This is a genomic window from Dickeya sp. CFBP 2040 (assembly GCF_012273755.1).
Classification (GTDB): Bacteria; Pseudomonadota; Gammaproteobacteria; order Enterobacterales; family Enterobacteriaceae; genus Dickeya; species Dickeya poaceiphila.
This window is the reverse complement of sequence record NZ_JAAVXH010000078.1, coordinates 1-57,671: the sequence shown is the minus strand read 5'-3', so window position 1 is coordinate 57,671 and position 57,671 is coordinate 1. Positions and strand designations below refer to the sequence as shown.

The following is a 57,671-nucleotide window of genomic DNA, read 5'->3' as shown; positions in this document are numbered from 1 at the left end:
AAAGCGCCGCTCACCTGGTCGAGCGGCTCGTTTGGCGATGCGCGCCTTAGCTTTAGCGTCACGCCGATGACGTTAAGTGCAGGTAGCGCCAGTGGCGATGCTGATCGTCGCTATGGGGCGGGTGCGGGGGCACAGGCGGTGCGGAATATGGTGGCTACGGTAAATGCCGAAGTAGGTGCATTAACTAATAGTATGCGTGATTCAGTTGCGTCAACAAACCCAGAAGCTGTTTCTTATTACAATTCTATTGCTAATGCCAATGGGCAGATCTCTTTTGAGGCATTAAATCCTTTAAATGCAATCGGACAACGGACGTTTGCATTATTGAATGACCACAAGAATGAGAATATTAAAAATTTTCTTCTTTCCTCTTCTCGGAAACCTAATGTTAATACCGAAGGGTTTGGTTCTACCGAATCGCAAAAAGCCTCCGGCGTTGAGCTGAACCTGGCGCTGATCGGCAAAAACTATAAATTTGACTTCGGCAGCACGCCGCTCGGTCAGGATTTGAATACGCTGGTCGGCGGCGTGCAATGGTCGCCCAAACTGACGGATTTTCTCACACTGATCGTGACCGGAGAGCGCCGTGCGGTGACGGATAGCCTGCTTTCCTATGTTGGCCGTAAAGAGGTTTTCAGTGGCGAGAGCTGGGGGCAGGTGACCAAAAACGGTGGTAACGTACTGCTGAGCTACGACAACGGCGATGTCGGTGCTTATGGCGGTGGCGGCGCTTACCGCTATCTTGGCAAAAATGTGAAGAGCAACAACGCCGTGATGGCCAATGCGGGTTTCTATATTCGCCCGGTGCATGATAGTGACAGCGAGTTGAAAACCGGCGTTAACCTGAGCTGGATGAATTTCAATAAAAACCTGAGTTATTACAGCTACGGTCAGGGCGGTTATTTTAGCCCGCAGAATTATGTCTCGGTCTCGCTTCCCATCGAGTGGAACCAACGCTACGACAATCTGAATCTTAAGGCGGGCGTGTCGGTAGGATATCAGTCCTATACCCTCGATAAGAGCGATTACTTCCCAAATAATCCTGACTGGCAAGCGTTTCTGGATGATGCTGTGACCGATGGCTTTGCTAAAGAATCCCATTACGCCAGCGACAGCAAGAACGGCATTGGCTATAACGCGCATGTCGGTGCGGACTACCGCGTCACCAAAGATGTGACGGTGGGCGGGCAGGTGGGCTACGACACCTTTGGCAACTATAACGAAACCACGGCCCGGCTCTATTTCCGCTACGGGCTGGGAGGCAAATAAGCATGAGTGACATGCAGCAACATGCACTGAACTATTATCGCCAACAGCAACTGCCGCCCGGCTGGGCGGATCTGTTCGGCGTGATCGTCAACGGGATGATGGATAATGCCGGCGAGCAAGACGGGCTGGCATTTTTGCGTCACATGGGCGAACAACTGGCCGAACGCTACCCGTTGCCGGAGGCGTTAACCGTGGTGGATCTGGAACGGGAGATGAATCAGGTGTTGTCTCAGTTTCACTGGGGATGCGTGGACCTGCGCCCGTATGAAAACCGGCTGGAGATTTATCACCTGGCATTACCTGTGCTGGCGAATACGCAAAGCAGTAGCTCACGGTGGCGCATGGCGATGGCGGCAGTATTGCAGGGACTATACAGCCGCTGGCTGCGTGGACAGGGTGGAGCAGAGAATGTGCCGTTATCCTGCGAGGAAACCGAAAATGGATCGATTCTTTTGTTCCGTTACTATTGAGCTGGAGGCGTAATGGTAAAGCCAATATGGCGTGGTTGGGCGTTGATGTTGATGGTGTTGTTTAGTATGTCGGCAACGGCGGCGACAGGTTGGGAAACCTATAAAAGTCGCTTCATGACTCAGGATGGGCGCATTCAGGATACGGGAAATAACAACGTCAGCCATACCGAAGGCCAGGGTTTCGCCATGCTGATGGCGGTGCATTACGGCGACCGCACTGCATTCGATAGCCTGTGGAACTGGACGCAACGCCACCTCATGGATAGCTCCAGTGGCCTGTTTTACTGGCGTTATGATCCGTCGGCCTCCAATCCGGTGGTCGATAAAAACAACGCATCCGATGGTGATGTCCTGATTGCGTGGGCGCTGTTGCAGGCCGGAAATAAGTGGCAGGATAATAGTTATTTGCAAGCCTCTGACCGCATTCAAAAAGCAGTCATCAGTCACGAGGTCATTCAGTTTGCGGACCATACCGTGATGTTGCCCGGCGCTTATGGCTTTAATAAGAACAGCTATGTTGTCCTGAACCCGTCCTATTTTCTGTTTCCTGCCTGGCGAGATTTTGCCCGTCGCAGTCATCTTCAGGTCTGGCGGCAACTGATTGACGATAGCCTGTCGTTGCTTAGCGAAATGCGCTTCGGTCAGGCCGGGTTGCCGACGGACTGGGTCGCGCTGAATGCGGATGGGTCGATGGCGCCGGCAACGGCATGGCCATCGCGTTTCAGTTATGACGCTATCCGCGTGCCGTTGTACCTGTACTGGTATGATGCCAAAACCACAGCGCTGCTGCCGTTTCAGTTGTACTGGCGCAATTATCCCCGGCTGGCGACACCGGCCTGGGTTGACGTGCTGAGCAATAATACCGCGCCTTACAATATGCAAGGTGGCTTACTGGCGGTGCGCGACCTGACGATGGGTAACCTTGCTGAGCTTAGCGATCTACCCGGTGCGTCGGATGATTACTACTCATCCAGCTTGCGCCTGCTGGTGGCCCTGGCGCGCGGTCAATAACGGTTCTTGTCGTACCAGCGAGGACATCGTCCTCGCTGTGTCCCTCTGTGTGTCTCCTTTGATTTTTCCTTGGTGTATTTTACGCTTCACGTTTTGTTAACCTGATTGTTACTCGTGATCCTATTCACAAAAAATTCTTATGAATCAGCGCAAAATAGGGTTGTAGCATGGTTTGCTGCGAGGTTGAGACGGCGTTGGTGATGCGTGATGTTATCGGTAAATTAATGCAATGTTTTTGGGAATAATCTGTTGAAGCGATTCAGCTCTTGTTTTTAACCGGATGTTCACAAACTAAAGTTATAAAAGTATTCACTCTGTTATCAGGGTGTTATTTTCCGGCGCAAGCACAGGCGGCAACTTTATCGTTCTTTGTCCCCTGTGTCTTTTCCCATCAAAGGACGTCACACTATGAAAAAATCAATATTCAAAAGTCTCTACTTTCAAGTGCTTGTAGCTATCACCATAGGGATATTGCTGGGACATTTCTACCCGGCGCTGGGGCAACAGATGCAGCCTCTGGGCGATGGATTCGTAAAATTAATCAAAATGGTGATCGCGCCAGTGATCTTTTGTACCGTCGTCACCGGGATCGCCGGGATGGAGAGTATGAAGGCCGTTGGGCGTACCGGCGCTGCCGCGCTGCTCTATTTTGAAATTGTCAGTACGCTGGCGCTGATTATCGGCCTGGTGGTGGTCAACGTGCTGCAGCCCGGTGTCGGCATGAACGTTGACCCGTCGTCGCTGAATGCGGCTGCGGTGGCGAATTATGCCACTGAAGCTGGCAAGCAGGGCGTGGTGCCGTTCCTGATGGATGTGATTCCTTCCAGCGTCATTGGCGCTTTTGCCAGCGGCAACATCCTGCAGGTGCTGCTGTTTGCGGTGATGTTTGGTTTTGCCCTGCACCATCTGGGTGAAAAAGGCGTGCTGATTTTCGATGTGATTGAAAGTTTCTCCCAGGTCGTTTTCGGCATTATCAACATGATCATGCGTCTGGCGCCGCTGGGTGCGTTCGGCGCGATGGCATTTACCATCGGCAAGTATGGCGTAGGTACGCTGGTACAGCTGGGGCAGTTGATTATCTGTTTCTACATCACCTGTATCCTGTTTGTGGTGCTGGTGCTTGGCTCCATCGCCAGAGCGACCGGTTTCAGTATCTTCAAGTTCATTCGCTACATTCGTGAAGAACTGCTGATCGTACTGGGAACCTCATCGTCCGAGTCTGCGCTGCCGCGTATGCTGGAGAAAATGGAAAAACTGGGTTGTAAGAAATCGGTAGTGGGTCTGGTGATTCCGACCGGCTACTCCTTCAACCTGGACGGTACGTCGATTTACCTGACGATGGCGGCGGTATTTATCGCTCAGGCGACCAACAGCCACATGGATATCTGGCATCAGATTACGCTGTTGGTGGTGTTGCTGTTGTCCTCCAAAGGCGCAGCAGGCGTGACGGGCAGCGGCTTTATTGTGCTGGCGGCGACCATTTCTGCCGTAGGTCACCTGCCGATTGCCGGTCTGGCGCTGATTCTGGGTATTGACCGCTTTATGTCTGAAGCGCGTGCGCTGACCAATCTGGTGGGCAACGGCGTGGCGACCGTAGTGGTGGCCAAATGGTGTAAACAGCTTGATTCTCAACAGATGAACGATGTGCTTTCTGGTCGTAATGACCGCCCAGCTGCGGAGTCTCGTCCTTCCTGATAGTGAGCACTAGCTCTTTCTTGCCTGTATTCCCACAGCCCGTGTTACGGGCTGTGGGTAATTCTTATCCATTCTGTGCTAGATTTAGTCGCCTTTAATTTTTTTACTCTTTATTTCACCTTGTTGAGTGACATAGACAAAAGCACGCTGTCTAACTGAGTGGTACACTTCGCTTCGCTATTTTTGTGAGGCGACGATACCCGCCATACTTCAAGTTGCCGGTGCGTTGGTTGACCTGGCTACCCGGCTCACGTTGCAAGGCTTGTATCAGCTCTGGCGTTGAAAAGCCGACGCGTTGCGTGGTTCAAAACCTGAGCGTTTTGTCTCACAGCTTGAACGATTGGGGGTATAACGCGTGAAGTGGCAGGGTGATGCCACCCGAATTCACAAAAACATACTGTATTGGTTAGTGATTAAAGTAGGGGTTCACATGCAGGGCACCAAATTTGGCCTTTTTGTTGGTGGAGTGTTGCTGGCGGCTAACGTCGGCAACGTGCAGGCTGAAGCGCTACAACCCGATCCCGCCTGGCAACAAGGCAAGCTGGATAACGGCTTTAGCTGGCAGCTGCTTGCAACACCCCAGCGTCCCAGTGACCGGATTGAACTACGGTTGATGATTAATACCGGTTCATTGACGGAAAATGCGCAGCAGACGGGTTTTTCCCATTTTATTCCACGTCTGGCGTTGTTGCCGCACGACACCTTTTCGGCGGGTCAGTTGCCATCGTTGTGGCAGCAATCTGAAAGCGAAACCCGGCCACTGCCTCCGGCTACCACCTCATATGACTTTACCTCTTACAATCTGAGTCTGCCTAACAACCGGCCCGACTTGCTGAAAGACGCGCTAATCTGGTTGGCGGATACGGCAGGGCGGCTGCAAATTAATGACAAACACATCGCGTTGGCGCGGAAGATGCTTGACCCAGTGGCGACGGCACCCACCAATCCGCAGGACCCAAGCTGGCGTTACCGTCTGAAAGGATCGTCTTTGTTGTCGTATGCGCCGGGGCAACCGCTCAAGGCTCCGGTGAATGCGGAACAACTGAACAAATACTACAAAACCTGGTACACCCCTGACGCCATGACGCTGTACGTGGTGGGCAACGTTGACAGTCGGGTTATCGCCGAGCAGATCGACAAAGCGTTTTCGTCGTTGCAGGGAAAACGGGTGACGCCGTCGCCATTGCCGACCTTGTCCGCGATGCCATCGGCCCCGATAAGCCTGATGGACAGCAGCGTGAAGCAGGACATTCTGTCGCTGGTGTGGGATATGCCATGGCAGCCGATCCGCAATTCGCAGGCATTGGCGCGTTACTGGCATAGCGATTTGGCGCGTGAGGCGCTGTTCTGGCATATGCAGCAGGCGTTGACCAAAAGCCCGCTGAAAGACACCAATGTACGTTTTGACTGTAATGTGGTGTATGGCCGCGCCCAGTGCGCTATCCATCTGGACAATGTCACTGGTGAGTCGGCGCAGGCGGGGGTGACTTTCCTGAGCAAAGAACTCCGGGCGTTACGGGATAAGGGGCTGTCTCAGGCGGAGTTTGATACGCTGATGGCGCGTAAGACGGAAGAGCTGGGCAAGCTGTTTGCTACTTACGCCCGTGCCAGCACCGATATTCTGATGGATCAGCGCTTGCGTTCGCAGAAAAACGGAGTGGTGGATATCGCACCGGAGCAGTATCAGAAACTGCGCCAGAATTATCTGGCATCCGTCACGCTGGAGATGCTGAATCAGGAATTGCATCAGCAACTGTCTCAGGAAGCGACATTGGTGATGTTGCAACCGCAGGGTGAACCGGAAGCCAGCATGAAGGCGCTTCAGGAAACCTACATGAGCATTATGAAGCCGGATAATGGCGCAGCCTCTGCCTCGGACGCTGTCAAAGCACCGCAAGACGAAACGTCGGCAGTGCGTTAACGCGTGATGACCATCTGAATCGGATATTGGCCGATTCGACAGAAATAAAACAACGCCGGTTTAGCTGTCTGCTGAACCGGCGTTTTTGTTGATTGTTATTGTTGTGTCAGCCGTGTGATGCTGCTCAGGCAGGCATCGCATCCAGCGGAATAATTGCGCCACGGTATTGAATAACGGTGCTGGCGGTGAGGTGGCCGCGTTTGGCGGCATCCTGCGCACTGCCGCCGTTCAGACGTACCGACAGGTAACCGGCGCTAAACGAGTCGCCTGCCGCGGTGGTATCGACGACTTTCTCTTTTGGCAGCGTAATTGCCGGGATTTCCAGCAACGGTTCGCCCTGAATAGAAACCAGACACGCGTCTGCGCCACGTTTGATGACAACTTCCGTCACCCCGGCACCATGGGTGCGTTTCAGCACCTCGTCCACCGACAGTTCACCCCACAGCATATCTTCGTCATCCAGCGTCAGAAACGCGATATCGGTGCAGGCCAGAATATCGCGGTACGACTGTCGGGTCTCTTCTTTACTCTGCCAAAGGCGCGGGCGGTAATTGTTGTCGAAAATCACCTTGCCGCCGTTGGCGCGGCAGGCGCGTAGCACCGCCAGCAGGCGTTCACGACTGCTCTGATTCAGGATAGCCAGGCTGATACCGCTCAGGTAGATGTAATCGAACTTCGTCAGTTGCTGGCCGATGGTTTCGGCATCCGGGCTTTCCAGCCAGTAGCGGGCGGCCGCGTCGTTACGCCAGTAGTAAAACGTACGCTCGCCGGTGGCATCGGTTTCAATGAAATACAGCCCCGGTAATTTGTTGTCCAGACGCTGGATCAGGTCGGTTTTGACCCCTTCCTGTTGCCAGGCGGCCATCATGTCGTTACTGAAGGAGTCGGTGCCCAGCGCGGTGACGTAGTGCACGCCAAGCGCGTCTGGTTTTACCTGACGGGAGATATAAACGGCGGTGTTGAGGGTATCGCCACCAAAACCGCGGCTGAGTTCCGCGCCTTTCTGTGACAGTTCAATCATGCACTCGCCAATAATTGCAATGTTCTTCGTCGTCATGACAGCTGGCCTGTAAAAAAAGAGAAGGTGAACTGAATGGAAACTAGCGCCAGTCTCAACATTACGCAACATGGAGTCAATAGTGATGAAACGATGTTTTATTTTTTCATGATATGGATCGGGAAAAGCAGTTGTAATCCCGACCCTTAGGAAATGGTGGTGTGCCGAATGTATTGTGTTTCTACAGATGTATTGTGTTTCCAGTTATGAATCTTGCTGGCGGCGCTCGGTAACGCTCTGTCCGCCAATACCCCAGTTGTCAGTTTCTACTTCATCAATGATGACTACCGTCGTGGCCGGATTCTTCCCCAGCGTATCTACCAGCAGTTGGGTCACGCCGGCAATCAGCTGTTGCTTCTGTTCGGCGGTAACGCCGTCTTTGGTAATACGAATGTTGACGAAAGGCATGGTTGCTCCTGTTTGTGATATGGACTTTTGTTATGTGTTTTTGGGGGCGCTGGATAGCGATGCCGGTTTGTTAGTATCGGTTTTCGGGTCTGCGGTGGCTATCCAGGCGGCGCAAAACAACGTCAGACGTGCAAAAAAGTAGAAAAACGTCATCAGGCCGATGACGGAACCAAACGCGGCGCCGGAAGGCGACGTCGCCAGTTTGGGCAGCGCCACGGTCATGGCGAATTTGAGCGCTTCGAAACCAATGGCCGCTATCAGCGTGCCGCGCAGCAGCGGCGTACGCTGGGGATTATGGCGCGGCAATACCCACAGTATCCACAAAAACAACAGATAGTTGGCGAAAATGGAGATAGAGAGCGCAATCAGCGTCATGGCCGGGCGCAACCAGTCAATGCCGCCCAGACCCAATGCCCGCACGATGGTTGCCTGTGCGCTGCCCGCTACCGAGGTAAGGAATAGCGTGATCCCCAGCGCCAGCAGCAGACCAATCAGCGACAGAAAATCCCACAGGTAGCGCAGATAGATTTTTTCTTCCTCATGCGGCTGACGTTCCCACACCTCACGCGACTGGGCGTGAATCGCTTCGCGCAGATTGCCTATCCAATTTACGCCGGAATAAAGCGCTATCAGTAAACCGGTCAACCCGACGGTGGTACGTTGCCGAACGGCAGTATTAACGGTGTTCTTCAGGGTACGGGCGAGGTTCGGGTCGCTGATGCTGTTGACGATACGGTTGATGAGACCGGTCAGCAGGTCGGGGTTAGAAGCCAGCACAAACCCTGCCGTGGCGAACGATACCATCAGAATCGGAATCAGCGACAGAAACGAAAAATAGGTGATGGCGGCGCCGAACTGGTTGCCCATGCGGTCGTTAAAGCGCTCTCCCGCACGGATAACATGCGCGATAGCAGGCACCGATCTGACGCGGTGCAGCCAGCCAGTCAAATGCCCGAACCGCTGCCGGGATACACCCTGTTCGGTTGGTGAGTGTGGCGGGGTAGGCTTCACAGGCATGAAATCTCTCCTGAGCGACATTCCTGTTGAGTATAACGCAGGCATCTTCTGTCATATAAACGTAAACCCATAAAGGCAACACCGCCTGATTGATGCTGAAAGACTCTAGTGTCTTATTTATACTCGGAATCTTAACATTGTCTGCCGCGTCGCCTGTTGACGCGACCTGTAAGCGAGCCGATTCATCATGTCTGTTTCCACACCGCCTGTGTCGCCTAAACCCTCTCCAGGCGGCTTACGCCTGAACCTGCGCATCATGTCTGTCGTGATGTTTAATTTTGCCAGCTACCTGAATATTGGGTTGCCGTTGGCGGTGTTACCGGGTTATGTGCATGAACACCTTGGATTCAGCGCATTCTGGGCGGGCTTGGTGATCAGCCTGCAATATTTTTCTACCTTGCTAAGCCGCCCACGCGCGGGTCGTCATGCCGATGAAAAAGGGCCGAAGCAGGTTGTGGTGTTCGGTCTGGCGGGAGGATGGTTGAGCGGCGCGTTTTATGCGCTGGCCGCCTGGAATGACGGTTCGCCGGTACTGGCGCTGGTATTGCTGTGTGTTGGGCGGTTGATTCTGGGTGTCGGGCAGAGTTTTGCCGGTACCGGCGCAACGCTGTGGGGCGCCGGCGTGGTCGGGGCGCTGCATATTGGCCGGGTGATTTCGTGGAATGGTGTGGCGACCTACGGTGCCATGGCGATTGGCGCGCCGCTGGGGGTGTGGATTTACCATCTCGGCGGGTTGCGGTGGCTGGCTATCGTTGTCATGCTGGTGGCCGGTACTGCGATGCTGCTGGCGTTACCCCGTCCGGCGGTGACGGCAACGCCCGGCAAGAAATTGCCGTTTCGGGAGGTGCTGGGCAAGGTCTGGCTATATGGCGTTCTTCTGTCGCTGGCATCCGCCGGGTTTGGCGTAATTTCGACGTTTATCACCTTGTTTTACGCCAGCCACCAGTGGAGCGGTGCTGCGCTGACTCTGAGTGTGTTCAGTTGCGCTTTTGTCGGCACCCGGCTGTTGTTCCCGAATGTGATTAACCGGTTCGGCGGTCTGCGGGTCGCGCTGGTTTGTTTTCTGGTGGAAAGCGCCGGATTGCTGCTGGTGTGGCTGGCGTCGCACCCGCTAATGGCAGAGGTGGGGGCATTTTTCGCCGGGGCCGGGTTTTCGCTGGTGTTTCCGGCGTTGGGCGTGGTGGCGGTCAAGGCGGTATCCGCACAGAATCAGGGCAGCGCGCTGGCGACCTACACCATCTTTCTTGATCTGTCGCTGGGGGTGGTTGGGCCGGCTGCCGGCGTCATGATGGCTTATACCGATATCGATGCCATTTATCTGGCGGCGGCGGGACTGGCACTGTTGGGATTGTTGCTGACCGTGCGGTTGCATCAGCGCGGAGTGCGGGAAGAGAATGCGCTGTAGCCTGTTCCCGCCGGCAGCCGTTTAACGGTGCGGCGGGATAGTCAGTAGCCGGTGTGGGGATCAGTTCAGTTTTAGCGTACTGATTACCTTGCTCGCGTCAGCCTGTGCCTGCGGCAGGTTATCCGCCGGCAGCGTGATTTGTAGCGTCAGCAGGTGATTGTCCGTTTTAGCTAACACGATGGACGAGAACGCTTTTTGCCCGTTGCTGGTCATGACGCTATCCAGTTGTTGAATCTGATGACCGTTGATTTCAGCGGTCTTGTTGCCCAGTACCTGAAGGGTGGCGTCACGCCCACGTTGCTGCTGTTCCAGACGTTGACCCAATGCCGGCAAATCCAACGGTGTGTCATCGCCGACGATAACAATAATGGCTTTCTGGCCGCTTTGATCGGCATAAACGTGCATGTTGTTGTTCTGATTACCCAGCTTGCCGCTTTGGTCGCTCAGCCCGTTTGGCAGGGTAAAGCTCAGCTTACCAGAGAGCAGGGACACATTCTGCGTGGTGGTTTTCTCTGCCGTCGGGTTGGCAGCTGGCGCGCTGGTTTTCTTATCGCTGTTGCCGTCGCAGGCAGCCAGCGTGGCGGCCAGCAGACCAATACCGATATATTTCGCTAAATTTGGCATGGGTATCCTTTCTTTATCACGAACAAAAACAAGAAGTGGCGCTATGGCACCTGATTCGGGGCGTAAAAACAAGCGTTTTGTTACTACAGTTGTTGTTATTACACCCGAATCAGGCTGAGGGCGGCAATTTTTCCGGTTATTCCGAAACCCCTTATTTCGGGAAAATCCGTTTTGAATAAAAAAGCGTATCAGGCGGTTTGATCCTGGTACGGCGAGCTTCCCGACTGGCTCAGGCGGCGCAGTACCATGTTAAGCAGTACCCCGTACATCGGCAGGAAGAAAATCAGATTGATGGCTATCTTGAAGAAATAATCCACCGTGGCGATTTCTATCCAATGCGTGGCCATGAACGGATCTGTGCTGCGATAAAAGGCGATAAAAAAGAACGCCACGGTATCGCTAAGGTTGCCCAGTACGGCAGAGGCGGCTGGTGCCACCCACCAGGCTTTGAGCTGGCGCAGACGGTTAAAGACGTGTACGTCGAGAATCTGGCCCAGCACATAGGCCATCAGGCTGGCGGCGGCGATACGCGCCACCATCGGATTCACCTGACTTAACGCGCTGAATCCCTGCCATTCACCTTTGTAGAACAGCGAAGAAACCAGATACGACGCGATCAGCGCTGGCACCATCACGGTCAGAATAATGCGGCGAGCCAGCGGGGCACCGAAAATCCGCACCGTCAGGTCGGAAGCCAGGAAAATGAACGGGAAAGTAAATGCGCCCCAGGTAGTATGAAAGCCGAAAAGCGTAATCGGCAGTTGAACCAGATAGTTACTGGAGATAATCACCACTATATGAAAAAGTGACAGCCAGCACAGTGCTGTCAACCGCTGTTGTGCAGAGAACTGAAACATAATATGACCTTTTTTTGGTTATTGGGGTGAGGGAACCCAGACAAATTGCCTCGTCATACCCGTTATATTTCATGTTGCAGCGGTATGGGCTGCAACGCGAATTATTGGGGTATATGCGTCTTTTTAACGCTAACGTGTCGGCATCATACCGCGTTGTTGCAGCTTTGCAATGGTTAGTGGGCGTATCATTGTGTGGCTAATAATTAATCTGTGACAGGCGGCTTGCACCCCCCTGTGGGAAGGGTAAACTACGCCGCCATGCGTTCGACAATCATAATGAGACACTGAATGACCGATATTTTCGCCAATCCAGACCTTACTCTGGATGCTCAGGGATTGCGCTGCCCGGAACCGGTAATGATGGTGCGCAAGACGGTGCGTCAGATGGAGGCTGGGCAAACCCTGCTGATTATCGCCGATGATCCGGCTACCACCCGCGATATCCCCGGTTTTTGCCGTTATATGGAGCATGAGTTACTGGCGCAGATGACCGAACAACTGCCTTATCGTTACCTGTTGCGCAAGGGAGCGTAACCACCTCAGTTAACGTACCTTCGTCGCCAGACGTAAAGCGAACGTACTCTCTGGTTCTCTCTTCGCTACTCATGCCATACATGCAGTCACCCGCACCAACGATGGCTGGACGGTGAAAGCTGGTGGTATAAACCATGTGCTGCCAGACCGGCCTGTCGGTGGAGCGCTGCCGGGCTTCATGTTATGTTAGCGGCCAGTTTTTGTTACCAAATGAGATGCCCGGCAACCTGTCGGGGGAGACGAACCTTTAATGAGCAATGGACCCGCCCTTTACCGTATCCAGTTCATGAATAATGGTAAGAATTATCAGCTATATGTACGTGAGCTGGTGCAGAGTAATCTGTTCGGATTTATTGAAATTGCCGACTTCGTTTTCGATAACCCGTCCACCGTACTGGTTGACCCGACCACGGAAAAACTGAAAACGGAATTTGCCGGTGTAGGCCGCAGCTATATTCCGCTACAGGCGGTTATTCGGATTGATGCGGTGACCGCACGGGATAGCGGTAGCGCCCGTATTTCTGAACTGGGCGACAACGTCACTCATTTCCCTTATTTGCCGGGTAAAAAAACCTGATCTATCTGGTGGCGCACGGCGGTATCCTGCTGCGCCACCGCTTTTCCATGTCATGCGCTGGTCACGTGTTTGCCGATTAGCGTCGTTTGCGCGGCGGCGTTGGCTGTTTGCGTTGCCAGTCCAGTAATTCGAATACCCCAAACAGGAAGATGCGCAGTTGAAAAAGCTTGCTGAACGGCGGCGCGTCTTTGGGTTGGCTCGCTTTGAGCAACAGGAACTGCGCACCGTGCATCAGCAGCATAAATCCCATCGCCAGAACCATGAAAATGTTCAGCGGGCGGGGAAAGGGATGAATCAGGTTCAGGATCAGAAACCCCCACACGCCCAGCATCAGCAGTCGGCCAAGATTAATCCCAATGCTCATCGTTGCCTCCAGGCGTTGCGTCAGACGCGTGATGGATATAAAGGCGGTAGGAAACCTGCCCTGCGGTTTTTTCCCGATGTAGCGTCCAGGTCGGCGGGATAGTTAACAGGCGATTTTCCGCCTCAGTTTCAATATAAACCCAGGCTTCTTCCGCCAGCCAGTTACCTGCTTCCAGCAGTCGCAGCGTGTCATCCAACAGGCCGCGGCGAAACGGCGGGTCAAGAAACACCACGTCGAAAGGCAGTGTCGCAGCGGGTTTAGCCAGCCATTGCAGCGTATCGGTATTCACCACCTCGGCGTTGCCGGCACGCAGTAGTGCCAGATTTTGCGTCAGCTGACGTGCAACGTTGCGCTCGGCCTCCAGCAGCGTAGCGTGAGAGGCTGCCCGCGACAGCGCTTCCAGCCCCAGCGCGCCGCTACCGGCAAAACAGTCCAGACAGCGTGAGTGCGCAATCACCGGAGCGAGCCAGTTGAACAGGGTTTCGCGTACGCGATCAGTGGTGGGGCGCAAACCGGGGCTATCCGGCACGGGAAGTTTTCTGCCGCGCCACTGGCCGCCAATGATGCGGATTTGACCGGGTGCGGATGTCGCTTGATGTTTTGCCATAACCTGTATTTTGCTGAAATGGTGCACCGGCGGCAGCCCACCGGGATTTTGTGAGGCATTATTCTACCGGCGGCAGCCGGTGTAGCAAATGTAAAGATGCAGTTAATGGGAGACAAGGCGGAAAAAATCCCTCAAATTCGGGGACCTGACATGAGGTTGACACACCTGGTTACGGAGATTGTCGCTCTCGCCGGTAGTCCGGCGCGTGTTGCTGGAAGCGGGAAAGTGTTAAACTGATTGTTTTATTGACTTCATTGGTTATTGATCAGCCGCACGGGTTGGCAGGAGCGCAATTACACGATGGCGAAAGAGAAAAAGCGCGGATTTTTTTCCTGGCTGGGATTAGGGCGTCAGGACGAGGAGAAAGCAGAACAACCGCAACCGGTGCCGGAAGCGACGCAGACGGCGGATGACGCAACGCCTGCGGCTCAGGAGCCGACTCACCCTACTCAGAATATAAGCGGTGAGGTATCGGAACCGCCTTCACTGGACAGTGCGCTGGCTGAAGCCGGGGAAACGCCGTCGCCAGCATTGCAACCGGCGGATACTACGGCAGAGGTGCAAACGGCAGCACCAGAACAACCGGAAACGGCGATAGCTTCTGGTGCCGGGCTGCAGGCAGAGGCCGAAACGCTAGACGTTGAGGCTGAAGTAGAGATCGACGCCGAAGTAGCTATTGACGTTGAAGATGAGGTTGAGTCCGTACCTGATGCAGCGGTGGTTGAGGCTGTGCCAGTGGTGTCGCAGGAACAGGAGCGCCCGACAAAAGAAGGCTTTTTCGCCCGCCTGAAGCGCAGCCTCATAAAAACCCGCCAGAATCTGGGTTCCGGATTTGTCGGTCTGTTTCGCGGCAAGAAAATCGACGACGATCTGTTTGATGAGCTGGAAGAACAATTACTGATTGCTGACGTCGGAGTAGAAACTACCCGGAAAATTATCACCCGGCTGACCGAACATGCCAGCCGCAAGCAACTGAAAGACGCCGAAGCGCTGATCGCGTTGCTGAAAGCGGAAATGAGCGAGATTCTGGCGAAAGTGGACGCACCGCTGGCTATCGACAGCAAAACGCCGTTCGTCATTCTGATGGTCGGCGTCAACGGGGTGGGGAAAACGACCACCATCGGCAAGCTGGCGCGTCAGTATCAGGCACAGGGCAAATCGGTGATGCTGGCGGCGGGCGACACGTTCCGCGCGGCGGCAGTAGAGCAGTTGCAGGTGTGGGGCCAGCGCAACAATGTGCCAGTGGTGGCGCAACACACCGGTGCGGATTCCGCCTCGGTGATTTTCGATGCGCTGCAGGCTGCCAAAGCGCGTGGCATCGACGTGCTGATTGCCGATACCGCAGGTCGTTTGCAAAACAAATCGCACCTGATGGAAGAACTGAAGAAAATTGTGCGCGTCATGAAAAAGTTGGACGAAGAGGCGCCACATGAAGTGATGCTGACGCTGGACGCCAGCACCGGTCAGAATGCGGTCAGCCAGGCCAAACTGTTTAACGAAGCCGTCGGGCTGAGCGGCATCACATTAACTAAACTGGATGGCACCGCCAAGGGCGGCGTTATCTTCGCCATCGCCGATCAGTTCGGCATTCCCATCCGTTACATTGGGGTGGGAGAAGGTATCGATGACTTAAGGCCGTTCAAGGCGGATGATTTTATTGAAGCCCTGTTTGCCCGTGAGGATTAAAACAGATGATTCGGTTTGAGCAGGTCAGCAAGGCGTATCTCGGTGGTCGCCAGGCGTTGCAGGGGGTGGATTTTCATATCCGCCCGGCCGAGATGGTATTTCTGACCGGTCACTCTGGTGCGGGGAAAAGTACCCTGCTGAAGCTGATTTGCGGGATTGAACGCCCAAGCGCGGGCCACATCCTGTTTGGCGGCCACGATATCAGCCGCCTGAAGAAACGTGAGGTGCCGTTTCTGCGCCGCCAGATCGGTATGATCTTTCAGGATCATCATTTACTGATGGATCGCACGGTGTATGAAAACGTCGCCATGCCGCTGATTATCTCCGGCGCCAGCGCCGAAGATATTCGTCGTCGCGTGTCGGCGGCGCTGGATAAAGTCGGGTTGCTCGACAAGGCGCGCAGCTACCCGATTCAGCTCTCCGGCGGTGAACAGCAGCGTGTCGGCATTGCCCGCGCGGTAGTGAACAAACCGGCGGTACTGCTGGCGGACGAACCGACCGGCAACCTGGATGATGCGCTGTCCGAAGGCATTCTGCGCCTGTTTGAAGAGTTTAATCGCGTGGGCGTCACGGTGCTGATGGCGACGCATGATACCGGGCTTATCGCCCGTCGCCATTATCGGGTGCTGACGTTATCGCAAGGCCGCATGTTGGGAGGTCACGATGGCGAATAATACCCGCGCACAGCGAGCGGCAAGCAAAACCCGTTCTCTGCAAGGCGGCTGGCAGGAGCAGTGGCGTTATGCCTGGGCCAATACCCTGCGCGACATGCTGCGTCAACCGCTGGCCACGCTGTTGACCATCATGGTGATCGCCATTTCGCTGACACTGCCCAGCATCTGTTATCTGGTGTGGAAAAACGTCAGTCAGGCGGCGTCGCAGTGGTATCCCACGCCGCAGTTGACGGTGTATCTGGATAAGTCGCTGGATGACAATGCCGCCGAAGCGGTCATTGGTAAAATCAAGGCGGAAGAGGGCGTGGATAAGGTGAATTACCTGTCCCGCAACGAGGCAATGGGCGAATTCCGCAACTGGTCTGGTTTTGGCGGCGCGCTGGATATGCTGGAAGAAAACCCGCTACCGGCGGTGGCTGTGGTTTCGCCGAAACTGGGTTTTCAAACTAACCAGACACTCAATACATTGCGTGATCGCATCGCCGCTGTTCAGGGGGTGGATGAAGTGCGCATGGATGACAGCTGGTTTTCCCGTCTGGTGGCGCTGACCGGGTTGGTGGGACAGATAGCGGCGACTATCGGTATTCTGATGGTGATCGCGGTATTTTTGGTGATCGGTAACAGTGTGCGGCTTAGTATTTTCAGCCGTCGTGAAACCATCAATGTAATGAAGTTGATTGGCGCGACCGACGGCTTCATCCTGCGGCCATTCCTGCATGGCGGCGCGTTGCTCGGCTTTTGCGGCGCGGTACTGTCGTTGATCCTGTCGCAAGCGCTGGTCTGGAAACTGGCGGGTGCGGCGGCACAGGTGGCGGCGGTGTTCGGCACCACCTTTGTAGTACGCGGGTTGGGCTGGGATGAAGCGCTGTTGCTGGTTCTGATTGCCGCAATGATTGGCTGGCTGGCCGCCTGGCTGGCAACAGTACAACATTTACGCCGTTTTACATCGGAATAATCTGTATCACCGTTCGGGCCGGGCGTTTTCTGGTATACTCTTCCCTCGTGATTAATGGTGACCGGCGAGGGAAGCGTATTGCCACTGTCTTCGATGCACTCCTTCCTTCACTCTTTTTTCGCCAGCCTGCACCCATGCTTCTCCATCTTGATATGAAAAATAAGATGGTGAAAAATGGTGGAACTTGTGCAGTCTGTCACACTCTAAACTGGTAGTACGTCCTAAATAGTGTTTAGGCGCAGTAATTTGATTTTTAGGCACAGAAAGTGCAGCAATTACCGATATGCTATCCGATGATGTGCAACGCTATGAATGATCATATGAGAGGGGTGGAATGACCAAAGATATGCAAACTTTCGCCTTAGTTCCCCAGGGCAGTCTGGAAGGGTACATCCGTGCCGCCAATGCCTATCCGATGCTAACAGCGGAGGAAGAGCGGGCGCTGGCTGAACGGCTGCATTATCACGGGGATCTGGACGCCGCTAAGCAGCTGATTCTTTCGCACCTGCGTTTTGTTATTCATGTTGCCCGTAATTATTCCGGTTATGGTCTGCCGCAGGCGGATCTGATTCAGGAAGGCAACATTGGCCTGATGAAAGCTGTGCGCCGCTTTAACCCGGATGTGGGCGTTCGTCTGGTGTCGTTTGCCGTACACTGGATCAAAGCCGAAATTCACGAGTACGTATTACGCAACTGGCGTATCGTCAAGGTGGCGACGACCAAGGCGCAGCGCAAGCTGTTCTTTAACTTGCGTAAAACCAAGCAGCGCCTGGGCTGGTTTAATCAGGATGAAGTGGAGCTGGTAGCGCGCGAGCTGGGTGTGACCAGCAAAGATGTGCGTGAAATGGAATCTCGCATGGCGGCTCAGGATATGACGTTTGACCCGTCGCCTGAAGACGATGCTCAGCCGGGCCAGCCGATGGCGCCGATGTTGTATTTGCAGGACAAATCTTCCGACTTTGCCGATGGCATCGAAGAGGACAACTGGGAAACCCATGCGGCAGACAAGTTGACCTATGCGCTGGAAGGGCTGGATGAACGTAGCCAGCACATTATTCGTGCCCGTTGGCTGGATGACGACAATAAGTCTACGTTGCAGGAACTGGCGGATCATTATGGCGTGTCTGCTGAGCGTGTGCGCCAGCTTGAGAAGAATGCCATGAAGAAACTGCGGGCTGCTATCGAAGCGTAACGTCAGTTCAATTACACGTACGTTTCAATTAAGCGCACGCTTTAATGTAAACGACCGGGAAAGTTCAGGCTTCCCGGTCGTTTGTTTTTATACCCAAGGGTCTTTTATTGCCGTATATCCTACGGCGTGCCACTACTTCTCTTCCCTGTTCATTTCCCGTTCTGGTTGACGATATATTCCCAGCCGCCGGATACCGGATAGAAACCGCAGGACTTCATGAATGTGTCCATCACGGCTTCGCTGACCAGGGCGTGGTCGGCGGCGTCCAGCCACCACTCTTTCACGTCAGGGCAGGCACGCAGCACTTCTTCCACCAGATACTTGCCGACGCCATGCCGCCGGGTGGAGGTTCTGACTTGCAGGTCGGTTAATTCTGCGCTGTCACTGTTGGTATCGATTTCGACGATCACGCCTGCCAGCAGATGACCGTTAAAGCGGGCGACAAACAGGCGGTGATCATGGTTCAGGTCATGCTCCAGTGCGTCGAAATTCTGGTGTGGCCAAATGAAAGCCAGGTCATGCCTGTCCTGTTCGCTGATTGTGGTGAGGCGTTCAACCGAGAGTCTCATACGCGGATGCTCCTGTTGATTCTTAAGAATATTGTAGCGAGTCTATAGTAAAATGGGTGGTATAACATTTCCTGTAACGTTAACAGGGGAAAAGATTTCCCGATCATTAATATTTCGAGCAATCAATTATCTCTTCGTAATAAACCAGCATAACTGACTACTTATAAATCAAAAACCGGATTTTAAAGGCGGTGTTTTATGCTGTATGCGCCTTGTTTTACTGAGCATTCCAGTTGCTTTACAGGATAAAACTCCTGTTTAATATCATGAATAATAAAGTCTTATTAAAAATAGTTGCTTATAATGAACCTAACTTGTTGTTACAGATAAAAAAGAAAGTGCCGAGTAATGACAGTTGATGCCAATAATTATAGCAATATCCAAAAATGACAGATGGGGTAAAACGGATGAAATTAAGCAAAGGTAACGCGTTGCTGATGGGGTGTCTGGCTGCGGCGATAAGCCATGCGGTGAACGCGGCGGATATCAAAGTCGCTATTGTCGGTGCGATGTCCGGTCCGGTGGCGCAATATGGCGATATGGAATTTACCGGGGCGCGTCAGGCGATTGCTGATATCAATGCCAAAGGCGGCGTGAACGGCAATAAGCTGGTAGGTGTGGAATTTGATGACGCCTGTGACCCGAAACAAGCGGTAGCGGTGGCTAACAAAGTGATCAACGAAGGGATTCACTATGTAATAGGCCATCTGTGCTCATCTTCTACCCAGCCGGCTTCCGACATCTATGAAGATGAAGGCGTGCTGATGATTACACCGGCGGCTACCGCGCCTGACCTGACGACTCGTGGTTATAAACTGATTATGCGCACCACCGGCCTGGATTCCGATCAGGGTCCGACCGCAGCGAAATACATTCTGCAGCACGTTAAACCGCAGCGTATCGCCGTGGTGCATGACAAACAGCAGTATGGTGAAGGGCTGGCGCGCGCCGTGCAGGATAGCCTGAAAAAAGCCAATGCGAATGTGGTGCTGTTCGAAGGGGTGACCGCTGGCGATAAAGACTTCTCCACGCTGGTAGCGCGCCTGAAGAAAGAAAACGTCGATTTCGTCTACTTTGGCGGTTACTACCCGGAAATGGGGCAGATTTTGCGTCAGGCGCGTGCGGCTGGCCTGACCACCAAATTTATGGGACCGGAAGGCGTGGGTAACTCGTCATTGTCTAACATTGCGGGTGCGGCCTCTGAAGGGATGCTGGTGACGCTGCCGAAGCGTTATGACCAGGTGCCGACCAACCAACCGATTGTCGATACGCTGAAAGCCAAGAAACTGGACCCGACCGGCCCGTTCGTGTGGACGACCTATGCCGCGTTGCAGTCGCTGAGTACGGCGATGCAGCGTACCGGCAGCACCGAGCCTGCCAAGCTGGCCGCTGACCTGAAAGCCAAGTCGGTAGACACGGTGATGGGGCCGTTGAACTGGGATGAAAAAGGCGACCTGAAAGGGTTTGAATTTGGCGTATTCGAGTGGCACGCAGACGGTACTTCCTCTCCCGCGAAGTAATTGACCGAACCCGTATTACTCCCAATACCGATGCCCCCTCAGCCGTCAGGCTGCGGGGGCAATGTCTAAGGTTAAGGTATGTCCGAGCAGTTCCTCTATTTTCTTCAGCAGATGTTCAACGGCGTGACGTTGGGCAGCACTTATGCGCTGATTGCCATTGGCTACACCATGGTTTACGGCATTATCGGCATGATTAACTTCGCCCACGGCGAGGTTTACATGATCGGTAGTTATGTTTCTTTTATCGTGATTGCCGCCCTGATGATGATAGGCATTGACGCTGGCTGGCTGTTGATTGGCGTCGCGTTCATCGCGGCGGTGGTGATCTCCAGCGCCTACGGCTGGAGCATCGAGCGTGTGGCCTACAAGCCGGTACGTAGTTCTAAGCGATTGATCGCCCTGATTTCCGCTATCGGTATGTCGATTTTCCTGCAGAACTACGTCAGCCTGACGCAGGGTTCGCGTGACGTGGCGTTGCCGAGCCTGATCCACGGCCAGTGGGTGTTGGGTGAAAGCAACGGCTTTGCCGCGACGCTCTCTTCTATGCAGTTGACTATCTGGATTGTCACTTTTCTGGCGATGCTGGCGCTGACGTTGTTCATCCGTTACTCCCGCATGGGGCGCGCCTGCCGTGCCTGCGCGGAAGACCTGAAAATGGCGAGCCTGCTGGGCATCAGCACGGACCGTGTTATCTCGCTGACCTTCGTCATTGGTGCGGCGATGGCGGCAGTGGCCGGGGTACTGTTGGGCCAGTTCTATGGCGTGATTAACCCCTATATCGGTTTTATGGCCGGTATGAAAGCGTTTACCGCCGCGGTATTGGGCGGCATCGGCAGTATTCCGGGGGCGATGATCGGTGGCCTGATTCTCGGTATTGCCGAGTCGCTGACCTCTGCTTACCTCAGTACCGAATATAAAGATGTGGTGTCCTTCGCGCTGTTGATCGTGGTGTTGCTGGTGATGCCGACCGGGATTCTGGGTCGTCCGGAGGTGGAGAAGGTATGAAACTGCACACGCTGGTTAATGCCGTGGTATCGGCGCTGGTACTGCTGGTGCTGGCGACATTCCTGATGGGGATGCAACTGAGTCTGGAGGGAACCCGGCTGGTGGTGCATGGCGCGGAAAAAGTACGCTGGATGTGGATTATCGCTGCCTGCGCGCTGGTGTTCCTGTTTCAACTGCTGCGTCCTGCACTGGCGCAAGGGGCTAAGAAAGTCTCCGGTCCCGGTTTTGTGTTGCCGAGCTTTGACGGCAGTACGCCGCGACAGAAGCTGCTGGCGCTGGCGTTGGTTATCGTCGCCGTTGTCTGGCCGTTCGTGGTGTCGCGCGGTACGGTGGATATCGCCACGCTGACCATGATTTACATCATTCTTGGCCTTGGCCTGAACGTGGTGGTAGGGTTGTCTGGCCTGCTGGTGCTGGGGTACGGCGGTTTCTACGCTATCGGCGCGTATACCTATGCGTTGCTGAGCCACTACTATGGCCTTGGTTTCTGGCAATGTCTGCCGCTGGCGGGTCTGACGGCGGCGCTGTCCGGTTTCCTGCTGGGGTTCCCGGTGTTGCGGTTGCGCGGCGACTATCTGGCGATTGTCACCCTTGGGTTTGGTGAAATCGTGCGTATTCTGCTGCTGAATAACACCGGTTTTACCGGTGGGCCGAACGGCATTAGCCAGATTCCGAAGCCGACGTTCTTCGGTCTGGAGTTTAACCGTACTCCGCAAGGCGGTTGGGATACTTTCCATCACTTCTTTGGCCTGCGCTACGACCCCAGCGATCGCATCATTTTCCTGTACATGGTGGCGCTGTTGCTGGTGGTGTTGACGCTGTTCGTCATCAACCGTTTGCTGCGTATGCCATTGGGCCGTGCCTGGGAAGCGCTGCGTGAAGACGAAATTGCCTGTCGTTCGCTGGGCCTTAGCCCAACCAAAATCAAACTGACCGCGTTTACCATCAGCGCCGCATTTGCCGGTTTCGCGGGTACGTTGTTTGCTGCCCGTCAGGGGTTCGTCAGCCCGGAATCCTTCACATTTGTAGAGTCGGCGTTTGTGCTGGCTATCGTGGTGCTGGGCGGAATGGGTTCGCAGTTTGCGGTAATTCTGGCGGCCATTCTGCTGGTGGTATCGCGTGAGTTGATGCGTGACCTGAATGAATACAGCATGTTGGTGCTGGGTGCCCTGATGGTATTGATGATGATTTGGCGACCACAGGGGTTGTTACCGATGAAGCGTCCGCAGATAACGCTACAGGTTGAGAAGAAGGAAGAGCAGGCATGAGTACGCAGCCATTATTGTCGGTCCGGGGCCTGATGATGCGCTTCGGCGGCCTGCTGGCGGTCAACAACGTCGAGCTGGATTTGCATCAGGGCGAGATAGTATCGCTGATCGGTCCCAACGGTGCCGGTAAAACCACGGTATTCAACTGCCTGACGGGTTTCTATCGCCCGACCGGCGGCACCATTGTGCTGCGGGACCAGCATCTGGAAGGTCTGCCGGGACAGCAAATCGCCCGTATGGGGGTGGTGCGTACTTTCCAGCATGTGCGCTTGTTTCGTGAGATGACGGTGATTGAGAACCTGCTGGTTGCTCAGCATCAGCACCTCAAAAGCGGGGTGTTCGCCGGTCTGTTAAAAACGCCGTCATTTCGCCGTGCCGAAGCCGATGCTCAGCAGCGCGCCGCTGTCTGGCTGGAGCGCGTCGGTTTGCTCGACCTGGCGAACCGTCAGGCGGGAAATCTGGCGTATGGTCAGCAGCGCAGGTTGGAGATAGCACGCTGTATGGTGACTCGCCCGGAATTGCTGATGCTGGATGAACCCGCCGCCGGCCTGAACCCGAAAGAGACGGAAGAGCTTAACGAGCTGATTATCGACCTGCGCGGCAACCATCAGGTTTCCGTGCTGTTGATTGAGCATGATATGAAGCTGGTGATGGGGATTTCGGACCGGATTTACGTGGTGAATCAGGGCACGCCGCTGGCGAACGGCACTCCGGCTGAAATTCGTAACAACCCGGATGTTATCCGTGCGTATCTGGGTGAAGGATAAAACGTTATGTTGTCATTGAATCAGGTTTCTGCGCACTACGGCAAAATTCAGGCGCTGCATCAGGTTAGCCTGCATATCAATCAGGGTGAAATCGTGACGCTGATTGGCGCCAACGGTGCGGGTAAAACCACCCTGCTAGGCACACTGTGCGGCGAGCCGCGCGCCTCGCAAGGGTCGATCATTTTCGACGGCAAGGACATTACCGACTGGCAGACGGCGCGCATCATGCGCGAAGCTATCGCCATCGTGCCGGAAGGTCGTCGGGTATTTTCCCGCATGACGGTGGAAGAGAATCTGGCGATGGGCGGGTTCTTCGCCAGCCGCGAACAGTATCAGGAGCGCATTGCGCGTGTATATGACCTGTTCCCGCGGTTGTATGAGCGCCGTGCCCAGCGTGCCGGCACCATGTCTGGTGGTGAACAGCAAATGCTGGCGATTGGTCGCGCGTTGATGAGCCAGCCGCGTTTGTTGTTGCTGGACGAACCGTCGCTGGGGCTGGCGCCGATCATCATTTTGCAAATTTTCGACACCATCCAGCAGTTGCGCGAAGAAGGCATGACCATCTTTCTGGTGGAGCAGAATGCCAATCAGGCGCTGCGCCTGGCGGATCGCGGTTACGTGCTGGAAAACGGTCGCGTAGTGCTGGAAGACAGCGGTGAGGCTTTGTTAGCTAACGAAGCCGTGCGTTCTGCCTACCTTGGCGGTTAAACTCTTTCCGGGCCGGATTCCACCGGCCCGTTTTTCTATCATCCTTTCAAAAAAATAAGTGAGATTCGAGATGTCAACGGATGGGTTACTGGCGCAGCGCATGGCGCGCCTGAAAAGCTCCGCGATTCGTGAATTGCTCAAGCACAGCAAAATGGACGGCGTGATTTCGTTGGCGGGCGGCATTCCTTCTGATGCGTTGTTTGATTTCCAGGGCCTGAATGAAGCAACCCAACTGGCGATTACTGAGCAGCCGAAATCGGCGTTTCAGTATGGCCTGACCGAAGGCAGCCCGCTGCTGCGCGAGCGCATCGCTGAGCTGTGCGCCCTGCGTGGCGTGCACGCGCAGGCGCAGGATATTGTGGTCACCGCTGGTTCCCAGCAGGCGCTGGATCTGGTGATGCGCGCCACCGCCAATCCGCAGGATATTTTTGTGGTGGAGCGCCCGACTTATCTGGCGGCACTGCAAACGCTGCAACTGGCGGAAGCGCAGGTGATGTCGGTATCGTCCGACGAAAACGGCATGGTGGTGGATGAGCTGGCAGCACTGCTCGAAACCACGCGCATCAAGGGTGTCTATCTGGTGCCGAACTTCGGCAACCCTAGCGGTGTGACCCTGAGCGACGCGCGTCGCCGCCAACTGGTAGCGCTGGCCGCCCGCCACGATTTCCTGATTGTAGAAGACGACCCGTATGGCGAGTTGCGTTTCACCGAAGAACGCCATGCCACTATTTACCAGTTGGCGAAAGAAGCCGGTCATGCCGACCGCGTGATCTATACCTCGTCGTTTTCCAAAATTCTGGCACCGGGGCTGCGTTTAGGCTGGGCGATTCTGCCGGAATGGTTGCTGCATAACGTGGCGATCATCAAACAGGCTGCCGACCTGCACGCCAGTTCGTTGTCGCAGACTATCGTGGAATACTATCTGGGAAGTGGGCGCTTGCCGGCGCAGATTGACAAAATCCGTCAGGCTTACCGCCAGAAAGGCGAACTCTTGTCTGAATTGATGGAACGTGAACTGGGCGATGTCATCAGCTTCAATCAGCCGAAAGGCGGCATGTTCTTGTGGGCGCGTTTCCGTCAGCCGTTTGATACCACCGCCTGGCTGCAGAAAACACTGGCGCAGGGCGTGGTGTTCGTGCCCGGCGAGTTCTTCTTTGCCGATAAGCCGGACCAGTCAACGCTGCGTTTGTCGTTCGCTACCGCGACCGAAGAGCAGATGCATGAAGCGGTGGCGCGCCTGCGCCGTGCGCTGTAACCGGTATCATGCTTTCTGTGCCGCGTGCGCTTCATATCTGGCGGATGAGGCAGAGGGGAGTAAAAACCCCAGGGTGAAGACAGTGGTTTCACCCTGGGTATTTTATCAATCAATGTATAACCAGATTGTGTCCCATGGGAACATCGGCAATGTGGGCCGGGTCGTTCATATCCAGCCGTCTGCGTGAAATAGTTTCCTCCACCACGAACACTTTGATCACGTCCACCAGATGGGCGGCCTGATGGCTCAGGCTATCGGTCGCAGTGGCCGATTCTTCCACCAGCGCCGCATTCTGATGCGTGACCTGATCCAATTGTGCTACTGCTGTGTTGATTTGTGAGATTCCCAGTTGTTGTTCGCTGGTAGAGATGCCGATTTCACTGATCAGTTCGGCAACCTGTTTGGTCTGTTGCAAGATATCGCTCATGGTGCTGCCTGCATTGGTGACCAGATCAGCTCCTGTTTCGATTTTTTGTACGCTTTCTGTAATCAGGGTTTTAATGTCGTGTGCTGCACTGGCAGCGTGCTGTGCCAGCGAGCGTACTTCACTGGCGACCACGGCAAACCCTTTCCCTTCTTCCCCGGCGCGGGCGGCTTCTACTCCGGCGTTGAGCGCCAGAATATTAGTTTGAAAAGCAATGCTGTCGATCAACTGGATAATATCAACAATCTTTTGCGAGCTATTGCTGATATCGTTCATCACATGAATCACATTGCTGACCACATCGTTAGCTTTGTGGGCTGTGCTGTTGGCATTGCTAGCTAGTTCCGTAACGTGGTGGACAATTTCCACATTATGACTGACCGCGTTGCTGATTTGCTCCATGGATGCTGCAGTCTGTTGCAGGCTGGCGGCCTGCTCTTCGGTACGCTGGCTGAGATCGTTGGTACCGCTGGCTATCTCGCTGGCGCCCATCGCAATCGAATAGCTGCTTTGGCGAACCTGATCGACGATGTGACTTAAACTGTTGCGCATTACCTCAAGGGCTGCCAGTAAACTGTGATTATCGTTTTCCCGCAGCGGTATCGTCAGCGCCAGATTACCTTGTGCGATTTGCTGGGCAATATAAGTGGCTTCAGCCGGTTCTCCTCCGAGCGTTCCTTTGACGTGATGGGTAATCACCCAAGAGATAAGCGCACCGATCATCATGGCCCCGATAGCCAGAGTAAACATCGTATTACCGGCATTGTCTGCCTGAGCTTCCGCAACGGATGCCAGATCGTTGGTGGCATTTTTCTGGTAGGTGACGATGTCATCAATAGCCGCAATCAACTTGTCTTGCGCGGGCTGCATCTCGTTGAGGATGGTATTCCGGGCTTCTTCATTGCGATTGGCCTGCGCCAGTGCAATGGCCTTACTCAGTGCGGCGACTGCCTCTGGTCGGGCATTGGCCAGGTTATTGATAAACTGTTGGCCGCTCGCATCACTGGTCATGGATTTTAATTTAGTGATGATAGCGGCATTTTTTTCCACAGTTTCATCAATTTTCTTTTTCTCCAGACTCATTTTGGTGACATCGGTGAGCATAACCATATTTCGCACGGAATTGGTTATGACGATCATATTATCCTTATAGGATTGTATGAGCAGTAATTTAACGATGCGGTTTTGGGAAAGTGTTTTAATATCTGAACTTAATTCTCGTAGCTGTGTTTTACCGAATGTAGCGACTAAAAATCCGATAATAATGACGACAGCAAAACCTGCGCCAATCATCGTATTGAGTTTCATGTTTTTTAATCTGTTCATCGTGTTCCGTACCTGTGTGTCAATGTCTTCGTTCACATAGGTGATGCAAAGCGCTGTGCCAGAACAAAGGGATACCATCACCGTGTCATATGACATGGTTACCTGATACGCCTGCCATAGATTGTGACTGCGTTATTTCGATTTATATCAAACACACGACCTTCTGCTGGAAAATACTAATAACGAATCTTCTCAGTCCATCAGGTGGGCTCAGGTATGTTACGTTTTTGTATACGGTTATCAGTGCGATGTATTTTGGAAAAAATATCGCCGCACTGTTTTAATCCAGTGAAGACCTATTATCTGGTGTTGGGCTATGACACCGTAGGAAGGTGCATAGAAAGAAAGTCAATCAGGTGTCAGCACTCAAGTCATTCTGATAGGTGCCAGACTGGCAGATGAGGTCTTCCGTGGAAATATTCATTGGGCTGACAATATGACTATGGGAGTAAAACGGTCATTTGTCTATCAAGTGCGATATTTATTTTTTATTAAATTTCCAATTTGTGATTATTTTAATTTTAATTATTATCTGATGATGCAGATGTGCCTTGGCTATTGTGATGCCGGCGTGGCTGGCCGCTTTCTTGCACTTCCCCGTGGTTCAAAAATTAGAGGCCTGGACGTCAGGCGCTTACCTGAGGAAAACCGCCACATCACTGTGGCGGTCAAGGGAGACAATGGTTAGAGAAGCAACGCTTAGAACCGTTCCCAGCCGTTGCTATTGCCGATAGGGCTTGCCAGCGTCAGTTTGATGGGCGCTGGTTTTTTTAATTCCGGCGCAGTGTGCAACTGTCGGCGAGGAGGGGTATTTTCTGGTGTGCGTTCAACGGTAAATACGCTCACCAATTCCACCAGTTTTGTCGCCTGATTGCTCAGGCTGTCGGCTGCACTGGCGGATTCTTCAACCAATGCGGCATTTTGCTGGATGACGCTGTCCATCTGGGCGATGGCCTGATTGATTTGCGAAATCCCTGATTCCTGCTCGTGAGTGGTAACGCCGATTTCGCTGATCAGCTCGGCCACATGCTGTGCCTGGGTGACGACATCCGTCATGGTATCACCGGCGTGCGCCACCAACTGGGAGCCGCTTTCCACCTTCTCCATGCTGCTGGTGATGAGGTCTTTGATTTCACGGGCGGCAGACGCCGAGCGTTGCGCCAGTGAGCGCACTTCCCCGGCCACCACAGCGAAGCCGCGGCCCTGTTCGCCGGCACGGGCGGCTTCCACCGCGGCGTTGAGCGCGAGAATGTTGGTCTGGAAAGCAATGCCGTCAATCACGGTAATGATGTCGCCAATCTTGCGGGAACTGGTGCTGATATCGTCCATGGTGGCGATAACGTTGCGCACCACGTCGTTGCCTTTGGTGGCCGTCTGGCTGGCGGCGATGGCGAGTTGGGCGGCTTCGCGTACCGTTTCACCGTTCTGGCGAATGGTCTGGCTCATCTGCTCCATGGAGGCGGCAGTTTCTTGCACGCTGGCGGCCTGTTCCTCGGTGCGCTGGCTGAGATCAGCGTTACCGATGGCGATTTGCTGCGACCCGATGGCGATGGACTCGCTGCTCTGGCGCACCTGACTAACGATATGGCTGAGGCTGTCGCGCATGGTGCGCATGGAAGCCAGCAGGCTATGCTGGTCGTTGGTTTTCAACTGAACATCCACAGACAAATCACCCTGCGCCACCTGTTCGGCGATATGCGAGGCATAAGCCGGTTCGCCGCCCAGTTGCCCTTTCACCTGGCGGGTAATCAGCCAGGACACCAGAGCTGCCAGCAAGGCGCTGATGGCGGCCACGAGCAACAACAGCGTACCGGACTCGCGGGCACCCTCCATGAAGCTCAGAGACATGGCGATAGTGTCATTCTTGTGTCGGTTGATCATGGTATCCATCACGTTGAATAGTGTGGCCTGCGTGGTCAGCAGATCGCCTAAAATAAATGCTCTCGCTTGCTCCTGTTGGCCGGACAGGCTCAGTTCCATCACTTTGCGCACCGCATTGGAATAAGGTGGGCGTGCCTGATTGAGCTGCGCCAGCAATTCACGTGACTGTTTCCGTTTCAGCCTTTCATCCAACAGCTTGAGCAAGCGGTTGTTTTGGTCGATTAACTGCTCAAGATCGTGTTTTTCCTGAGCGAGATGAGTCGCGTCAGTCTGTATTGCGCTTTCCCTAACAATGCGGGCAGCTGCATTCATGTTGTCTTTAATGTCCTGCATAATAATCAGGTTATTCAAACGATTATTGGACAGATAATCCAGATTATCGCCTATATGAATTAACTGATTGCGTCCAAAAATCGCGATGATAAAACTGATCAAAATGACCAGTGTAAAACCCGACCCAAGCATCGTGCTGAGTTTCATGTTTTTTAGTGTTTTCATTATGTACCTTATTCTATTTTAGTGTTGCCGTCGTATTTGGCGTTGCCGTAATAAATGGGTTCGCCTCCCTGGTGTGAAGCGAATGTGTATATTGGTTAGCCATGAGAATGGCGACAAAACGTAGCCGAAATACTCCATGGCAGATTGAACTCAACCTTTCATTAGTGGGTAAGTTAATGATTTTTTAGTTAATTAATTTTTTAACAAAATATATTCCGGTTTTTATCGATATGGCACGTGAAAAAACAAGCAAAAATAATCGTAGATTTTTAATTTCCTGATAAAACATCATCCGTTAAAATATTTAATAAATTTATATGACGTAATAAATATATGTTCATGGGCAAAAAAGATGAAACCTAAAATGTGAAATATAATGGTATATAAGGGGAGTTGGCATCTGTCTTCCTCTTCCCCAATGTATTAATCAGAATGACGTGTTATACGCTGGATTAGCGTGATGCAACCGCCAGTCTTAAATCAGTATGGGGGTGATATTCGGCATATTGATGTTGCTGGTGATTATCTGTGACCACGAAGACATTCATCAACTGCACCAGATGACGGGCCTGAGCACTCAGGCTATCGGCGGCGCTGGCCGATTCTTCCACCAGCGCGGCGTTTTGCTGGGTAACCTGATCGAGCTGGTTGACCGCTTGGTTAATCTGGCTGATGCCTGACTCCTGTTCGGTTGTGGTAATGCCGATTTCACTGACCAGCTCAGCGACGCGCCGTGCCTGCGTTACGATGTCATCCATGGTCGCACCGGCGTGGCCGACCAACTGCGTGCCATTTTCCACTTTTTCCATGCTTTCGGTGATCAGCGCCTTAATTTCACGGGCAGCAGATGCCGAGCGCTGCGCCAGCGAACGCACTTCACCGGCGACCACCGCAAAACCGCGGCCTTGTTCGCCGGCACGGGCGGCTTCTACCGCTGCATTCAGCGCCAGAATATTGGTCTGGAAAGCGATGCCGTCGATCATGCTGATGATGTCGCCGATCTTACGTGAACTGGCAGTAATATCGTCCATGGTACGGACGACACTACCCACCACTTCGCTGCCTTTGGCGGCGGTATCGCTGGCATGAGTGGCGAGCTGTGCGGCTTCACGCACTGTTTCACCGTTCTGGCGGATGGTCTGGCTAATCTGCTCCATGGAGGCGGCGGTTTGTTGCAGACTGGCGGCCTGCTCTTCGGTGCGACTGCTCAGGTCGGCGTTGCCCATGGCAATTTGCTGGGAGCCGGTAGCGATGGATTCGCTGCTCTGGCGCACCTGGTTGACGATATGGCTGAGGCTATCACGCATGGTGCGCATAGCGGCCAGCAGGCTGCGCTGGTCGTCAGTCTTGAGCATCACATCCACAGACAGGTCGCCCTGTGCCACCTGTTGGGCGATATGAGAGGCATAAGCGGGTTCACCGCCCAGTTGCCCTTTAATACGACGAGTGATCAACCCGGCGATCAGGCTACCAGCAAGGGCAATCAATGCTGCCAGCGATAACATCAGTATACCGGCATTGCTGGCTTGAGATTCCGAATTGTTAGCCGTCGTGGTGGTGGCGCTTTTTTGGTAGAGCAGCATGGTGTCGATAATTTTGAATAGCGTCTCCTGAGTGCGGCGTACCTCGGTGAGGATTAGGTTTCTTGCCTCGTCGTCTTTGTTCTCCATTCCTTTTTCGATAGCTCTTCTGAGTGCCTCCTGATAAACCGGACGGCTTTGCTCAAGCTGAGTAAGCAGGGTTTTCTGTTCAGGGGTGACCGCTACTTTATGGAGCATGGCAATAATCTCGTCATTTCTGGACTCCACGCCATCAATACGTTGCTTTTCTACCCTCATTTGCTGTGAATCAGAAAGCAATACAATATTCCTGACTACCCTGGCGGTTATATTCAGGTTGTCTTTGTATTCCTGTATCAGCAGCAGATTGGTGATTCTGTCTTTTGATAACATCTGAATATCAGTGCTGAGATGACGTAACTGAAGCTGACCATAAATCGCCACCAGAAAACCGATAGCAATTACCATTGCGAACCCAGTACCCAACATAGAGCTTAACTTCATTTCTTTAAAAAAACGCATAGCGTCACCTTAACTTTATCTTATATAAGATTTATTTTATCCTTGGGATACCTGAAATACTTCACTCTGCGGGCAGGTTAGTTTCGTGGTCTGGCCTATGCAGAGCCGCGGTAAACGCTGCTTATTTCCTGCAATTCGAATTATTTCGGATATAGATAGTGGCTTCCATATAGTGTGTTTTAGGCAATAAAAACCCATTGGCAGAAACGCTTTGCCAGAGAAATATTGGCCTGCAGGTGTATACTAAACCGTTAATTTATTCATAACTCTATTCAAGACAAAAAATCTGCAGCATATTATATTCAGGTATTTTAACTACCTGAAGTGAAGGCTCTTCCTGAACAAATATAAGTATGTAAGGTTTTTGTGGGTTTGTCGACAAACCATAACAATAGCATTTTTTATTTATTAAGATATTTTAATGTAATAGCAATAATGCTATTTATTAAACTTTTTAAAAAATTAATTAAATATATTATGTCGCTAGTGACATTACTCAATGCATTCGAACGGTATTCACTGCCAGTGGTTGGTGTTGATTTTCAGGGAAGAGCGAAAAAGAAACCGCCACATTACTGTGGCGGTCAAGGGCGGGGTAAACGGTTAGCAGAGTCAGAACTGTTCCCAGTCGTTGCTGCTGCTTTTTTTCGCTTTCGCCAGTGCGGGTCGGGAAGGCACCGGTTTTTTTAATGCCGGTAGGGTGCGTGGTGGTTGCTGCCGGGGCGCCGCCGAGGTGTGCTCAATGGTAAATACGCTCATCAGCTCCACCAGTTTTGCCGCCTGGTCGCTCAGGCTGTCGGCTGCACTGGCGGACTCTTCAACCAACGCCGCGTTTTGCTGGGTGACGCCATCCATTTGGGTGACGGACTGATTGATTTGCGAGATACCGGCTTCCTGTTCCTGCGTGCTGATGCCGATTTCGTTAATCAGCTCAGCCACATGCTGCGCCTGAGTGACGATATCGGTCATGGTATCACCGGCGTGCATCACCAGTTGGGAGCCGCTTTCCACCTTCTCCATGCTGCTGGTGATGAGGTCTTTGATTTCACGGGCGGCAGATGCCGAGCGTTGCGCCAGTGAACGCACTTCCCCGGCCACCACCGCGAAGCCGCGGCCCTGTTCGCCGGCGCGGGCGGCTTCCACCGCGGCGTTGAGCGCGAGAATGTTGGTCTGGAAGGCAATGCCGTCAATCACGGTAATGATGTCGCCAATCTTGCGGGAACTGGTGCTGATATCGTTCATGGTGGTGATAACGTTGTGCACCACGTCGTTGCCTTTGGTGGCGGTCTGGCTGGCGGCGGTGGCGAGCTGGGCGGCTTCGCGCACGGTGTCGCTATTCTGGCGGATGGTCTGGCTAATCTGCTCCATGGAGGCGGCAGTCTGCTGCACGCTGGATGCCTGCTCCTCGGTGCGGCGGCTCAGGTCGTTGCTGCCGATGGCGATTTCACTGGAGCCGGTGGAAATGGCGGCGCTGCTGTCATGCACCTGCTGCACAATGCTGCTCAGCCGGGCGCGCATATCGCTCATGGCCGCCAGCAGGCTGGTGGTATCTCCCGGTTGCAGATCAATATTGATGGCGAGGTTGCCGCTGGCAATCTGGCGGGCGATATCAGACGCATAGGCCGGTTCGCCGCCCAGCAGCTTTTTGATTCTGCGGGTGATCAGCCAGGCGATGGCGATCCCCAGTACGGTTGACACGCTGGTGAGCGCCAGCATCAGAATGCCGGCGGCGCGTGCTGAATCACTGGCATCATCAGCAGACTGCCGGGTATCGCTTTTCTGGTAGCTGACCATGTCGTTGATGACTTTTAAGTAATTCTCCTGCGCCGGTTTCACCTCGTTCATGATGACGATTTTGGCTTCATCTGGCTTGTTATTCAGGCTCAGGGCAATGGCTTTTTGCGTGGCGGCCAGACTGGTGGGCCGCGCCTGATTGATGGCATCAAGCAGTGCTTTTTCTTTGGGGGTGGTCGCCAGCTCGGTGATGCGTTTTAGAATTTCACTGTTCCGTGCAATGGTTTTGGTAATTTGTTGTTTATCCCGCTCCACCTGATCCGGTGCGCTAAACAGCGTCAGGTTACGCATCGCAATAGCGGTGCTGTTCAGGTTATCTTTCAGTTCCTGCACCAGCAGCAACCCTTCCAACTGATCGCTGGCTAATGTATTTATATTTTTGCTTTGTTGTCGTAACTGAAACTGTCCATATTCAGAGACGGAAAAGCTGATGGCCAGCACGATGGCAAACCCGATACCGAGCATCGTGGCGAGTTTCAAATTCTTCAGAATACTCATGTTTATCCCCTATATGTTGTTTTTAATCACGACAAACCGGTGCGGATAAAAGAGAAAAAATAGCAAAGCTGCCAGGTCATTTGTGATGTCAGGGATTACTTTAATCGATTAATCTTTGTTATATCTTAAGAACTGAAATGATTTAAATTTTGTGAAATTTTGTTTCCTTTATTTTTGTTGTCGGCATATTGAGCTTTTGGTTTTTATGGTACGAAAATATTATCTATAATAACGTGGGTTATTTTATATCGAGTGATAATATCCAATATTGAGAAAGCGCATTTTTTTAACCATAAAGGCGGGTAGTTTTTTTAAATAATGCCTATCCCAAAGGTGAAATAGTGATACCTGTCATTCTCTGTATTACCGGTATATTGATGGCTTTTCTGCTGTTCAGGTGCAGGTATCAGCGGTCAGAGGTTGGATTAAGCAGAAACCGCCACATTACTGTGGCGGTCAGGGGAGGGGCAAAGGTTAGCAAGGTTAGAACTGTTCCCAGTCGGTGTTGCTGCCTTTGTTTGCCAGTGCCGGTCTGGCAGGGGCCGGTTTTTTTAATGCCGGTGGAGTGTGTGATGGCTGCCGCCGGGAAGACGGGGTGACTGAGGCGTGCTCAATGGTAAACACACTCATCAGTTCCACCAGTTTTGCCGCCTGGTCGCTCAGGCTCTCGGCTGCACTGGTTGATTCTTCCACCAGGGCGGCGTTTTGCTGGGTGACACTGTCCATCTGTGTAATGGCCTGATTGATTTGCGAAATGCCCGATTCCTGCTCCTGTGTGGTGACGCCGATTTCGCTGATCAGATCGGCTACATGCTGTGCCTGGGTGACGATATCCGCCATGGTTTCACCGGCGTGCGCCACCAACTGGGAGCCGCTTTCCACCTTCTCCATGCTGTTGGTGATGAGGTCTTTGATTTCACGGGCGGCAGACGCCGAGCGCTGCGCCAGTGAGCGTACTTCCCCGGCCACCACCGCAAAGCCGCGGCCCTGTTCGCCGGCACGGGCGGCTTCCACCGCGGCGTTGAGCGCGAGAATGTTGGTCTGGAAGGCAATGCCGTCAATCACGGTAATGATGTCGCCAATCTTGCGGGAACTGGTGCTGATATCGCCCATGGTGGTGATAACGTTGCGCACCACGTCGTTGCCTTTGGTGGCCGTCTGGCTGGCGGCGGTGGCGAGCTGGGCGGCTTCGCGTACCGTTTCACCGTTCTGACGGATGGTCTGGCTAATCTGCTCCATGGAAGCGGCAGTCTCTTGCACGCTGGCGGCTTGCTCCTCGGTGCGGCGACTCAGGTCGTTGCTGCCGATGGCGATTTCACTGGAGCCGGTGGAGATGGAGGCGCTGCTGTCATGCACCTGCAGCACAATGCCGCTCAGCCGGGCGCGCATGTCGTTCATGGCCGCCAGCAGGCTGGTGGTATCCCCCGGTTGCATCTCAACGTTGATGGCGAGGTTGCCGCTGGCAATCTGGCGGGCGATGTCAGACGCATAGGCCGGTTCGCCGCCCAGCAGCTTTTTGATTCTGCGGGTGATCAGCCAGGCGATAGCGATTCCCAGTACGGTTGATACGCCGGTGAGCGTCAGCATCAGGATGCCGGCGGTACGTGCTGAATCGCTGGCATCGTCAGCCGAGCGCCGGGTATCGCTTTTCTGGTAGCTGACCATGTCGTTGATGGCTTTGAAGTAATTCTCCTGCGCCGGTTTCACCTCGTTCATGATGACGATTTTGGCTTCATCCAGCTTGTTATCCAGGCTCAGGGCAAGGGCTTTTTGCGTGGCGGCCAGGCTGACGGGCCGCGCCTGATTGATGGCATCAAGCAGTGTTTTTTCTTTAGGGGTGGTCGCCAGCTCGGTGATGCGTTTTAGAATTTCGTTGTTTCGTGTAATGGTTTTGGTAATTAGCTGTTTATCCCGCTCCATCTGATCCGGTGCGGTAAACAGTGTCAGTTCGCGCATCGCAATAGCGATGCTGTTCAGATTATCTTTCAGTTCCTGCACCAGCAGCAGCCCTTCTAATTGGTCGCTGGCTAATGTATTGATATTGCTGCCTTGTTGCCGTAATTGAAGTTGCCCATAGCCGGAAACAAAAAAGCTGATGATCAGTACGATGGCAAATCCAGCACCGAGCATCGTGGCAAGTTTCAAGTTCTTCAGAATACTCATGGTTTATCCCCTATATGTTATGTTTAATCACGACAAACCGGTGCGGATAAAAGAGAACGAATAGCAAAGCTGCCAGGTTATTTGTGATGTCGGGGATTAATCTAACCGATGAATCTTTGTTATAGATTAAGAGCTGTAAAAATTTGGTTAATTATGATTTTTGTTTTTTTTATTCTTTATAATCAATGCATTGATTTTTATTGTTGATGATATTTGTTGTGGATTTTAATAATGGTAAAGTGCGTTATTTTATATCGATTGACGATATTGTAATGTCGAAAAATGGAATGTCTTCAATAACGATAACTATCGCCGTGGATATAGTGCTGGTACCGGAAGTTGGAAAGGGGCGTTAAATAAGTGAGTTGACGAGAAACCGCCACGTTACTGTGGCGGTCAGGGGAGACGTAAAGGTTAGAACTGTTCCCAGTTGTCGCTACTGCCGGCGCTATTTGCCAGCACCAGTCTGGATGGCGTTGGTTTTTTCTGCTCGGTTCCCGGCTTGTGCAGCGAAGGTGGCTGGCGGCCAAACGTATTCTGGATATTGAAGATGCTCATCAGCTCCACCAGTTTTGCGGCCTGGTCGCTCAGGCTGTCGGCGGCGCTGGCGGATTCTTCCACCAGAGAGGCGTTTTGCTGAGTGACCTGATCAAGCTGGTTTACTGCATCATTGATCTGCGAAATGCCGGATTCCTGTTCGTGGGTGGTCACGCCGATTTCACCGATCAAATCCGCCACGTGACGCGCCTGTTTCACCAGTTCGTCGATAGTAGAGCCGGCTTCGCGCACCAGTACTGAACCCACTTCCACTTTTTCGACGCTGGCGGTAATCAACTCTTTGATTTCCTTGGCAGCGGAAGCAGAACGTTGAGCCAGATTTCTCACTTCGCCCGCGACTACGGCAAAGCCTCGGCCCTGTTCGCCGGCACGAGCGGCTTCGACTGCGGCGTTGAGCGCCAGAATATTGGTCTGGAAGGCAATCCCGTCGATAACGCTGATAATGTCGCCAATTTTGTGTGAGCTGGCAGAGATGTCTTCCATAGTACGGACGATGTTGCCGACCGCCTCGCCCCCTTTGGCGGCGGTTGAACTGGCTGACTGTGCCAGTGTGCTGGCATTACGTACCGTATCGCCGTTTTGGCGGATGGTTTGACTCATCTGTTCCATAGAGGCGGCGGTCTGTTGCAGGCTGGCAGCCTGTTCTTCGGTGCGCTGGCTCAGGTCGGTGCTGCCGGCGGCGATTTCACTGGCGCCGGTAGCAATAGATTCGCTGCTCTGGCGCACCTGAGTGACGATTTGCGCCAGTTTTTCGCGCATCTCGTTCATGGCTGCCAGCACGCTGTGGCTATCGCCATTTCGCAGGTCAACGTTGAAAGCCAGATCGCCGTCGGATATACGTTGGGCAACCGTGGCCGCGTAAGCCGGTTCGCCGCCCAACTGCCCTTTGACGGTACGGGTGATGAGCAAGGCGGTTAATGCGCCGAGCACGGTGGCGGCCAGCGCCAGCGCCAGCATCAGCGTGCCGTCAGAACGGGCGCTATGCATGGAGTCCGCCACCACATTCATGGTGATTTTCTTTTGAAAGTCGAGCATGTTGTCCAGTGCTTTGAACACGCCGTCCTGAGCGGTTTGCATGTCGTTGAGGATCAGGTTGCGTGCCTGATTACGCTGTTCCGATTGGTCGGACATCCCCAGTGCGACAGCTTTATTGAAGGCTTGTAAATAAGCCGGGCGCACCTGCGTCAGCTGGTTGAGCTGATCGCGAGTTTCCGGGGTATCCAGCCGTTCCGACAGTTGCTTGAGTACTTCGGTGTTGCGCGCTATCTGCTTGTCGATAAGCTGTTTTTCACGCGCAATGCGTTCGGGATCGTTACTGAGTGCAATATTGCGCACCAGACGGGAGTTGGTATCGAAGCCGGTTTTGGCTTCCTGAATGAGCATCATGTTGGTGAGCGTGGTGTTAGAGAGGTGGTCGATGTGGTCACCCAGTATGACCAGTTGTGTTCGACCAAACACGGCTACCAGCAAGCCTATCACGATGACCAGGGCGAATCCGGCACTCAGCATGGTGCCTAGCTTCATTCTTTTTAGCGCGTTCATAGATATCCTTAACGTTGTTTATTCCATGCGTTCATTTGGGACCTCGTCCAGGAGGTAAGTTAGCTCTGTATAATTTGGGTTAATTCTATTTGGTATGAATGTTTTTTTTAGTTCGTGCGATAGATCTCCTGTTTATTTCGCTTAACTCTCTAAATAAATAGATAGATAATAGTTTTATAAGAAGTGGTAAAAAGAACCACTAAAACAAATAACTAATATAAATAAGTGGTTAGGATTAAAAGCTAGAGTAAAGTTTGTTGGCTAATAAGAGTAAGTAATAGTACGCGTTTTGTCGAATCTAATGTGTTAAGTCCGTAAATAAATTACCAATAAAATAATATTGGGTGATATGTTTACTATTTTCCTTAAGGAACGACAGCAAAAAAGAAATCGCTGTGGTCAGAGAATAAACCACTTTACAGCCGTACTGCTGGTGTGATGCTCAAATAATACCGTTGTTGACATGTTGCGGTGCTGCTTCCGTTTGCTGGTCACTACAGCTAGCGGGTTCTCCATAGAGGCTGGTTCTCCATAGAGAAAGTAAAACTGGCAAGGACGGGTCTATAAGTGCGGTGTTTTTCTACAATTCACTGATTAAAAATAAGAAAATCATTACCTGCCACCTGATTCTTCCGGTCTTTCTTGATAGCGTGCAATCGTATGCATTTGTCATTTTTTTGTCATGAAGTGGTTATTTTTTTGTCATTTTTGCGTGTCATGTTACCTGCCGAATATCAAGGTGCGCTTTTTCGCTCATGGCGCTCACAACGATCAGTACTCGCATCCGCACCCACCATGATCTCAGGAGACAGCATGTTTCAACACGCTATCCGTAAAACCGCCGCCGTTGTCATTATGGCGTTGGCTGCCAGCGCACAGGCGCAGGCGGTTACCGAAATCCCATTCTGGCATTCGATGGAAGGGGAACTGGGTAAGACAGTTAATTCTCTGGCTGACCGTTTCAACCAGACTCACAGTGACGTCAAAATCGTGCCGGTGTACAAAGGCAACTACGAGCAGAGCCTGGCAGCCGGTATCGCCGCGTTTCGTAGCGGCAATGCACCCGCTATCCTGCAGGTGTATGAAGTGGGTACGGCGACTATGATGGCCAGTAAGGCTATCAAGCCGGTATACCAGGTATTCAAAGATGCCGACGTGCCGTTCGATGAGAAAATTTTCGTACCGACCGTTTCCGGTTACTACTCTGATGCCAAAACCGGGCACCTGCTGTCTCAGCCGTTCAACAGCTCCACACCAGTACTGTATTACAACAAAGACGCCTTCAAAAAAGCGGGTCTGGACCCGGAGCAGCCGCCGAAAACCTGGCAGCAGATGGCTGAGTATACCGCCAAACTGCGTGCGTCTGGTATGAAGTGCGGCTATGCCAGCGGCTGGCAGGGCTGGATTCAGATTGAAAACTTCAGCGCCTGGCACGGTTTGCCGATCGCCACTAAAAACAACGGCTTCGACGGTCTTGATGCGGTGCTGGAGTTCAATAAACCGATTCAGGTCAAGCATATTCAGATGCTGGAAGACATGAACAAGAAAGGGGACTTCACCTATTATGGCCGCAAAGACGAGCCGACCGAGAAGTTCTATAACGGCGACTGCGCCATGACCACCGCGTCATCCGGATCGCTGGCGAATATTCGTCAGTACGCCAAATTCAACTACGGCGTGGCGATGATGCCGTATGACGCCGACGTGAAAGGCGCACCGCAGAATGCGATTATCGGTGGTGCCAGCTTGTGGGTGATGAGCGGCAAAGACGCGGCGACCTATAAAGGCGTGGCGGAGTTCATGCAGTTCCTGTCTACGCCGGAAATTGCCGCCGAGTGGCACCAGAAGACCGGCTATCTGCCGATCACCACCGCCGCTTACGAGCTGACCAAACAGCAGGGTTTCTATGACAAGAACCCCGGTGCTGATATTGCCACCCGTCAGATGCTGAACAAAGACCCGCTGCCGTTTACCAAAGGGTTGCGTCTGGGCAACATGCCGCAGATTCGTACCATCGTGGATGAAGAACTGGAAAGCGTCTGGACTGGCAAGAAAACCCCGCAGCAGGCGCTGGATACTGCTGTGGAGCGCGGCAACGCACTGTTGCGTCGCTTCGAACAGGCGAACAAGTAATCATATTCCGGGCCGAAGGGAGTCGGCCACCCCTGTCTTTTCTTGAGAACCCTGTTTTCTGAGAGCCTTGTGCATGAGTGCTTCCCGCCCTGTTTTTGGCCGCAGCCTGTTGCCTTACCTGCTGGTGCTGCCGCAGCTAGCCATTACGGTGATTTTCTTTATCTGGCCTGCCGGGCAGGCGCTCTGGTATTCGGTGCAGAGCGTTGACCCGTTCGGCCTGTCCAGCCAGTTCGTCGGGCTGGAGAATTTCATCAATCTGTTCCACGACAGCTATTATCTTGGCTCGTTTTACACCACGCTGCTGTTCAGCTTTCTGGTGGCGGCATCGGGGCTGATGTTGTCGTTATTTCTGGCCGCGCTGGTGGATTACACCCTGCGTTTCAGCCGCCTGTACCAGACGTTGCTGATTCTGCCTTATGCCGTCGCGCCTGCCGTCGCCGCGGTGTTGTGGATGTTTCTGTTCAACCCCGGTCTGGGGTTGATTACCTGGTTGCTGCACCAGTGGGGCTATGACTGGAACCACGCCCAGTACAGCGGTCAGGCGATGTTTCTGGTGGTGCTGGCGTCGGTCTGGAAGCAAATCAGCTACAACTTTCTGTTTTTCCTCGCCGCGTTACAGTCCATTCCTCGCTCGCTGATCGAAGCGGCGGCGATTGACGGCGCCGGGCCGGTGCGACGTTTCTTCAATCTGGTGTTGCCGCTGATTTCACCAGTGAGCTTTTTCCTGCTGGTGGTCAACCTGACCTACGCCTTCTTCGATACCTTCCCGGTTATCGATGCCGCGACCGGCGGCGGGCCGGTACAGGCGACCACTACGCTAATCTACAAAATTTACCGCGAAGGATTCGCCGGTCTGGATCTCTCCAGCTCGGCGGCGCAGTCGGTGGTGCTGATGCTGGTGGTGACCGTACTGACGGTTGTCCAGTTCCGCTTTGTCGAGCGTAAGGTGAACTATCAATGAGCCGTTCTGCCATGACCGCAAGCCGGATGATTGAGAACCGTCGCGGGCTGGATGTCTTCAGCCACGCCATGCTGGTGGTCGCCATTATGGTGGTGTTGTTCCCGCTGTATGTGGCGTTTATCGCTGCCACCATGAGCCAGGAACAGATGTCGCAGGTGCCGATGTCGCTGCTCCCCGGTGGGCACCTGTGGGAAAACGTGGCCTATATCTGGCGGCACGGCGTGGGCGACAATAATAGTGCGCCGTTCGGCCTGATGCTGTTTAACAGCTTTGTGATGGCGCTGGCGATCACCATCGGCAAGATCAGCGTGTCGATGTTATCGGCTTACGCGATTGTTTATTTCCGTTTCCCATGCCGTAACCTGTTTTTCTGGATGATCTTTTCCACCCTGATGCTGCCGGTGGAAGTGCGTATCTTCCCGACGGTTGAGGTGATTTCTCACCTCAACATGACCAACAGCTATGTTGGGTTGACGCTGCCGGTGATGGCGTCTGCCACCGCCACGTTTCTGTTCCGCCAGTTCTTTATGACGCTGCCAGATGAACTGCTGGAAGCGGCGCGTATCGACGGTGCCGGCCCGATGCGCTTTTTCTTCGACATGGTGTTGCCGTTGTCTAAAACCAATCTGGCGGCGCTGTTCGTCATCACCTTTATCTATGGCTGGAACCAGTACCTGTGGCCGCTTCTGATCGTCAACGACCCGCATCTTGGCACCGCTGTCGCCGGGATTCAGAGCATGATCGCCACCGGCGACACGGCGACGCCCTGGCATCAGGTGATGGCGGCGATGCTGATGACGATGCTGCCGCCGCTGTTGGTAGTGCTACTGATGCAACGCTGGTTTGTTCGCGGTCTGGTTGATAGTGAGAAATAGAACCCTATGGCATGTTTAAAACTTCAGGCCGTCACCAAATCCTATGACGGTAAAACGCAGGTAATTCAGCCGATTGATCTCGACGTGGCGGACGGCGAATTCGTGGTGATGGTAGGGCCGTCCGGCTGCGGTAAATCGACGCTGTTGCGTATGGTGGCCGGTCTGGAACAGACCACCAGCGGCGATATTTATATCGGCGATGAGCGTGTAACGGATAAAGAACCTAAAGATCGCGGCATTGCGATGGTGTTCCAGAATTACGCGCTCTATCCGCATATGAGCGTTTACGACAACATGGCCTACGGCCTGAAAATCCGGGGCTTTGGTAAAGAGCAGATTCGCCAGCGGGTAGATGAAGCGGCGCGTATTCTGGAACTGCAACCGCTGTTGCAGCGTAAACCGCGCGAGCTGTCTGGCGGCCAGCGCCAGCGTGTGGCGATGGGGCGCGCCATTGTGCGCGAACCGTCGGTATTCCTGTTCGACGAACCGCTGTCCAACCTTGATGCCAGGTTGCGGGTGCAGATGCGTCTTGAACTGCAACAACTGCACAAACGGTTGAAAACCACCAGCCTGTATGTCACCCACGATCAGGTGGAAGCGATGACGCTGGCTCACCGCGTGATTGTGATGAACAAAGGCGTGGCGGAACAGATCGGCGTGCCAGCGGAGATTTACCGTAAGCCGGCGTCGTTGTTCGTCGCCAGTTTCATCGGTTCGCCTGCCATGAATTTGTGGGCCGGGCAGGTGAGTGCAGACGGTAACCGGCTCGAACTGTCGGCGGATTTCTCGCTGCCGCTGCCGGTGGCGAAACCGCAGTGGCAAGGGCGTGCCGTCACGCTGGGTATGCGCCCAGAGCATATTTTGCAGTCCACCGCCGATGCCGGCGGCGTGCCGCTGGTGGTGGACACGCTGGAATTGCTGGGTGCGGATAATCTGGCGCACGGCCAATGGGCGGGGCAGAATATCGTGGTGCGCCTGTCGCACGAACATTGTCCGGCGGTGGGAGAAACCCTGTGGCTTACGCTGCCGACGGTATCTTGGCATATATTTGATTCGCAAAGCGGATTACGGATGGAAGCATGACCCCGAATTGGCTTTATCCTGCTATCGTCGCCCACCGTGGCGGTGGTTCTCTGGCACCAGAAAACACACTGGCGGCGATTGATGTCGGCGCACAGCATGGTCACAAGATGATCGAGTTCGACGCCAAGCTGTCGCAGGACGGGCACATCTTCTTGTTGCACGACGACACGCTGGAGCGCACCAGCAACGGGTGGGGCCTGGCGGGCGAGCTGCCGTGGGACAAACTGGTCGGGCTGGATGCCGGTAGCTGGTACAGCAGCCAGTTTCAGGGCGAACGCCTGCCGTTGCTGTCTGAAGTAGCGAAACGCTGCGAGCAGTACGGTATGGCGGCCAATATCGAGATCAAACCGACCACCGGCTGTGAGGAGCAGACTGGCCGCGTGGTGGCGCTGGCGGCCCGTGAGTTGTGGCGGAACCATCCGGTCGCGCCGTTGTTGTCGTCGTTTTCAGTTGATGCGCTGGCCGCGGCGCAGCAGGCGGTGCCGGAATTGCCGCGTGGTCTGCTGCTGGACGAATGGGACGACGACTGGCGCGCCCTGACCACACGTCTCGGCTGTGTGTCGATTCACCTCAACCACCGCCTGCTCGATGAAGCGCGCGTCAGACAGTTGAAAGACGCTGGGCTGCGCATTCTGGTGTATACCGTCAATCAGCCTGACCGCGCTCGCACCCTGTTGCTGTGGGGCGTTGACTGCATCTGTACCGACCGGATAGATTTGATTGGACCGCAATTTAATTAACGTCGGCTGAATGTCGCCTGTCCTGACAGCACACCACGCCGGCTAATAATAAACCGGCGTATTTCATCCGGCGTTTCCTGTATGACCAGGGCTGTTCGGCCCACTCCCCGGCAGGGTTTGCCTTGCCGTCGTGACCCGCCATCAGCCTTCGCCCAGATGAACCGCGCATTTTTTCAAGGAAGGGCGATGCCCACGTTTATTATTTCTCTTTGGCACCAGATTTTTCTTTCCCTGCCGCTGTTTGTACTGATTGCACTGGGGTATGCGCTGGTTCGCCTTGGTCGCTGGCCGTCCGCGGTGACCGATGCGCTCACTAAATTTGTGTTTTCGGTTGCCTTGCCTGCCATGTTGTTCCGCATGATGTGCGATTTCTCCAAACGGCCAGCGGTAGATGCCCGGTTGCTGATAGCCTTCTTCGGCAGCTGTTTTATCGTGTTTGTGCTGGGGCGGGTGGTAGCGAGCCGGGTTTTCCGGCTGGATGGCGTTTCCGGTTCGGTGTTCTCGCTCAGCGGTATTTTCTCTAACAACGTGATGCTGGGCTTACCGATTGCTACGTTGATGCTTGGCCCACAGGCGATCCCCTCCGTGGCGTTAGTGCTGGTGTTCAACGGCTTGATTTTATGGACGTTGGTGACGGTTTCTGTGGAATGGGCGCGTAACGGTTCGCTGTCAATGCAGGGGTTTGGTAAAACCGCTGTCGGCGTGCTGAAGAACCCGCTGATCATCGGTATTCTCAGTGGAACGCTCTACAGCCTTACCGGCCTGCCGCTACCCGACACCCTTGATAAACCTATCGGTATGTTAGGGCAGATTGCGGTGCCGTTGTCGCTGGTGACACTAGGCATGGGGCTGGCGGAATACCGCATCCGCGATGGCTGGCAAATCAGCATGGCTATCTGTCTCATCAAGCTGGTGGTGCAGCCGCTGGTGGTGTGGGTGCTGGCGGTCGCGCTGGGTCTGCCGGAGATGGAAACCCGTGTGGTGGTGCTGCTGGGTTCGATGGCGGTGGGCGTCAACATCTACCTGATGTCGCGGCAATTCAATGTGCTGGGCGGTCCGGTTGCCGCCAGCCTGTTGATGTCAACCACGTTGGCGGGGATTACCACGCCGTTGATTCTGACGCTGATGGGCGTAAGGCTATAAACACCCTGCGCTACCCGCCGGTGATCCTGACGTGAGCGGCGGGTGGCGCAGATGTCAGTACCGGTTGGTATTGCCGGGGCTGGATTGCTGGATACGCTGGCGATTCTGTTCCAGTTGCTGTTGCAGTTGTTGCTGTTGATCGCGGCTGCGCTGCTGGATTTCCTGATTTAACAGTTGCTGTTGGAGCTGCTGGTTTTGCTGCATCTCCTGCAACAGCCGTTTCTGGCTGCTGATGCCGTTTTCAAATTGCTGCTGCTGTGGCGAGATCGGTTGTGTGGCGGCCAGAGCCAGCCACGGCAGGCTCAGAAGCAACATCAGGGAAGATAATATTTTCATGACTCCTCCGGGAAACAGCTGTCGGATAGATTTATTCTAGTGCTTAACGGTGGCGTCGTCCCGGCCTGCGCGGATTCGTTGGCCGATTGGCGACCTCATCCGTAGCTGGGGCGCAGGGACGGAATACGCTATACTGACGCCCACCTTTTTCGTGTTTTCTTGCCTGACTTTATCATGTTCCATATTGCGCTCTATGAGCCACAGATTGCACCCAATACCGGTAATATTATCCGTCGGCGGCCAATAATGGCTGTTCATTGCACCTGATCGAGCCGTTAGGCTTTGATTTCGAGGAAAAAAAACTGCGCCGCGCCGGGCTGGATTATCACGATCTGGCAAAGGTGCAGCGCCATGCCGATTATGCGGCGTTTCTGTCCGCTGTACCCGGATGCCGGATTTTCGCCTGTACCACCAAAGGCAGCCGCCCTTACGATGAACCCGACTACCAGCCGGGTGATGTGCTGCTGTTTGGCTCGGAAACCGCAGGCTTGCCGGATGCTATTCGCAACGGCTTCGCACCGGAGTTTCGCATTCGCATTCCGATGGAGCCTGACTGCCGCAGCCTGAATTTGTCCAACTCGGTAGCGATTATCAGCTACGAGGCCTGGCGACAAAATGGGTTTGGTGGCCGACGCTGACGCGCAGAACCCGCGGGAACCGACAGGAGCATGTGCGTTTAATGCCGTTGCAGGGCCTGGAGGATAGGGGTACGACGCACGGGGGTCGGGTTAAGCAGGAATACCACTTCACCCCGGTAGAATGGCGATGATGCCAGCCGCCGCTGCCACTGTTCATCCCACTTACCGTGCTGTACCAGTCCGAGCCGGAACGGCAGTGTCAGCTTCATCAACGCAGGCAGATAGGCGGTGTAATTTTCCACGGTATGCCGCCCCTGATAGGTCTGCACCACGATGTCATCCACCACCCCGTTCAGACGGTTGAGTTGCCGGATGTCGCCGGTTTTGGCCCAATCCAGCAACCCGGTAATGCTCAAACGGCAGTCAGGCGGTAGTTGCTGGCGGAGCGTTTGCAAAAAGGCGACATAGTGCGACAGGTGGTAGCTTTTGGCATCGAAATCGATCTGGATGCCATCGACCTGATTGCCGGCGGCGGCCCAACGCTTGCGGAGTTGCAACAGTCGCTGCAACTCTGGTTTACCGAGGCGCAAGTCAGAAACCCGAAACGACAGCCAAAGGTGCCTGACCGGCAGCGAGCTGACCGGGATGCCCTGACGCAGAAACACCGTTTTGCCTTTCCGTCGGGCGATTTCCCCCTGATGCAGGTAGAGCATAGTAGCCTGAGATAACACCGGCTGGGGCTGCACCGCCGCCCACAACCAAAAAGCCTGATAGTGGGTGGCGTTAACCGTGCTGCCGTGCGCAGTGAAACTCAGACACAGCAGGCTCATCAACGCAATGCCGCAACGGACTACCAGTAGTATTTGAGCTGTCGCGCCCATTGGCTGCCTTTAAAGTCCGTTTTGAGCTGCCGGAACCACGCCTTGCGCGTTTCTTTACTGATATCTTGCGAGCCGCAATCATTGTAGCCGCTGGGGGCGTAGCAGTAGATGGCGCGGTAGAGCGCATAGCTTTTATCTTCCGGTGGGGCTTTCGCGTCGGCAATCACCTGCATGTAGTTATCCAGACGATTAAATTCCTGGCCTTGATAGTGCTCGTCGGCATCCGTCAGGCCGTTAAGCATGTTGCTTTCGCCCCAGTCGAATCCCACGCCGTTGCCGGTACGCAGGAAGAACTCACCCATACAGTTGAGCGCATGGGCGTGATTAGGATTCATGCTCAGGATGGTGACGGTTTCCTGTAGCGTGGGGCATTCATACCCCTCTTCAGTGTCGCTGCCATCCCAACCGAACGCCGTCAGATCTTCTTCGTTCCAGCTCATGTTCTCTGTACTTTGCAACGGTGCAATGGTCTTAAGCAGTGCGCTGTCTTTCAGAAAACCAGCGTAATCGCGGTGTGTTAGCTGCTTGGTCAACAGGGTGTGCAGGGCGATGACGCGTTCTTCATGCGTCTGTTGCGGGCTGGTCTGCCGGTGCAACAACTCGGCATCGGCGCTGACTTTCAGGATGGCGGAGCGAAAACGCAGGTTTTTGACCGGGCTTTCCGGCGTGAACACCCGCTCCGGATGGCCGCTGTCCACCAGCGTTTGCGCCAGCGCCAGTTGCAGGTACTGTTGCTGGGTGTAGGTGGTTTTCAGCATCAGCAAATGACGCCAGTGTGCTTCCGCATCGTCCCACTGTTTTTGTTGTTGCATCGCCAGTCCGCGCAGTATCTGGCTACTGAAGGCGGTAACCTCGGTGATGTCCTTTGCGGTGGTCATGGGCAGGGTTTTCAATACTGCGGCGTAATCCCGCTGCTGATAGTACTGAAACGCCGCTTGCAGATAACGAAAGGCATCCGGCATACCGGCTTTGTCAAACAATGGTTGCTGGCGGGTGATCTCCTCTTGCGTCAGCGCGGGCAACGTCATCCAGCCGTCAGGGCTGCGCAGGCGTTTGATGTCCTGTACCAGCATCAGGATTGGCGTATCGGCTGAGGACACAAAGCGGTTGTCTTCCAGCAGTTTGTTGTCAATTTCGTTGCTAATGGTCAGCAGTTGATCCACGCTGTTGGCCGCAGCCAACACCCGACTGAAGCGGCCAGCTAACGCGGCGGTGTCGCCGCTGATCCACTCAGCCCGGCGGTATAGACCGTTAGCCGATTCGACATATATCCCTTTAGGATACTGTTTCAGGTACTCATCAACACGTTTCACCGCTTGTTGTCCGGCGGACTTGTCCATTTTGCGGGGGTCGAACATGTTGTATTCGTCCTGCGCGTCGTTCATCGCCTGATTAATCGATACCCGAATCAGCATATAACGGGCGGTTTCCGCCACCCACGGTTGGCTGGCCTGCAACAACTGCTGGAAGCCTTTTTCCGCTTGATCAAACTGGCCTTCATAAAATTGGGTGGCACTGATCAGGTAGCGCCGCCACTCGCCGGCATGGCCGGTTTCCGGCACGCTGGCGACATCGGTCATGACGTTATCAACAATGTATTCGCTGGACAGCATCCTTGTTCGCACCAGCGCTAACTGGGTTCGTTGGGTATCGTTCAGCTCTTTGTCTGCCAGCAGCAGGTCGAAAAAACGCTCCAGCGTGGTGAAGTCGTTGGAAATCCAGCGTCCATCCAGATCGACCGGCGTCAGGTCGCGCAGTTTGCTCAATTCGGTGTCGGGGAAGTGTAACTGCGCGGCTTTTTGCAGCAGAGAGGCGTTATCGTCATCGTCGGTTCCATCGTCCGACGGGGTGCTGGAGGAAGTTGATTTGTTGGTTTCTGCGCTGTCGCTGGCTTCTTCGGTAGCGGCTAATCCCATCACACGGTAAGCAGTGAAGGGGTCAACGCGTGAACGGGTCTGATCCGGCTCCGGCTGGGGAAGCGGCAGCGGAATATGATTACGGCTGCTTTGCAGCAGCACCAGATTGGTCCGGGTGTCGTTATCCGGCAGAAGATAGGGGAGCGCAGGCATACCACAATCGGCATCGGAAAAACCGCATACGCCATCGACGGAAGCGTACGCTGGCATCTGTGCCAGCGTGGCAATGAATCCAGCCATTAAGGCTAATCCTTTCATGTTCTTTTCCTGTGCAAGGTGTCAGGCAACATCAAGAACTTATTCCATCAGACATGTGCAGGTTCATGCATGACTGAAGGAATAACTACTTTTTTGCTTTTGCCAGCCGGGCTGCGCCACTTGTTGATTGTAGCCTGTTGATGGCAGTTTTAGTCCGGCGGCACAGGCTCTCACTCTACCCGACCGGAGGAAAAACTCAATCGGCTGAAGGTATGGATGTGATAGCGGGCGCGGTAGCCCGCGCCCGAAGAGAAGGAGGCACTATTATGCACGCGAGTCACTGTGCACGCGAGTCACGTTGATGATTGCCGTTAATTATTAACATTGATAGAGCGGTAGCCAGAGCGTGAGCTGCAAACCGCCAAGCGGGCTTTCATCGGCTTTAGCCCAGCCGCGATGTTGGGAAATAGCCGTTTCGACAATTGCCAGCCCCAACCCCGTACCGCCAGACTCGCGGTCACGGGCTTCATCGGTACGGTAGAATGGCCGGAAAATTTGCTCTCGATCTTCCGGGCTGACGCCGGGACCATCGTCACCAACAACAATGGTGACACCCTGAGCATCAGCCGAAAACGACACGGCGATACGGCTGTGCGAATAGCGCAACGCATTACGCACCACATTTTCCAGCGCACTGTCGAGCGCAGTTGGGTTGCCGAACAACGGCCAGGGACCGGGGGGCGATAGCACCTCCAGCGTTTTACCCATCTGTTCGGCTTCAAAGCGGGCATCATCCAGCACATCGTTCCACAGTTCGTCTGCCTGTAGTGCTTCCCGCGACAGTTCATTTTTGTGCTGGTTGCGCGACAGCACCAGCAGGTCGTTAATCATGCCATCGAGCCGTTGGGTTTCGGTTTCGATGCGGTTCAGTTCGTTGCCTTCCCCCTGACGCCGCCGCAATAGCGCGGTCGCCAGTTGCAGACGGGTCAACGGCGTACGCAATTCATGGGAAATGTCGGATAACAGGCGTTGTTGCGCGGTCACCATTCGCTCCAGTGCGCTCACCATCTGGTTAAAGCTGGCGCCGGTCGCCCGGAATTCCTGTGGGCCGGACTCCAGCTCAGGATGCTGCTTCAGGTTGCCGCGCGCCACTTCATCGGCGGCGTTTTTCAACTTGCGTGCTGGTTTCGCCAGGCTCCAGGCCAGCCACAGCAACAGCGGCGAACTGGTGAGCATGGTAACTATCAACAGCAGCAGCGGGCGGTCAAACAACAGGTTGATAAAATCAGATTGCGGACTGCTGGCGGGGCGCAGCATGTACATCAGGTAGCTGTCTTCGCCATCGCGTACGGAGAATGGTCCCAGCAATTCCAGCCGACCGTATTTTTTCTTTTGCGGGAAATCCGCGCTGTCAGACTGGCCGATGAAATTGCGCACCATCTGCATTTCATTACGCTGGGCGCCAATCACGCGCCCTTCGCTGGTGACCAGCAGCAGGCGCTGACCGGGTGGCGCCCACTTTTCGATAACGCGAAACAAACGGCGCCACCACAGCAAATCATTCGCCGGGTCGATCGCCAGCTCGGCTTCGATGTGCTGTTCCAGCATCAACCCCTGCCGCTGTTCGTTTTCCAGCAGCGGGGTGAGTTGCCGGGAATCCAGTTTCGGCAACATCAGCACCAGCATCAGCACCAGTGCCAGCGTCAGCCAGAAAATGGCAAAGATACGGGCAGTAAGGCTGTTGATCATACCATCGCAACCCGGATCATGCGGTAGACACCATCAGGTAGCCTCTGCCGCGCAGCGTTTTAAACCAAGGCAGACCATCCTTGCGTTCTGGCAGCTTGCGCCGCAGGTTAGAGATATGCATATCAATGGCGCGGTCGAACGGCGTCAGGCGCTTACCCAGCACCTCCTGACTGAGATGTTCACGCGACACCACCTGGCCCAGACGCTGCGCCAGCAGGTAGAGCAAGGTAAATTCCGTACCGGTCAAATCCAGCACGTCATTGTCGAAGCTGGCTTCCTGACGGCCTGGGTTTAGCCGCAGCGCATCCACTTCAATGGTTGGCGCGCTGGCTTCGCCGGCCTGCTGTTGGTCTGTCCAGTTGGAGCGCCGCAAAATAGCGCGGATACGGGCGACCAGTTCCCGGTCGTTAAAAGGCTTGGGCAGATAGTCGTCCGCGCCCAGTTCCAGACCGAGCACGCGGTCCAGTTCGCTGCCGCGGGCGGTAAGCATGATTACCGGCGTCTGGTAGCGTTGGCGCACTTCCTTGAGCGTATCAATGCCGTTTTTCTTCGGCATCATGATATCCAGCAATAACAGGTCAACCGAGTCATCCAACACGCTTAACGCCTGTTCGCCGTCATGGGCGACAACGACGTTAAAGCCTTCCATTTCGAGCAATTCCCGCAACAGGGATGTCAGCTCGCGATCGTCATCAACCAACAGGATTTTATTCATTATTTACCTACCTCCACGGGCAAAATACGTCATAGATCGCCGCTATTCCATGACTTTACGTAGTTTTACATCGTCTGACGCATGTTTGCAGCAAGGCAATTAGACTGAACTCATCGATTAGCCAAACAGTACACGGCACACCGTACGCCAACACAAGCGGTACGTGAACACAGAGGAGTTATTGATGCGAAGCACCATCATCTCGTTATCTCTTACTTCACTGCTGATGCTGGTAACCAGCACTGTGATGGCAACCAAAAACGATTTATCTACCGAAGACCATGTATTCTCCGAAAACCGTACTCCTGTATTGGGGAGCTGTTATCGGGATGACTCTGCCACGAAACGCACAGAGAGTCAGCAAGGCATGTTTGACGGTGTGAAGCTGACGGAACATCAGCGTCAGCAAATGCGTGACCTGATGCGGCAGGTACGCCATGAACAACCCGCGTATGATGCGAACGATGTGGAAGCCATGCATCAGTTGGTAACGGCGGAAAAATTTGATGCTCCGGCGGTGCAGGCGCAAGTTGCCAAAATGGTTCAGGCGCAAATTGTGCGTCAGGTGGAGATAGCCAGAGTGAGCAACCAGATGTACAACATGCTGACGCCGGAGCAGAAATTGATTCTTAATCAGAAGTATGAACAGGCCATGCAGACTGTGCGCCAACGGATGTCGGCGTCTGGTGTGGATAGTCAGAATCTGGAACTGTCCCGTCAGGGTCAGAACGAGAGTACCGAGTAGTGTAATGCGTGTTTTTCCGAGTAGTGAGAGTAGTGCTGAGAGTAGTGTGTTAGAGAAGTAACCTGTTTTCCTTGCCATAGACACCATCCCTGTCTTTTAGCCCTCCTTGATGGAGGGCTTTTTTTTGCCGGCGAATGGTAGATAGCCGTTTGTTTTTTGCATTAACGGCAATTTTTTAAAACGGCAATATGTTAATTTTTATGCCACTTCTGTGTGATTGGATTATTGACCTTATTTTCTTCCTGGGTAAATGTACCATTTTGTTGCGCTATGGCTTCGCCCGTTTCGACGATGGCATTCTGTATAAAATATTTCTCTTTATCACCATTAATAAATGTTAACTGATGGAATGCGGTCTTTTTCCCCCAGTCATCAGATGGCAATGAGATATATCTGATAGTATAGGTTTGATCCTGAAAACCGCCTTGCATGACGTAAACGCCATAATGCTCTTCGCCTTGCGATATTATTTTATAAATACCGTTGTCGTAATAGAATATTTTCGCATCGGGGAATGGCTTTTTCTCATAGAGTTTACGGTAGTGCAGCGTCTGCCTGTAAGTTGGCTTACCAAAGCCGACTTCAAGTTTTTGTTCATTGTTATCAGTTGTTAACGAGCTTGCCTGACTGGAACTTATTGCCATCAGCCCCAGAAAAAGAAATGAAACATTCATCTTCATGCCTATCTCCTTAACTTTGCTTCATGTTTTTATGAAAAATAATAATGCGTGCTAATTTATGTTAATTCCCATCAATTTATTCTATGAGTAAATTATATTTCTGTTATGTCAATGATGTTACTAATCATCATTTTCTTTCCAAATATTCACAAAAAAAATCGTTTTATTTTTTGAATACGGCTTGTTGTGTTGTCGATGTACCAACCCTCATCGTGCACGTTTTTGCTGGCTGGTCAGCATAATGCCCGGTACTGCCACAATGGGCTGAAATCGCTTGAAAAAGCGAGTGTCGAGAGCGTGGCGGTATTTGTTCCATGCCTGTGCATGGGTTCCTTTATCGCTAATTCTGATGAGACATATTATGAGCACGAAATATACGGCTCTGCTTACCAAAGTGGGAGCTGCCAGGCTGGCAAATGCAATCGCACAGGGAAAACAGTTGGAAATTACCCGGATGGGCGTAGGGGATGGCGGTGGTGTATTACCCACGCCCGATCCCTCCCAGACTGCGCTTTTGAATGAAAAACGGCGCGCCGCGCTTAATTCGTTGGTACTTGATCCGACCAATGCTAATCAGATTATTGCCGAACAGGTGATTCCGGAAAATGAAGGCGGATTCTGGCTGCGTGAAATAGGGTTGTATGATGCGAACGATAATCTGATTGCAGTCGCCAACTGCCCGGAAACCTATAAGCCGCAATTGCAGGAAGGGTCGGGGCGTGTACAGACGGTACGTATGATTCTGGCAGTCAGCCAGACTGATGCGGTGTCGTTGACCATTGACCCAGCAGTGGTGCTGGCCAGTCGGAAATATGTGGATGACAAGGCGTTATCTTCGCAGGCGTATACCGATACGAAAGTCACGGAAGTTAAATCCTATACCGACAATGGATTAGCCGCACATATTGCCGCTGTGAGTCCACACAAGCAGTATGCACCGATTGAAAGCCCGGCGCTGACGGGGGTGCCTACCGCGCCAACAGTAAATTCCGGGAATAACTCATCCCAGTTAGCGACAACCGCATTTGTGCATAACGCGATCGCTGATAACGCCTTTGCGCTGGATTTTACGAGCAGGGCGACTGGATGGGATGTACCGTGGGATGCCAAAAGCGGGTTCTATGAGGCCTATTTAGGGTCGTATTCACAGGCCGTGTTGCATTTTCACGGCTCAGCGTCGAGTTGTACCGCCCTTCAGTTTGCTGCGCGTTACGGTAACGGTGGGCTGAGTTATCGGACGTCCCGCGATGACAAGGGTTTTGAGCATGACTGGGAGCAGATTTACACCACCGGATTCAGGCCATCACCTGCGGATATTGGCGCGCTCTCGGTGGCCGAATTCAACCAGACCATTACGTCATATGCGCTACTGTCCAGCCCGTCGTTCACCGGTAATGTGGCTGTAACGGGCGATGGAACTCAAATCAGGTTGCAGCAGAGCACAGTGGCGCCAGCGTCCGGGTCGTATCTGCATTCAGTTGACAGTGCCGGCGCATTTTTGTGGGCGGTCGGGCGCAGTGAAAATAACCGGTCTTTAGAACTGGTGGGCAAAGGGGGGAATCGCGTCGCGCTCACGGATGGCGGTGATATCACGATTGCTCCCACTGTCGGCGGCGCAACACGCATTACCGGTACGGTAACACTGACCGCGCCCGCTGCCGGAGATAACAGCAACAGCGCCATTACATCAGCATGGTTCGCGGCAGAACTGGCGGGCATTCCGCTGCCATTTCCCGGTGCGGTTGCTCCGACAGGCTGGCTCAAGTGCAACGGCCAGACGTTTGACAAGAATCGCTATCCACGGCTGGCGCAGCTCTACCCATCAGGCACGTTGCCGGATTTGCGCGGCGAGTTTATTCGCGGCTGGGATGATGGGCGGGGAGTGGATGCGGGGCGGCAGCTGTTTAGTTGGCAGGGGGATGAAATTAGATCCCACAGCCACGATTTTGTTTCGTGGCCGAATAGTGGTAATTCCCAGTCTAAGGGCGGAGCACAGGACGCCAATGGTGGCGATGGCAGATACTACGTGCACAGCGGCATCGTTCTACCGGCAGGAGGTATGGAAACCCGCCCCCGCAATATCGCCTTTAACTACATCGTAAGGGCCGCGTAACGAGTGATAAATATTTTTTTGCTGTACAAAATGCCAACTGAGTAGTAACGGAATAATACCGATAAACTGATTTAAACCTATTTCGACACCTGTCTGGAATAACAACATATTAATTATTCTATGTGGCCTGCACCGACTGAATAATTCACCCCCTTGATATTCCTACCCGCCTTAATGGCGGGTTTCTTTTTATCCGTTTGTTGTGCCATGGCAGAAACAACGCCAGCCAGGCGATTTGCCGCCCGTCTCTTTGCATAATGTTGTCAGAGGCAACAACAAAATGGAATGGCTTGCAAAAACAGGCCGCGATTAGGGCTGTGTTCATTGCGATGCCACGTGCTGTTTAAGATGATTCAAAAGGAAAATGGTATGGCGGTGAAATACATGACATTACTCACTCAGGTGGGTACAGCAAAACTGGCGAATGCCACGGCGTTAGGGAAAATGCTGAATATTACCCATATGGGTGTGGGCGATGGCGGCGGTAATCCAACAACGCCTAATCCGACTCAGACGGCATTGATCAATGAAAAACGTCGTGCGGTATTGAATGCCCTGAGAGTCGATCCCGCTAATCCGAACCAGATTATTGCCGAACAGGTGATTCCGGAAAATGAAGGCGGATTCTGGCTGCGTGAAATTGGTTTGTATGATGCGGACGGGGATTTAATTGCCGTGGCCAACTGCCCGGACACCTATAAGCCGCAATTACAGGAAGGCTCTGGCCGCGTACAAACCGTACGTATGATTTTAGTGGTCAGTAACGCCAGTGCCGTCACGTTGAAAGTAGACCCGGCGGTGGTGCTGGCAACGCGTAAGTCGGTTGATGACAAGGCGATTGAGGTGCAAGCCTATGCCGATGGGCTGATGACCAGCCATGTGAATGACGCGAATCCGCACAAACAGTATGCGCCGATTGCCAGTCCGGCGCTGACGGGGGTGCCTACCGCGCCAACAGTAAATTCCGGGAATAACTCATCCCAGTTAGCGACAACCGCATTTGTGCATAACGCGCTCGCTGATAACGCCTTCGCATTAGATTTTACAAGCAGGGCGAAGGGATGGGATGTGCCGTGGGATGCTAAAAGCGGGTTCTATGAGGCCTATTTAGGGGCGTATTCAGAGGCTGTGTTGCATTTTCACGGCTCAGCGTCGAGTTGTACCGCACTTCAGTTTGCAGCGCAATTTGGTAACAGGGGGCTGAGGTATAGGACGTCCCGCGATGACAAGGGTTTTGAGCATGACTGGGAACAGATTTACACCACCGGATTCAGGCCGTCACCTGCGGATATTGGGGCGCTCTCGGTGGCCGAATTTAATCAGTCCATTAAATCGTATGCACCGATTGAAAGTCCGGCGCTGACGGGTAATCCCACTGCACCGACGCCACCGTTATTTGATGCGGATAACAGCATTGCAACTACGGCGTTTGTGCAAAGAGCCTTGGGTAATATGAGGTCAGTATTTGGTGTCAGAGAAAATCAGGTGCTAACTGGCGATGCGTTTGGCTGCTTTGTTGAAGCCCAGGTGGCAGGTATTACGATTACATTACCGAATGCCTCCCTTTGTGCTGGTGGGGTTATTGAGTTTAATAATATCTCTAATGGGACTGTGACTATCTCTGGTGCCGGGGTGGAAATTCTAGGGCCAAATAACCCATCCGGTTCCAGTACGATGATGGTTAAAAGTGGGACAAATATAAAATTCCTTTCCACAGGGCCACAATGGCGGGCAATTGGTGGTGGTGGTGCGGGGATAGGATTTAATGGTTACCAGATCTTACCGTCAGGAATTATTATTCAATGGGGCGTTGGAGCAACATTAGGTGCCGGAGTTATCAATCAGTTATTTCCTATTGCGTATCCTAATAATATCTTCTCTGTAGTGATTACAGAAAATGATTCTGCCGGATGGAATCACAATGATGTGACAGTGTATGGGCAAAGCAATAGCACGAAAGAAATGCTGAAAGGGTATGGTGCTTTTGTCCGCAATGGTGGATCTGTTGAGTTTTCTTCTGGTATTTCTTATAAGTTTATTGCAATAGGGAATTGAGGTGTAATATGTTTTATTCTAAATCGTCTAATGGCTTTTATAGTAATGAGATTCATGGTGTTAATATTCCTGATGATGCTATTGAAATCAGTGATGATTATTATCATGAATTATTAAATCAACAAACGCATGGTAACATTATTGTGTTTGATGAGTCGATAAAAAAACCGATTGCGGTGACCCCATCACCACTTTCAGAAACTCAATTAGCTGAGGCGGCAAGGCGTCAACGAGACAATTTATTGACTGCCAGTGACTGGACCCAGGTAGCTGATGTCCCTGTAGATCAACAAGCTTGGCGTATATACCGAGAAGCGCTACGTAAGATTCCTGAGCAGACGGGATTTCCTGTAAATATTGAATGGCCGCTATTACCGGGAAATAAATAACAGTATTTTTCTTTTTTAATTTTTCTCATTGTCTCATTTTATTTTCCCGCCTGAATGGCGGGTTTTTTTTATCCGTTTGTTGTGTCATGGCAGAGAAAACGTCAGTCAGGCGATTTGTCGCACGTCTCTTTGCATAATGTTGTCAGAGGCAACAACAAAATGGAATGGCTTGCAAAAACAGGCCGCGATTAGGGCTGTGTT

General features: G+C 53.4%; 49 protein-coding genes and 1 pseudogene (1 of these 50 running past the window's edge). 30 read left to right on the top strand and 20 right to left on the bottom strand.

The features are described from left to right. The 5 genes from Dpoa2040_RS10395 to Dpoa2040_RS10375 all read left to right on the top strand — a co-directional run. Positions 1-1,269, top strand: partial view of a cellulose biosynthesis protein BcsC gene (locus tag Dpoa2040_RS10395; protein WP_168641197.1) — the 3' end only. Its footprint begins 2,769 nt before the window's first position; only the last 1,269 of its 4,038 coding nucleotides appear in the window; its start codon lies off the left edge, out of view; its stop codon occupies positions 1,267-1,269. 2 nt (positions 1,270-1,271) lie between these two features. Beyond that, positions 1,272-1,739, top strand: a complete 468-nt coding sequence (bcsD, locus tag Dpoa2040_RS10390; protein WP_042867650.1) for a cellulose biosynthesis protein BcsD — start codon at positions 1,272-1,274, stop codon at positions 1,737-1,739. Positions 1,740-1,751: 12 nt separating this feature from the next. Continuing rightward, on the top strand, positions 1,752-2,750 hold the full coding sequence (locus Dpoa2040_RS10385; RefSeq protein WP_168641196.1) for a glycosyl hydrolase family 8: 999 nt from the start codon (positions 1,752-1,754) through the stop codon (positions 2,748-2,750). Between the two features lie 408 nt (positions 2,751-3,158). After that, positions 3,159-4,445 (top strand): dicarboxylate/amino acid:cation symporter, encoded by a 1,287-nt coding sequence (locus Dpoa2040_RS10380; RefSeq protein WP_042867654.1) that lies wholly within the window; start codon positions 3,159-3,161, stop codon positions 4,443-4,445. Between the two features lie 430 nt (positions 4,446-4,875). Beyond that, positions 4,876-6,366 (top strand): pitrilysin family protein, encoded by a 1,491-nt coding sequence (locus tag Dpoa2040_RS10375; protein ID WP_168641195.1) that lies wholly within the window; start codon positions 4,876-4,878, stop codon positions 6,364-6,366. 124 nt (positions 6,367-6,490) lie between these two features. Here the strand turns inward: Dpoa2040_RS10375 and Dpoa2040_RS10370 are convergent, their stop codons facing one another. The 3 genes from Dpoa2040_RS10370 to yhjD all read right to left on the bottom strand — a co-directional run bounded on the left by Dpoa2040_RS10370 (position 6,491) and on the right by yhjD (position 8,848). Further along, a complete protein-coding gene (locus Dpoa2040_RS10370) occupies positions 6,491-7,423 on the bottom strand; it encodes a sugar kinase (protein ID WP_168641194.1) in 933 nt (310 codons plus the stop codon). Positions 7,424-7,627: 204 nt separating this feature from the next. Next, complete coding sequence (locus Dpoa2040_RS10365; protein ID WP_042867660.1) at positions 7,628-7,831, bottom strand: 2-hydroxymuconate tautomerase family protein; 204 nt, start codon at positions 7,829-7,831, stop codon at positions 7,628-7,630. 30 nt (positions 7,832-7,861) lie between these two features. Beyond that, complete coding sequence (yhjD, locus tag Dpoa2040_RS10360) at positions 7,862-8,848, bottom strand: inner membrane protein YhjD (RefSeq protein WP_168641193.1); 987 nt, start codon at positions 8,846-8,848, stop codon at positions 7,862-7,864. A gap of 187 nt (positions 8,849-9,035) precedes the next feature. On the opposite strand from yhjD, the gene Dpoa2040_RS10355 reads away from it, so the two are divergent. Next, positions 9,036-10,253 (top strand): MFS transporter, encoded by a 1,218-nt coding sequence (locus Dpoa2040_RS10355; RefSeq protein ID WP_168641192.1) that lies wholly within the window; start codon positions 9,036-9,038, stop codon positions 10,251-10,253. A 60-nt stretch (positions 10,254-10,313) separates the two neighbouring features. Here the strand turns inward: Dpoa2040_RS10355 and Dpoa2040_RS10350 are convergent, their stop codons facing one another. Further along, the gene (locus tag Dpoa2040_RS10350; protein WP_042867665.1) at positions 10,314-10,877 is read right to left on the bottom strand and encodes a DcrB family lipoprotein; all 564 of its coding nucleotides are present in this window, start codon (positions 10,875-10,877) and stop codon (positions 10,314-10,316) included. A 188-nt stretch (positions 10,878-11,065) separates the two neighbouring features. Beyond that, a complete protein-coding gene (locus Dpoa2040_RS10345; RefSeq protein ID WP_042867669.1) occupies positions 11,066-11,734 on the bottom strand; it encodes a 7-cyano-7-deazaguanine/7-aminomethyl-7-deazaguanine transporter in 669 nt (222 codons plus the stop codon). A gap of 288 nt (positions 11,735-12,022) precedes the next feature. Here Dpoa2040_RS10345 and tusA point away from each other — a divergent pair, with 288 nt between their 5' ends. Further along, on the top strand, positions 12,023-12,268 hold the full coding sequence (gene tusA, locus Dpoa2040_RS10340) for a sulfurtransferase TusA (RefSeq protein ID WP_042867671.1): 246 nt from the start codon (positions 12,023-12,025) through the stop codon (positions 12,266-12,268). A gap of 250 nt (positions 12,269-12,518) precedes the next feature. Beyond that, positions 12,519-12,845, top strand: coding sequence for a DUF1820 family protein (locus Dpoa2040_RS10335; protein ID WP_042867673.1), 327 nt, complete (start codon positions 12,519-12,521; stop codon positions 12,843-12,845). A gap of 76 nt (positions 12,846-12,921) precedes the next feature. Here the strand turns inward: Dpoa2040_RS10335 and Dpoa2040_RS10330 are convergent, their stop codons facing one another. Together Dpoa2040_RS10330 and rsmD are read right to left on the bottom strand one after the other, a co-directional pair. Beyond that, on the bottom strand, positions 12,922-13,209 hold the full coding sequence (locus Dpoa2040_RS10330) for a DUF1145 family protein (protein ID WP_042867675.1): 288 nt from the start codon (positions 13,207-13,209) through the stop codon (positions 12,922-12,924). Further along, a complete protein-coding gene (rsmD, locus tag Dpoa2040_RS10325) occupies positions 13,193-13,816 on the bottom strand; it encodes a 16S rRNA (guanine(966)-N(2))-methyltransferase (protein ID WP_168641191.1) in 624 nt (207 codons plus the stop codon). The genes Dpoa2040_RS10330 and rsmD overlap by 17 nt, the downstream gene beginning before the upstream one ends. 300 nt (positions 13,817-14,116) lie before the next feature. On the opposite strand from rsmD, the gene ftsY reads away from it, so the two are divergent. The 4 genes from ftsY to rpoH all read left to right on the top strand — a co-directional run bounded on the left by ftsY (position 14,117) and on the right by rpoH (position 18,323). Beyond that, positions 14,117-15,502: a signal recognition particle-docking protein FtsY gene (gene ftsY / locus Dpoa2040_RS10320; protein WP_168641190.1), complete on the top strand. Its 1,386-nt coding sequence runs from the start codon at positions 14,117-14,119 to the stop codon at positions 15,500-15,502. Between the two features lie 5 nt (positions 15,503-15,507). Then, a complete protein-coding gene (gene ftsE, locus Dpoa2040_RS10315; RefSeq protein ID WP_040003048.1) occupies positions 15,508-16,176 on the top strand; it encodes a cell division ATP-binding protein FtsE in 669 nt (222 codons plus the stop codon). After that, the gene (gene ftsX, locus Dpoa2040_RS10310; RefSeq protein WP_168641189.1) at positions 16,166-17,131 is read left to right on the top strand and encodes a permease-like cell division protein FtsX; all 966 of its coding nucleotides are present in this window, start codon (positions 16,166-16,168) and stop codon (positions 17,129-17,131) included. Before ftsE ends, ftsX begins: the two co-directional genes overlap by 11 nt. Before the next feature lie 334 nt (positions 17,132-17,465). Then, positions 17,466-18,323: an RNA polymerase sigma factor RpoH gene (gene rpoH, locus Dpoa2040_RS10305; protein WP_038664402.1), complete on the top strand. Its 858-nt coding sequence runs from the start codon at positions 17,466-17,468 to the stop codon at positions 18,321-18,323. A 149-nt stretch (positions 18,324-18,472) separates the two neighbouring features. Here the strand turns inward: rpoH and panM are convergent, their stop codons facing one another. Beyond that, positions 18,473-18,892, bottom strand: coding sequence for an aspartate 1-decarboxylase autocleavage activator PanM (gene panM, locus Dpoa2040_RS10300; protein WP_168641188.1), 420 nt, complete (start codon positions 18,890-18,892; stop codon positions 18,473-18,475). 407 nt (positions 18,893-19,299) lie between these two features. On the opposite strand from panM, the gene Dpoa2040_RS10295 reads away from it, so the two are divergent. From Dpoa2040_RS10295 to Dpoa2040_RS10270, 6 genes are all read left to right on the top strand, one after another. Continuing rightward, complete coding sequence (locus Dpoa2040_RS10295) at positions 19,300-20,412, top strand: branched-chain amino acid ABC transporter substrate-binding protein (RefSeq protein WP_168641187.1); 1,113 nt, start codon at positions 19,300-19,302, stop codon at positions 20,410-20,412. Positions 20,413-20,490: 78 nt separating this feature from the next. Beyond that, positions 20,491-21,417 (top strand): high-affinity branched-chain amino acid ABC transporter permease LivH, encoded by a 927-nt coding sequence (gene livH / locus Dpoa2040_RS10290; RefSeq protein WP_168641186.1) that lies wholly within the window; start codon positions 20,491-20,493, stop codon positions 21,415-21,417. Next, on the top strand, positions 21,414-22,685 hold the full coding sequence (locus Dpoa2040_RS10285; protein WP_168641185.1) for a high-affinity branched-chain amino acid ABC transporter permease LivM: 1,272 nt from the start codon (positions 21,414-21,416) through the stop codon (positions 22,683-22,685). The genes livH and Dpoa2040_RS10285 overlap by 4 nt, the downstream gene beginning before the upstream one ends. Continuing rightward, entirely contained in the window at positions 22,682-23,452 is a 771-nt protein-coding gene (gene livG, locus Dpoa2040_RS10280) for a high-affinity branched-chain amino acid ABC transporter ATP-binding protein LivG (RefSeq protein ID WP_042867692.1), read from the top strand. The genes Dpoa2040_RS10285 and livG overlap by 4 nt, the downstream gene beginning before the upstream one ends. 6 nt (positions 23,453-23,458) lie before the next feature. Further along, a complete protein-coding gene (livF, locus tag Dpoa2040_RS10275; RefSeq protein WP_042867694.1) occupies positions 23,459-24,160 on the top strand; it encodes a high-affinity branched-chain amino acid ABC transporter ATP-binding protein LivF in 702 nt (233 codons plus the stop codon). 70 nt (positions 24,161-24,230) lie between these two features. Beyond that, complete coding sequence (locus tag Dpoa2040_RS10270) at positions 24,231-25,415, top strand: PLP-dependent aminotransferase family protein (RefSeq protein ID WP_168641184.1); 1,185 nt, start codon at positions 24,231-24,233, stop codon at positions 25,413-25,415. A gap of 109 nt (positions 25,416-25,524) precedes the next feature. On the opposite strand, the gene Dpoa2040_RS10265 is transcribed toward Dpoa2040_RS10270, so the two are convergent. Further along, the gene (locus tag Dpoa2040_RS10265) at positions 25,525-27,165 is read right to left on the bottom strand and encodes a methyl-accepting chemotaxis protein (RefSeq protein WP_042867698.1); all 1,641 of its coding nucleotides are present in this window, start codon (positions 27,163-27,165) and stop codon (positions 25,525-25,527) included. Positions 27,166-27,601: 436 nt separating this feature from the next. Between Dpoa2040_RS10265 and Dpoa2040_RS10260 the strand changes: the two genes are divergently transcribed. Next, the gene (locus tag Dpoa2040_RS10260; protein WP_168641183.1) at positions 27,602-27,853 is read left to right on the top strand and encodes a hypothetical protein; all 252 of its coding nucleotides are present in this window, start codon (positions 27,602-27,604) and stop codon (positions 27,851-27,853) included. A gap of 11 nt (positions 27,854-27,864) precedes the next feature. Here the strand turns inward: Dpoa2040_RS10260 and Dpoa2040_RS10255 are convergent, their stop codons facing one another. From Dpoa2040_RS10255 to Dpoa2040_RS10235, 5 genes are all read right to left on the bottom strand, one after another. Next, positions 27,865-29,544: a methyl-accepting chemotaxis protein gene (locus Dpoa2040_RS10255; RefSeq protein WP_168641182.1), complete on the bottom strand. Its 1,680-nt coding sequence runs from the start codon at positions 29,542-29,544 to the stop codon at positions 27,865-27,867. Between the two features lie 452 nt (positions 29,545-29,996). Next, positions 29,997-31,625, bottom strand: coding sequence for a methyl-accepting chemotaxis protein (locus Dpoa2040_RS10250; protein WP_168641181.1), 1,629 nt, complete (start codon positions 31,623-31,625; stop codon positions 29,997-29,999). Between the two features lie 612 nt (positions 31,626-32,237). Then, a complete protein-coding gene (locus tag Dpoa2040_RS10245; protein ID WP_168641180.1) occupies positions 32,238-33,917 on the bottom strand; it encodes a methyl-accepting chemotaxis protein in 1,680 nt (559 codons plus the stop codon). A gap of 483 nt (positions 33,918-34,400) precedes the next feature. Beyond that, entirely contained in the window at positions 34,401-36,080 is a 1,680-nt protein-coding gene (locus Dpoa2040_RS10240; protein WP_168641179.1) for a methyl-accepting chemotaxis protein, read from the bottom strand. 414 nt (positions 36,081-36,494) lie between these two features. After that, positions 36,495-38,180 (bottom strand): methyl-accepting chemotaxis protein, encoded by a 1,686-nt coding sequence (locus Dpoa2040_RS10235; RefSeq protein ID WP_168641178.1) that lies wholly within the window; start codon positions 38,178-38,180, stop codon positions 36,495-36,497. A gap of 813 nt (positions 38,181-38,993) precedes the next feature. Here Dpoa2040_RS10235 and ugpB point away from each other — a divergent pair. The 6 genes from ugpB (at position 38,994) to Dpoa2040_RS10205 (ending at position 45,115) form a co-directional block, all read left to right on the top strand. Next, the gene (gene ugpB / locus Dpoa2040_RS10230; RefSeq protein WP_042867711.1) at positions 38,994-40,313 is read left to right on the top strand and encodes a sn-glycerol-3-phosphate ABC transporter substrate-binding protein UgpB; all 1,320 of its coding nucleotides are present in this window, start codon (positions 38,994-38,996) and stop codon (positions 40,311-40,313) included. A 73-nt stretch (positions 40,314-40,386) separates the two neighbouring features. Further along, positions 40,387-41,274 carry a sn-glycerol-3-phosphate ABC transporter permease UgpA gene (ugpA, locus tag Dpoa2040_RS10225; protein WP_168641177.1) on the top strand — a complete coding sequence of 296 codons (888 nt, stop codon included), beginning with the start codon at positions 40,387-40,389 and terminating at the stop codon, positions 41,272-41,274. Between the two features lie 26 nt (positions 41,275-41,300). Next, a complete protein-coding gene (gene ugpE / locus Dpoa2040_RS10220; protein ID WP_168641204.1) occupies positions 41,301-42,149 on the top strand; it encodes a sn-glycerol-3-phosphate ABC transporter permease UgpE in 849 nt (282 codons plus the stop codon). Positions 42,150-42,155: 6 nt separating this feature from the next. Then, on the top strand, positions 42,156-43,232 hold the full coding sequence (locus Dpoa2040_RS10215) for a sn-glycerol-3-phosphate import ATP-binding protein UgpC (RefSeq protein WP_168641176.1): 1,077 nt from the start codon (positions 42,156-42,158) through the stop codon (positions 43,230-43,232). Next, positions 43,229-43,972 carry a glycerophosphodiester phosphodiesterase gene (ugpQ, locus tag Dpoa2040_RS10210; RefSeq protein ID WP_168641175.1) on the top strand — a complete coding sequence of 248 codons (744 nt, stop codon included), beginning with the start codon at positions 43,229-43,231 and terminating at the stop codon, positions 43,970-43,972. Before Dpoa2040_RS10215 ends, ugpQ begins: the two co-directional genes overlap by 4 nt. 186 nt (positions 43,973-44,158) lie before the next feature. Then, on the top strand, positions 44,159-45,115 hold the full coding sequence (locus Dpoa2040_RS10205; protein ID WP_168641174.1) for an AEC family transporter: 957 nt from the start codon (positions 44,159-44,161) through the stop codon (positions 45,113-45,115). Between the two features lie 54 nt (positions 45,116-45,169). Here the strand turns inward: Dpoa2040_RS10205 and Dpoa2040_RS10200 are convergent, their stop codons facing one another. After that, on the bottom strand, positions 45,170-45,451 hold the full coding sequence (locus Dpoa2040_RS10200; protein WP_210423904.1) for a DUF2756 domain-containing protein: 282 nt from the start codon (positions 45,449-45,451) through the stop codon (positions 45,170-45,172). 174 nt (positions 45,452-45,625) lie between these two features. On the opposite strand from Dpoa2040_RS10200, the pseudogene Dpoa2040_RS10195 reads away from it, so the two are divergent. Then, positions 45,626-46,089 (top strand): annotated as a pseudogene (locus tag Dpoa2040_RS10195) (tRNA (cytidine(34)-2'-O)-methyltransferase). Positions 46,090-46,127: 38 nt separating this feature from the next. On the opposite strand, the gene Dpoa2040_RS10190 reads toward Dpoa2040_RS10195, so the two are convergent. The 4 genes from Dpoa2040_RS10190 to cpxR all read right to left on the bottom strand — a co-directional run bounded on the left by Dpoa2040_RS10190 (position 46,128) and on the right by cpxR (position 51,488). Further along, on the bottom strand, positions 46,128-46,910 hold the full coding sequence (locus Dpoa2040_RS10190; protein ID WP_168641173.1) for a DUF3142 domain-containing protein: 783 nt from the start codon (positions 46,908-46,910) through the stop codon (positions 46,128-46,130). Next, on the bottom strand, positions 46,880-49,084 hold the full coding sequence (locus tag Dpoa2040_RS10185) for a hypothetical protein (RefSeq protein ID WP_168641172.1): 2,205 nt from the start codon (positions 49,082-49,084) through the stop codon (positions 46,880-46,882). Before Dpoa2040_RS10185 ends, Dpoa2040_RS10190 begins: the two co-directional genes overlap by 31 nt. Before the next feature lie 318 nt (positions 49,085-49,402). Then, entirely contained in the window at positions 49,403-50,773 is a 1,371-nt protein-coding gene (gene cpxA, locus Dpoa2040_RS10180; protein ID WP_042867728.1) for an envelope stress sensor histidine kinase CpxA, read from the bottom strand. 16 nt (positions 50,774-50,789) lie between these two features. After that, positions 50,790-51,488, bottom strand: coding sequence for an envelope stress response regulator transcription factor CpxR (gene cpxR / locus Dpoa2040_RS10175; protein ID WP_042867730.1), 699 nt, complete (start codon positions 51,486-51,488; stop codon positions 50,790-50,792). 184 nt (positions 51,489-51,672) lie between these two features. Between cpxR and cpxP the strand changes: the two genes are divergently transcribed. Further along, positions 51,673-52,233: a cell-envelope stress modulator CpxP gene (gene cpxP, locus Dpoa2040_RS10170; protein ID WP_168641171.1), complete on the top strand. Its 561-nt coding sequence runs from the start codon at positions 51,673-51,675 to the stop codon at positions 52,231-52,233. 191 nt (positions 52,234-52,424) lie between these two features. On the opposite strand, the gene Dpoa2040_RS10165 is transcribed toward cpxP, so the two are convergent. After that, positions 52,425-52,913 carry a hypothetical protein gene (locus tag Dpoa2040_RS10165; protein WP_128569650.1) on the bottom strand — a complete coding sequence of 163 codons (489 nt, stop codon included), beginning with the start codon at positions 52,911-52,913 and terminating at the stop codon, positions 52,425-52,427. A gap of 361 nt (positions 52,914-53,274) precedes the next feature. Between Dpoa2040_RS10165 and Dpoa2040_RS10160 the strand changes: the two genes are divergently transcribed. The 3 genes from Dpoa2040_RS10160 (at position 53,275) to Dpoa2040_RS10150 (ending at position 57,470) form a co-directional block, all read left to right on the top strand. Then, a complete protein-coding gene (locus tag Dpoa2040_RS10160; protein ID WP_168641170.1) occupies positions 53,275-55,026 on the top strand; it encodes a phage tail protein in 1,752 nt (583 codons plus the stop codon). A 369-nt stretch (positions 55,027-55,395) separates the two neighbouring features. After that, positions 55,396-57,081: a phage tail protein gene (locus tag Dpoa2040_RS18380; protein ID WP_168641169.1), complete on the top strand. Its 1,686-nt coding sequence runs from the start codon at positions 55,396-55,398 to the stop codon at positions 57,079-57,081. Positions 57,082-57,089: 8 nt separating this feature from the next. Further along, complete coding sequence (locus Dpoa2040_RS10150) at positions 57,090-57,470, top strand: tail fiber assembly protein (RefSeq protein ID WP_168641168.1); 381 nt, start codon at positions 57,090-57,092, stop codon at positions 57,468-57,470. The last annotated feature ends 201 nt before the right edge of the window (positions 57,471-57,671 follow it).

Excerpts from the sequence above, each read along its gene's own strand:
- bcsD (WP_042867650.1), top strand. The coding sequence starts at position 1,272 with ATGAGTGACATGCAGCAACATGCACTGAACTATTATCGCCAACAGCAA.
- Dpoa2040_RS10385 (WP_168641196.1), top strand. The coding sequence starts at position 1,752 with ATGGTAAAGCCAATATGGCGTGGTTGGGCGTTGATGTTGATGGTGTTG.
- Dpoa2040_RS10380 (WP_042867654.1), top strand. The coding sequence starts at position 3,159 with ATGAAAAAATCAATATTCAAAAGTCTCTACTTTCAAGTGCTTGTAGCT.
- Dpoa2040_RS10375 (WP_168641195.1), top strand. The coding sequence starts at position 4,876 with ATGCAGGGCACCAAATTTGGCCTTTTTGTTGGTGGAGTGTTGCTGGCG.
- Dpoa2040_RS10370 (WP_168641194.1), bottom strand. The coding sequence starts at position 7,423 with ATGACGACGAAGAACATTGCAATTATTGGCGAGTGCATGATTGAACTG.
- Dpoa2040_RS10365 (WP_042867660.1), bottom strand. The coding sequence starts at position 7,831 with ATGCCTTTCGTCAACATTCGTATTACCAAAGACGGCGTTACCGCCGAA.
- yhjD (WP_168641193.1), bottom strand. The coding sequence starts at position 8,848 with ATGCCTGTGAAGCCTACCCCGCCACACTCACCAACCGAACAGGGTGTA.
- Dpoa2040_RS10355 (WP_168641192.1), top strand. The coding sequence starts at position 9,036 with ATGTCTGTTTCCACACCGCCTGTGTCGCCTAAACCCTCTCCAGGCGGC.
- Dpoa2040_RS10350 (WP_042867665.1), bottom strand. The coding sequence starts at position 10,877 with ATGCCAAATTTAGCGAAATATATCGGTATTGGTCTGCTGGCCGCCACG.
- Dpoa2040_RS10345 (WP_042867669.1), bottom strand. The coding sequence starts at position 11,734 with ATGTTTCAGTTCTCTGCACAACAGCGGTTGACAGCACTGTGCTGGCTG.
- tusA (WP_042867671.1), top strand. The coding sequence starts at position 12,023 with ATGACCGATATTTTCGCCAATCCAGACCTTACTCTGGATGCTCAGGGA.
- Dpoa2040_RS10335 (WP_042867673.1), top strand. The coding sequence starts at position 12,519 with ATGAGCAATGGACCCGCCCTTTACCGTATCCAGTTCATGAATAATGGT.
- Dpoa2040_RS10330 (WP_042867675.1), bottom strand. The coding sequence starts at position 13,209 with ATGAGCATTGGGATTAATCTTGGCCGACTGCTGATGCTGGGCGTGTGG.
- rsmD (WP_168641191.1), bottom strand. The coding sequence starts at position 13,816 with ATGGCAAAACATCAAGCGACATCCGCACCCGGTCAAATCCGCATCATT.
- ftsY (WP_168641190.1), top strand. The coding sequence starts at position 14,117 with ATGGCGAAAGAGAAAAAGCGCGGATTTTTTTCCTGGCTGGGATTAGGG.
- ftsE (WP_040003048.1), top strand. The coding sequence starts at position 15,508 with ATGATTCGGTTTGAGCAGGTCAGCAAGGCGTATCTCGGTGGTCGCCAG.
- ftsX (WP_168641189.1), top strand. The coding sequence starts at position 16,166 with ATGGCGAATAATACCCGCGCACAGCGAGCGGCAAGCAAAACCCGTTCT.
- rpoH (WP_038664402.1), top strand. The coding sequence starts at position 17,466 with ATGACCAAAGATATGCAAACTTTCGCCTTAGTTCCCCAGGGCAGTCTG.
- panM (WP_168641188.1), bottom strand. The coding sequence starts at position 18,892 with ATGAGACTCTCGGTTGAACGCCTCACCACAATCAGCGAACAGGACAGG.
- Dpoa2040_RS10295 (WP_168641187.1), top strand. The coding sequence starts at position 19,300 with ATGAAATTAAGCAAAGGTAACGCGTTGCTGATGGGGTGTCTGGCTGCG.
- livH (WP_168641186.1), top strand. The coding sequence starts at position 20,491 with ATGTCCGAGCAGTTCCTCTATTTTCTTCAGCAGATGTTCAACGGCGTG.
- Dpoa2040_RS10285 (WP_168641185.1), top strand. The coding sequence starts at position 21,414 with ATGAAACTGCACACGCTGGTTAATGCCGTGGTATCGGCGCTGGTACTG.
- livG (WP_042867692.1), top strand. The coding sequence starts at position 22,682 with ATGAGTACGCAGCCATTATTGTCGGTCCGGGGCCTGATGATGCGCTTC.
- livF (WP_042867694.1), top strand. The coding sequence starts at position 23,459 with ATGTTGTCATTGAATCAGGTTTCTGCGCACTACGGCAAAATTCAGGCG.
- Dpoa2040_RS10270 (WP_168641184.1), top strand. The coding sequence starts at position 24,231 with ATGTCAACGGATGGGTTACTGGCGCAGCGCATGGCGCGCCTGAAAAGC.
- Dpoa2040_RS10265 (WP_042867698.1), bottom strand. The coding sequence starts at position 27,165 with ATGAACAGATTAAAAAACATGAAACTCAATACGATGATTGGCGCAGGT.
- Dpoa2040_RS10260 (WP_168641183.1), top strand. The coding sequence starts at position 27,602 with ATGACTATGGGAGTAAAACGGTCATTTGTCTATCAAGTGCGATATTTA.
- Dpoa2040_RS10255 (WP_168641182.1), bottom strand. The coding sequence starts at position 29,544 with ATGAAAACACTAAAAAACATGAAACTCAGCACGATGCTTGGGTCGGGT.
- Dpoa2040_RS10250 (WP_168641181.1), bottom strand. The coding sequence starts at position 31,625 with ATGCGTTTTTTTAAAGAAATGAAGTTAAGCTCTATGTTGGGTACTGGG.
- Dpoa2040_RS10245 (WP_168641180.1), bottom strand. The coding sequence starts at position 33,917 with ATGAGTATTCTGAAGAATTTGAAACTCGCCACGATGCTCGGTATCGGG.
- Dpoa2040_RS10240 (WP_168641179.1), bottom strand. The coding sequence starts at position 36,080 with ATGAGTATTCTGAAGAACTTGAAACTTGCCACGATGCTCGGTGCTGGA.
- Dpoa2040_RS10235 (WP_168641178.1), bottom strand. The coding sequence starts at position 38,180 with ATGAACGCGCTAAAAAGAATGAAGCTAGGCACCATGCTGAGTGCCGGA.
- ugpB (WP_042867711.1), top strand. The coding sequence starts at position 38,994 with ATGTTTCAACACGCTATCCGTAAAACCGCCGCCGTTGTCATTATGGCG.
- ugpA (WP_168641177.1), top strand. The coding sequence starts at position 40,387 with ATGAGTGCTTCCCGCCCTGTTTTTGGCCGCAGCCTGTTGCCTTACCTG.
- ugpE (WP_168641204.1), top strand. The coding sequence starts at position 41,301 with ATGATTGAGAACCGTCGCGGGCTGGATGTCTTCAGCCACGCCATGCTG.
- Dpoa2040_RS10215 (WP_168641176.1), top strand. The coding sequence starts at position 42,156 with ATGGCATGTTTAAAACTTCAGGCCGTCACCAAATCCTATGACGGTAAA.
- ugpQ (WP_168641175.1), top strand. The coding sequence starts at position 43,229 with ATGACCCCGAATTGGCTTTATCCTGCTATCGTCGCCCACCGTGGCGGT.
- Dpoa2040_RS10205 (WP_168641174.1), top strand. The coding sequence starts at position 44,159 with ATGCCCACGTTTATTATTTCTCTTTGGCACCAGATTTTTCTTTCCCTG.
- Dpoa2040_RS10200 (WP_210423904.1), bottom strand. The coding sequence starts at position 45,451 with ATGAAAATATTATCTTCCCTGATGTTGCTTCTGAGCCTGCCGTGGCTG.
- Dpoa2040_RS10190 (WP_168641173.1), bottom strand. The coding sequence starts at position 46,910 with ATGGGCGCGACAGCTCAAATACTACTGGTAGTCCGTTGCGGCATTGCG.
- Dpoa2040_RS10185 (WP_168641172.1), bottom strand. The coding sequence starts at position 49,084 with ATGAAAGGATTAGCCTTAATGGCTGGATTCATTGCCACGCTGGCACAG.
- cpxA (WP_042867728.1), bottom strand. The coding sequence starts at position 50,773 with ATGATCAACAGCCTTACTGCCCGTATCTTTGCCATTTTCTGGCTGACG.
- cpxR (WP_042867730.1), bottom strand. The coding sequence starts at position 51,488 with ATGAATAAAATCCTGTTGGTTGATGACGATCGCGAGCTGACATCCCTG.
- cpxP (WP_168641171.1), top strand. The coding sequence starts at position 51,673 with ATGCGAAGCACCATCATCTCGTTATCTCTTACTTCACTGCTGATGCTG.
- Dpoa2040_RS10165 (WP_128569650.1), bottom strand. The coding sequence starts at position 52,913 with ATGAAGATGAATGTTTCATTTCTTTTTCTGGGGCTGATGGCAATAAGT.
- Dpoa2040_RS10160 (WP_168641170.1), top strand. The coding sequence starts at position 53,275 with ATGAGCACGAAATATACGGCTCTGCTTACCAAAGTGGGAGCTGCCAGG.
- Dpoa2040_RS18380 (WP_168641169.1), top strand. The coding sequence starts at position 55,396 with ATGGCGGTGAAATACATGACATTACTCACTCAGGTGGGTACAGCAAAA.
- Dpoa2040_RS10150 (WP_168641168.1), top strand. The coding sequence starts at position 57,090 with ATGTTTTATTCTAAATCGTCTAATGGCTTTTATAGTAATGAGATTCAT.